This is a genomic window from Candidatus Dormiibacterota bacterium (assembly GCA_035635555.1).
Classification (GTDB): Bacteria; Acidobacteriota; Polarisedimenticolia; order Gp22-AA2; family Gp22-AA2; genus Gp22-AA3.
The window spans coordinates 230687-288357 of record DASQAT010000035.1; the positions used below are offsets into that span (position 1 = coordinate 230687).

At 69.9% G+C, this 57671-nt stretch carries 50 protein-coding genes (2 of these 50 running past the window's edge); 29 read left to right on the top strand and 21 right to left on the bottom strand.

The window, feature by feature from the left end; translation table 11 throughout:
• Both VEW47_09660 and ilvD read right to left on the bottom strand, forming a co-directional pair.
• A protein-coding gene (locus VEW47_09660) for an aconitase family protein (GenBank protein HYS05444.1) crosses the window boundary here: on the bottom strand, positions 1–777 show its beginning. Its footprint begins 1266 nt before the window's first position; the window shows 777 of its 2043 coding nt (coding positions 1–777); its start codon is at positions 775–777; the stop codon falls past the left edge of the window.
• A 408-nt stretch (positions 778–1185) separates the two neighbouring features.
• Positions 1186–2865 carry a dihydroxy-acid dehydratase gene (ilvD, locus tag VEW47_09665; GenBank protein HYS05445.1) on the bottom strand — a complete coding sequence of 560 codons (1680 nt, stop codon included), beginning with the start codon at positions 2863–2865 and terminating at the stop codon, positions 1186–1188.
• Positions 2866–2955: 90 nt separating this feature from the next.
• On the opposite strand from ilvD, the gene VEW47_09670 reads away from it, so the two are divergent.
• From VEW47_09670 to VEW47_09685, 4 genes are read left to right on the top strand one after another with little or no spacing between them, the layout of a single operon-like run.
• Positions 2956–4206: a PLP-dependent aspartate aminotransferase family protein gene (locus VEW47_09670; protein HYS05446.1), complete on the top strand. Its 1251-nt coding sequence runs from the start codon at positions 2956–2958 to the stop codon at positions 4204–4206.
• Between the two features lie 57 nt (positions 4207–4263).
• Positions 4264–4857, top strand: a complete 594-nt coding sequence (locus VEW47_09675) for a sigma-70 family RNA polymerase sigma factor (GenBank protein ID HYS05447.1) — start codon at positions 4264–4266, stop codon at positions 4855–4857.
• Positions 4857–5597 (top strand): methylated-DNA--[protein]-cysteine S-methyltransferase, encoded by a 741-nt coding sequence (locus VEW47_09680; GenBank protein HYS05448.1) that lies wholly within the window; start codon positions 4857–4859, stop codon positions 5595–5597. Before VEW47_09675 ends, VEW47_09680 begins: the two co-directional genes overlap by 1 nt.
• Positions 5594–6316 carry a 2OG-Fe(II) oxygenase gene (locus VEW47_09685; GenBank protein ID HYS05449.1) on the top strand — a complete coding sequence of 241 codons (723 nt, stop codon included), beginning with the start codon at positions 5594–5596 and terminating at the stop codon, positions 6314–6316. Before VEW47_09680 ends, VEW47_09685 begins: the two co-directional genes overlap by 4 nt.
• Positions 6317–6335: 19 nt before the next feature.
• On the opposite strand, the gene VEW47_09690 is transcribed toward VEW47_09685, so the two are convergent.
• Genes VEW47_09690 through VEW47_09705 form a run of 4 tightly spaced genes read right to left on the bottom strand, consistent with a single transcriptional unit; the run spans position 6336 to position 10657 of the window.
• Positions 6336–7541 carry an ABC transporter permease gene (locus VEW47_09690; GenBank protein ID HYS05450.1) on the bottom strand — a complete coding sequence of 402 codons (1206 nt, stop codon included), beginning with the start codon at positions 7539–7541 and terminating at the stop codon, positions 6336–6338.
• Between the two features lie 34 nt (positions 7542–7575).
• Complete coding sequence (locus VEW47_09695) at positions 7576–8781, bottom strand: ABC transporter permease (GenBank protein HYS05451.1); 1206 nt, start codon at positions 8779–8781, stop codon at positions 7576–7578.
• Positions 8778–9455 carry an ABC transporter ATP-binding protein gene (locus VEW47_09700; GenBank protein HYS05452.1) on the bottom strand — a complete coding sequence of 226 codons (678 nt, stop codon included), beginning with the start codon at positions 9453–9455 and terminating at the stop codon, positions 8778–8780. Before VEW47_09700 ends, VEW47_09695 begins: the two co-directional genes overlap by 4 nt.
• Complete coding sequence (locus VEW47_09705) at positions 9452–10657, bottom strand: efflux RND transporter periplasmic adaptor subunit (protein HYS05453.1); 1206 nt, start codon at positions 10655–10657, stop codon at positions 9452–9454. The genes VEW47_09700 and VEW47_09705 overlap by 4 nt, the downstream gene beginning before the upstream one ends.
• 111 nt (positions 10658–10768) lie before the next feature.
• Here VEW47_09705 and VEW47_09710 point away from each other — a divergent pair, with 111 nt between their 5' ends.
• The 6 genes from VEW47_09710 to VEW47_09735 all read left to right on the top strand — a co-directional run bounded on the left by VEW47_09710 (position 10769) and on the right by VEW47_09735 (position 16742).
• Complete coding sequence (locus VEW47_09710) at positions 10769–11980, top strand: FAD-binding oxidoreductase (GenBank protein ID HYS05454.1); 1212 nt, start codon at positions 10769–10771, stop codon at positions 11978–11980.
• Complete coding sequence (locus tag VEW47_09715) at positions 11973–12191, top strand: hypothetical protein (protein ID HYS05455.1); 219 nt, start codon at positions 11973–11975, stop codon at positions 12189–12191. The genes VEW47_09710 and VEW47_09715 overlap by 8 nt, the downstream gene beginning before the upstream one ends.
• Before the next feature lie 45 nt (positions 12192–12236).
• Complete coding sequence (locus VEW47_09720; GenBank protein HYS05456.1) at positions 12237–13661, top strand: FAD-dependent oxidoreductase; 1425 nt, start codon at positions 12237–12239, stop codon at positions 13659–13661.
• A 12-nt stretch (positions 13662–13673) separates the two neighbouring features.
• The gene (locus VEW47_09725; protein HYS05457.1) at positions 13674–13907 is read left to right on the top strand and encodes a zinc ribbon domain-containing protein; all 234 of its coding nucleotides are present in this window, start codon (positions 13674–13676) and stop codon (positions 13905–13907) included.
• A gap of 44 nt (positions 13908–13951) precedes the next feature.
• Positions 13952–15331 (top strand): transcriptional regulator, encoded by a 1380-nt coding sequence (locus VEW47_09730; protein HYS05458.1) that lies wholly within the window; start codon positions 13952–13954, stop codon positions 15329–15331.
• Between the two features lie 130 nt (positions 15332–15461).
• Positions 15462–16742, top strand: coding sequence for an inner membrane CreD family protein (locus VEW47_09735; GenBank protein HYS05459.1), 1281 nt, complete (start codon positions 15462–15464; stop codon positions 16740–16742).
• A 1-nt stretch (position 16743) separates the two neighbouring features.
• Here VEW47_09735 and VEW47_09740 read toward each other — a convergent pair whose 3' ends face one another.
• On the bottom strand, positions 16744–18240 hold the full coding sequence (locus tag VEW47_09740) for an MFS transporter (GenBank protein ID HYS05460.1): 1497 nt from the start codon (positions 18238–18240) through the stop codon (positions 16744–16746).
• 153 nt (positions 18241–18393) lie between these two features.
• Between VEW47_09740 and VEW47_09745 the strand changes: the two genes are divergently transcribed.
• The 18 genes from VEW47_09745 (at position 18394) to VEW47_09830 (ending at position 42582) form a co-directional block, all read left to right on the top strand.
• On the top strand, positions 18394–19296 hold the full coding sequence (locus VEW47_09745; protein HYS05461.1) for a TIGR01777 family oxidoreductase: 903 nt from the start codon (positions 18394–18396) through the stop codon (positions 19294–19296).
• Positions 19297–19319: 23 nt separating this feature from the next.
• Entirely contained in the window at positions 19320–20147 is an 828-nt protein-coding gene (locus tag VEW47_09750) for a methyltransferase domain-containing protein (protein HYS05462.1), read from the top strand.
• 16 nt (positions 20148–20163) lie between these two features.
• Complete coding sequence (locus VEW47_09755; protein ID HYS05463.1) at positions 20164–21432, top strand: MFS transporter; 1269 nt, start codon at positions 20164–20166, stop codon at positions 21430–21432.
• A gap of 95 nt (positions 21433–21527) precedes the next feature.
• Positions 21528–22781, top strand: a complete 1254-nt coding sequence (locus VEW47_09760) for an HlyD family efflux transporter periplasmic adaptor subunit (GenBank protein HYS05464.1) — start codon at positions 21528–21530, stop codon at positions 22779–22781.
• A 20-nt stretch (positions 22782–22801) separates the two neighbouring features.
• Positions 22802–23509 carry an ABC transporter ATP-binding protein gene (locus VEW47_09765; GenBank protein ID HYS05465.1) on the top strand — a complete coding sequence of 236 codons (708 nt, stop codon included), beginning with the start codon at positions 22802–22804 and terminating at the stop codon, positions 23507–23509.
• A gap of 19 nt (positions 23510–23528) precedes the next feature.
• On the top strand, positions 23529–23660 hold the full coding sequence (locus VEW47_09770; protein HYS05466.1) for a hypothetical protein: 132 nt from the start codon (positions 23529–23531) through the stop codon (positions 23658–23660).
• A 4-nt stretch (positions 23661–23664) separates the two neighbouring features.
• Positions 23665–26079 (top strand): ABC transporter permease, encoded by a 2415-nt coding sequence (locus VEW47_09775; protein ID HYS05467.1) that lies wholly within the window; start codon positions 23665–23667, stop codon positions 26077–26079.
• 8 nt (positions 26080–26087) lie between these two features.
• Entirely contained in the window at positions 26088–28502 is a 2415-nt protein-coding gene (locus VEW47_09780) for an ABC transporter permease (GenBank protein ID HYS05468.1), read from the top strand.
• An 8-nt stretch (positions 28503–28510) separates the two neighbouring features.
• On the top strand, positions 28511–30928 hold the full coding sequence (locus tag VEW47_09785; GenBank protein HYS05469.1) for an ABC transporter permease: 2418 nt from the start codon (positions 28511–28513) through the stop codon (positions 30926–30928).
• A gap of 8 nt (positions 30929–30936) precedes the next feature.
• Positions 30937–31599: an ABC transporter ATP-binding protein gene (locus tag VEW47_09790; protein ID HYS05470.1), complete on the top strand. Its 663-nt coding sequence runs from the start codon at positions 30937–30939 to the stop codon at positions 31597–31599.
• Positions 31600–31749: 150 nt separating this feature from the next.
• On the top strand, positions 31750–34215 hold the full coding sequence (locus VEW47_09795; protein ID HYS05471.1) for an ABC transporter permease: 2466 nt from the start codon (positions 31750–31752) through the stop codon (positions 34213–34215).
• Positions 34216–34292: 77 nt separating this feature from the next.
• A complete protein-coding gene (locus VEW47_09800; protein ID HYS05472.1) occupies positions 34293–36746 on the top strand; it encodes an ABC transporter permease in 2454 nt (817 codons plus the stop codon).
• Between the two features lie 9 nt (positions 36747–36755).
• Positions 36756–38078, top strand: a complete 1323-nt coding sequence (locus VEW47_09805; GenBank protein HYS05473.1) for a M28 family peptidase — start codon at positions 36756–36758, stop codon at positions 38076–38078.
• Positions 38079–38130: 52 nt separating this feature from the next.
• The gene (locus VEW47_09810) at positions 38131–39501 is read left to right on the top strand and encodes a sigma-54 dependent transcriptional regulator (protein ID HYS05474.1); all 1371 of its coding nucleotides are present in this window, start codon (positions 38131–38133) and stop codon (positions 39499–39501) included.
• A complete protein-coding gene (locus VEW47_09815) occupies positions 39498–40862 on the top strand; it encodes an ATP-binding protein (GenBank protein HYS05475.1) in 1365 nt (454 codons plus the stop codon). Before VEW47_09810 ends, VEW47_09815 begins: the two co-directional genes overlap by 4 nt.
• Before the next feature lie 80 nt (positions 40863–40942).
• Entirely contained in the window at positions 40943–42037 is a 1095-nt protein-coding gene (locus VEW47_09820) for a DUF4097 family beta strand repeat-containing protein (protein HYS05476.1), read from the top strand.
• A gap of 57 nt (positions 42038–42094) precedes the next feature.
• On the top strand, positions 42095–42232 hold the full coding sequence (locus tag VEW47_09825; GenBank protein HYS05477.1) for a DUF5674 family protein: 138 nt from the start codon (positions 42095–42097) through the stop codon (positions 42230–42232).
• Positions 42229–42582 carry a hypothetical protein gene (locus VEW47_09830; GenBank protein ID HYS05478.1) on the top strand — a complete coding sequence of 118 codons (354 nt, stop codon included), beginning with the start codon at positions 42229–42231 and terminating at the stop codon, positions 42580–42582. Before VEW47_09825 ends, VEW47_09830 begins: the two co-directional genes overlap by 4 nt.
• Here the strand turns inward: VEW47_09830 and VEW47_09835 are convergent, their stop codons facing one another.
• The 14 genes from VEW47_09835 to VEW47_09900 all read right to left on the bottom strand — a co-directional run bounded on the left by VEW47_09835 (position 42583) and on the right by VEW47_09900 (position 56066).
• A complete protein-coding gene (locus tag VEW47_09835; protein ID HYS05479.1) occupies positions 42583–42897 on the bottom strand; it encodes a cytochrome C oxidase subunit IV family protein in 315 nt (104 codons plus the stop codon).
• Entirely contained in the window at positions 42894–43571 is a 678-nt protein-coding gene (locus tag VEW47_09840) for a cytochrome c oxidase subunit 3 family protein (protein HYS05480.1), read from the bottom strand. The genes VEW47_09835 and VEW47_09840 overlap by 4 nt, the downstream gene beginning before the upstream one ends.
• Positions 43561–45195, bottom strand: coding sequence for a cytochrome c oxidase subunit I (gene ctaD, locus VEW47_09845; GenBank protein HYS05481.1), 1635 nt, complete (start codon positions 45193–45195; stop codon positions 43561–43563). Before ctaD ends, VEW47_09840 begins: the two co-directional genes overlap by 11 nt.
• Positions 45195–46148, bottom strand: a complete 954-nt coding sequence (coxB, locus tag VEW47_09850; GenBank protein HYS05482.1) for a cytochrome c oxidase subunit II — start codon at positions 46146–46148, stop codon at positions 45195–45197. The genes ctaD and coxB overlap by 1 nt, the downstream gene beginning before the upstream one ends.
• On the bottom strand, positions 46148–47008 hold the full coding sequence (locus VEW47_09855) for an SCO family protein (GenBank protein HYS05483.1): 861 nt from the start codon (positions 47006–47008) through the stop codon (positions 46148–46150). Before VEW47_09855 ends, coxB begins: the two co-directional genes overlap by 1 nt.
• Positions 47005–47460 carry a hypothetical protein gene (locus VEW47_09860; protein HYS05484.1) on the bottom strand — a complete coding sequence of 152 codons (456 nt, stop codon included), beginning with the start codon at positions 47458–47460 and terminating at the stop codon, positions 47005–47007. Before VEW47_09860 ends, VEW47_09855 begins: the two co-directional genes overlap by 4 nt.
• On the bottom strand, positions 47453–48652 hold the full coding sequence (locus VEW47_09865) for a hypothetical protein (GenBank protein ID HYS05485.1): 1200 nt from the start codon (positions 48650–48652) through the stop codon (positions 47453–47455). Before VEW47_09865 ends, VEW47_09860 begins: the two co-directional genes overlap by 8 nt.
• Entirely contained in the window at positions 48649–49251 is a 603-nt protein-coding gene (locus tag VEW47_09870; GenBank protein HYS05486.1) for a cytochrome c, read from the bottom strand. The genes VEW47_09865 and VEW47_09870 overlap by 4 nt, the downstream gene beginning before the upstream one ends.
• Complete coding sequence (locus tag VEW47_09875) at positions 49238–49783, bottom strand: DUF3341 domain-containing protein (GenBank protein ID HYS05487.1); 546 nt, start codon at positions 49781–49783, stop codon at positions 49238–49240. The genes VEW47_09870 and VEW47_09875 overlap by 14 nt, the downstream gene beginning before the upstream one ends.
• Positions 49780–51132 (bottom strand): NrfD/PsrC family molybdoenzyme membrane anchor subunit, encoded by a 1353-nt coding sequence (gene nrfD / locus VEW47_09880; GenBank protein HYS05488.1) that lies wholly within the window; start codon positions 51130–51132, stop codon positions 49780–49782. Before nrfD ends, VEW47_09875 begins: the two co-directional genes overlap by 4 nt.
• On the bottom strand, positions 51129–54200 hold the full coding sequence (locus VEW47_09885; protein ID HYS05489.1) for a TAT-variant-translocated molybdopterin oxidoreductase: 3072 nt from the start codon (positions 54198–54200) through the stop codon (positions 51129–51131). Before VEW47_09885 ends, nrfD begins: the two co-directional genes overlap by 4 nt.
• 7 nt (positions 54201–54207) lie before the next feature.
• Positions 54208–54864, bottom strand: a complete 657-nt coding sequence (locus VEW47_09890; GenBank protein ID HYS05490.1) for a cytochrome c3 family protein — start codon at positions 54862–54864, stop codon at positions 54208–54210.
• Positions 54865–54888: 24 nt separating this feature from the next.
• Complete coding sequence (locus VEW47_09895; GenBank protein HYS05491.1) at positions 54889–55515, bottom strand: DUF1579 domain-containing protein; 627 nt, start codon at positions 55513–55515, stop codon at positions 54889–54891.
• Between the two features lie 110 nt (positions 55516–55625).
• Positions 55626–56066 (bottom strand): OsmC family peroxiredoxin, encoded by a 441-nt coding sequence (locus VEW47_09900; GenBank protein HYS05492.1) that lies wholly within the window; start codon positions 56064–56066, stop codon positions 55626–55628.
• Positions 56067–56244: 178 nt separating this feature from the next.
• Between VEW47_09900 and VEW47_09905 the strand changes: the two genes are divergently transcribed.
• Positions 56245–57671, top strand: partial view of a TonB-dependent receptor gene (locus VEW47_09905; GenBank protein HYS05493.1) — the 5' portion only. Its footprint extends 703 nt past the window's final position; 1427 of the gene's 2130 nt are visible here — the first part of the coding sequence; it begins with the start codon at positions 56245–56247; its stop codon lies off the right edge, out of view.

Here is a 57671-nt window from a genome sequence, read left to right on the forward strand (position 1 = left end):
CGTCGCGCCGGGGCGGACGCCCGCCTCCCTGTCGACGCGATGCGCCCAGACGATCTGCTCGGTCAGAGAGAGCGTCCGCGCCTCCGTCGCGTCCGGAAATTCGACGCGCGGCGCGCGACCGGCCGATTCTCGGAACTCACGCCGGCCCATGTCGAAGATGCCTCCGCCCTTCCGTATCTCCTCCTCCTTTTCGGTGAGCGGGAGGGGACGATAGCGCCGGTCCTGCGTGACGTTCACGATCTCGCGCGTCTCGACGTCGAAGGTGAATTCATCTCCGTCCCGCGCGTCCCGCACAGCGTCCTGTGACTGGACGACGTGCAGACCCAGGTTGAGGGCGTTGCGGCGAAAGATGTCGCCCATGTTGCCGCCGCAGACGATCACCATCTCCAGCCCGGCCTCCTCGGCGACGCCCTTGAGGCCCGCGGGCGACATCTCGCGCGACGAGCCGATGGCGAAGCGATCTCCGGCCACCAGGACGTTCTGCCCCGCGTGGACCCGCTCGCGGAACCCGGGCATCAGGTAGCGGAAGGAGCCCGCCTTCCAGCGCTCGTCGAGAGTCGCGAGGCTTTCCGAAACGCAGTCCGAGGAGGGGGTGATCTGATCGGTGTCGATGGCGTCGAGCTTCTTCCCGGGATGTTTCGGGTCCCAGAAGATGAGCGCCTTCCCGCGCACCAGCCGTCGCCCGCCCTGCGCCGCGCCCGACGCCCGCGGCGCCCGCGCCGCGATCGTCTCGAGCGTCACCCCCGGCTTCAGTCGCGCCGGCTGTATCGGAGTCATTGTCGCACCCTGTCATTCATGATACTCCACCCTCGCAGAGTCTCCATCGCGTTGCCGAGCGTGTTGCGCGCGATTCATGCCGCGCCACGCGGTCGTGTGCGCAAACGTGGACAGATGGCGTCGCGCGGTGCGTCAATTTCTTGAACGGCAGGCTCTGCGTCGGTACTTGATTGTCGCATGCGCGAAAAGTTTCTCTGCTGGCCGCCCCGGTGGAGAGCGGCCGCGGCCCCGCCCGCGCGGCCGTGTGAGACCTCGCGCCGGGGCCCCGCCGCGCGGAATTCGCGCGGTGGGCGGCACGAGGCGAACCGAGGGGAGGCTTGCGCGAGCAAGCCGGACCCGTGCCGCGCGGGCGGGGCCGCGGCCGCTCTCCACCACGTGGGCGTGAAGCAGAAAGAGAGGGGGCCGCCTTCAGGTGTTGAAGCCGGTGACCGCCCCCTCGCTGGCCGACGAGACCAGCCGGGCGTACTTGGCGAAGACACCCCGGGTGTACCGCGGGGCGGGCGCCGTCCACGACCGCAGGCGGGCGCTCATCTCGTCGTCGCCGACCTCGACATCGAGACGGCGGCCCTCGACGTCGAAGACGATCGTGTCCCCTTCGCGGACGGCGGCGATCGGTCCCCCGCGCGCCGCCTCGGGGGCGACGTGGCCCGCCATCAGACCGTGCGTGGCTCCGGAGAAGCGGCCGTCTGTGAGCAGGGCGACCTGGTCGCCGAGACCCTGGCCGACGAGCGCCGCCGTCACCGCCAGCATCTCGCGCATGCCCGGCCCGCCGCTCGGCCCCTCGTAGCGGATCACCAGCACGTCCCCCGGTGCTATCGTCCGGGCCTGCACGGCCGCGAAGGCGTCCTCTTCGCGGTCGAAGACGCGCGCCGGGCCGCGATGCTTCGTGCGCGAGTGGCCGGCCATCTTCACGACGCACCCTTCCGGGGCGAGATTCCCCCTCAGGATCACCAGGCCCCCGGTCGCCTGGATCGGGTTGGAAAGCGGGCGGACCACGATCTGTCCGGCCGACTCGCGCGCCTCCTTCGCCTCGTCGCCGATCGTCCGGCCGCTGACCGTCATCTCCTCCGGGCTCAGAAGACCCGCCTCGCGGAGTCGTTGCGCCAGAAGACGCGTCCCGCCGGCGCGCTGCATGTCGTGGGCGACGAACCGGCCGCCCGGCTTGAGGTCGGCGAGAAGTGGAGTCTTCGCGCTGAGGCTGTCGAAATCGTCGATGACGAGCGGCACGCCGCTCTCGCGCGCCAGGGCGAGCAGGTGCAGGACGCCGTTCGTCGAGCCACCCGTGGCGGCGACGGAGACGATGGCATTCTCGAACGCGGCCCGCGTCAGGATCCGGCTGGGGCGCAGGTCGTTCTTGAGCGCCTCCATCACCAGCCGCCCGGCCAGACGCGCCACGTCCTTCCGCGCCGGGTCGGTCGCCGGCACTCCGGCGCTTCCCATCGGCGAGATCCCGAGGAACTCGAGCGCCGTCGCCATGGTGTTGGCGGTGAACTGCCCGCCGCAGGCCCCGGCGCCCGGGCAGGCCGCGTCCTCGAGCTCGCGCAGGTCCTCGAGGCTCATCTTCCCCGAGGCGTGCGCGCCGACCGCCTCGAACACGTCCTGGATGGTGACATCGCGCCCCTGGAAGCTCCCGGGGGCGATCGATCCCCCGTACAGCACCAGCGACGGCAGGTCCAGCCGCGCCAGGGCCATCGCCGTCCCGGGAATCGTCTTGTCGCATCCGGCGAGCGCCACCACGGCGTCGAACAGGTGTCCGCGCGCCACCAGCTCGATCGAGTCGGCCACGATCTCCCGGCTGACGAGGGACGCCTTCATCCCCTCGGTCCCCATGCTGATTCCGTCCGACACGGCGATCGTGTTGAACTCGATCGGCGTCCCCCCCGCCGCCCGGATCCCCTCCTTCACGTAGTCGGCCAGGTCGCGCAGGTGGATGTTGCAGGGCATCACCTCGATCCAGGTGTTCGCCACGCCGACGAGCGGCCGGGACAGCTCTTCGTCGTCGAAGCCGACCGCCTTGAGCATGGCGCGCGCCGGCGCGCGGTCGAAACCCCGCAGGAGGGCGGCCGAGGGACGTTGCGCCTGCGTCATCGCGGATTCCACATGCGGCCGACATTGTAGCCGCTCCCGGGTGAGCGCCGGTAGTCGGGCGCGTTCTATAATGCGGATCCCGGTGGACACATGACCAACAAGCGCGAGATTCCCTACGTGGTCCGCCCGCCCACCGCCGTCCTGACCCGCGGCTTCGATCCGCGTCTGTCGGTCGGGTCGGCGCGCCCGGCGGTGTTCCGCTCCTCGACCTACGTCTTCAACAGTCCCGAGTCGGCCGAGCGCGCGTTCGCCATCGCCCTGGGCAGGCTGCGGGCCGAGCCGGGCGAGAACGTCGATCTCATCTATTCCCGCCTGTCCCACCCGAACGCCGAGATCCTCGAGGACCAGATCGTCCCGCTGGAGCGCGGGGCGACGGCGGCGGCGGTGTTCAACTCGGGCATGGCGGCCATCTCGACGATCTTCCTGTCGCTGTGCGGTCCGGGCTGGAGCGTCGTGCACACGGTGCCGGTCTACGGCGGCACGCAGCACCTGTTCGACACCTTCCTGCGGCCGCTCGGCATCCAGTCGACCGGTGTCGTGGCCGGGGACGGCGCGGCGCTCGAGCGGGCGATCGCCGGGGCGCGGAACCTGCGCATCGTCTACCTGGAGACACCCGCCAACCCCACCCTTCGCATGGTGGACATGCGCCGGGCGGTCGAGGCGGCCCGCCGGCACCCGGATGCGCCCCTGGTCGTCGTGGACAACACCTTCCTGGGTCCCGCTTTCCAGCACCCTCTCCAGCTCGGCGTCGATCTGGTGGTCTATTCCGCGACCAAGTACCTGAACGGTTTCAGCGACCTTTTGGCCGGGGTCGTGCTGGCCGCGGACGCCGATCTCGTCACGCACCTGCGCGGCACGCGCGCCATCCTGGGCAACATCCTTCAGCCCGACGAGTGCTGGCTCCTCGACAGCCGTCTGCCGACGGTGATCCTGCGCATGAACCGGCAGAGCAAGAACGCGCAGCGCATCGCCGAGAGTCTGGCCGCCCACCCGGCCGTGCGGCGGGTGCTCTACCCGTCGCTCTTCACCGACAAGGAGCAGATGGCGATCCGCGACGCGCAGTGCGATTTCCCCGGAGCGATCCTGACGCTCGACCTCAAGGGCGGCAAGATGGCGGCATTCGCGTTCCTGCGCTCGCTGCGCATCCTGCGCGACGCCGTCAGCCTCGGGGGCGTCGAGTCGCTCGCCTGCCACCCGCGCACCACCACGCACTCCGAGCTGTCGGAGGAGGACCTGGAGCGCTCCGGGATCTCGGACAGCCTGGTGCGGATCTCGATCGGGATCGAGGACTGGCGGGATCTGCAGCGCGACATCCAGGACGCGCTGGACTCCTTGCGCTGACCGGCCTCTCCGGTGTTCCACCCTTTCCGAGCGGCCGCCCCGTATAACCGGTCGACGATGATGACCACGGACCGCGAGTTGATGCACAGGGTGGCGACAGGGGACGAGCCGGCCTTCACCGAGCTTTCGAACCGCTACAGCGCGCGTCTCTTGACCATGGCGTGGCGGCTCCTCGGCAACCGGGCCGACGCGGAGGACGCGGTGCAGCGCGCGCTCCTGCGCCTGTACACCTCGGCCAGGAGCTATCGCTCCGAGTGGGCGGTCTCCACCTGGCTCTACCGCATCACGACCAACGTCTGCGTGGACGAGATGCGCCGGCGCCGGAGCCGGTTCGTGCTGCAGCGGGCGGCGCAGGAGGAGGCGGACGGTCAGGGGCTTCTGTTTGCGTGGGGCGGCGGGCACGGGGGCGGGGGCGCGCAGAACCTCGATGTGCAGCGCGCTCTCGACAGAGTCCCGCTCGAGGCGCGCATGCTCCTCGCCCTGCGCTACATGGACGGACTCTCCTACCGCGAGCTGGCCCGTGTCCGGGGCATCAGCGTCAACACGGTGAAGAGCCAGCTCGCCCGCGGCAAGTCGATCGTGAGAAAAATCCTGAAAAAGGGAGGGCCCGGGCGGCGGACCGCCGGGGCCTCGACGAAAGGAGCCCAATGATGAGGACGCATGCGTATCCGGGGAGGGACGATCTGGAGAACCTGCTGGTGGTTCATTTCCGGCCGGTCGCGGCCGGCGGCGATCTGGCGCGCCGGGCCCTTCTTCGCCTGCGTGACGGCTGGGACACGGAGCGCTTCGCCGGGGACGTCCAGATCGAGGCCTCGGAGCGCGGTATCATCCGGGTCAGTCGGGGCGGCGCGGCGCATCCGCCGGTGTCGCGCGCGGCGAAGCGCCTGGCCGAGCGGGCCCGCGAGGAGCTTCACGACTACCTCGGGGGGCGGCGCGCCTTCTTCTCTGTGCCGATCGATTTCGCCGGAACGCGGCCGTTCCAGCGCAAGGTCCTCGAGCTGACCCACCGCATCCCCTTCGGCGACACCAGGACGTACTCCTGGATCGCCCGGCGGATCGGCCACCCGCTCGCCGTGCGCGCCGTCGGCACGGCCCTCGGCCTCAACCCGGTGCCGATCCTCGTGCCGTGCCACCGCGTCCTCAGGACCGATGGCGGCCTCGGCGGGTACGCCTTCGGGCTCGATCTCAAGACACGGCTTCTGGGTCTCGAGCGGGCCACGCCGGTCCTGGAAGGGTGCGCCACGACCGGCATCGTCTGCCGCGTCGGCTGCCCGCACGCGATGCGGATGCGCGAGGACAGCCGCGTCGTGTTCGCCTCCGTCGAGGACGCCCGCACGGTCGGCTACCGGCCGTGCCGGACCTGCCGGCCGGGGGCGGCGGCCGGCGCGTGAGGCACGCGACCCGCGTGGCCTCCCGCCTCGAACAGCTCGACTGGGACGCGATCGAGCGGTCGCTCCGGGAGCGGGGCTGGGCGAAGACCGGCGTCCCCGTGCTCACCCCGCGGGAATGCGCCGGACTGATCCTCCTCTACGAGGACGACGCCCGTTTCCGCAGCCGTGTCGACATGGAGCGCTTCCGGTTCGGCCTGGGTGAGTACAAGTATTTCGGTCACCCGCTGCCGTCCCTGGTGCGCGAGCTCCGCGCGCGCGCCTACCCGCGCCTGGCGGCGCTCGCCAACGACTGGATGGAGGCCCTCGGAGAGCGCCGCCGCTACCCACCGACCCTGAGAGGCCTGCTGTCGGTCTGCCGCCGCGCCGGGCAGACGAAGCCGACACCGCTCCTCCTGCGCTACGAAACCGGGGGCTTCAACTGCCTGCACCAGGATCTCTACGGCGACGTGGCCTTCCCGCTGCAGCTCACGTGCGTCCTGAGCCGCCGCGGTCCCGATTACACCGGCGGAGAGTTCCTCCTGGTCGAGCAGCGTCCGCGCCAGCAATCGCGGGGCGAGGCGATCACTCTGGAGCAGGGGGAGATCGTCATCTTCACCACGCGCGAGCGCCCCGTCCGGGGCGCCCGCGGTCATTTCCGCGCCGTCATGCGCCACGGCGTCAGCCGCCTGCTGTCCGGGACACGCTACAGTCTGGGGGTCATCTTCCACGACGCGCGGTAGGCGCGCGCCGCCGCACGCGTCATTCCGCCCGCAGCGCCTCGACGGGATCGAGGCCGGCGGCGCGCCGCGCCGGCAGGACGCCGCTGAGCAGTCCGACGGCGAACGACAGGGCGAGGGCGGCGAACACGTACGCCACGGGGGTGTTCACCGGCAGGCGCGGCAGCGCCAGCTTGAGGAGGCGCGCGACGCCGATCCCGGCGGCAATCCCGAAGGCGCCGCCGGCCGTCGCGAGGAGGGCCGCCTGCAGGAGAAAGAAGGCCAGCACCTGGCGCCGGCGCGCGCCCAGGGCGCGCAGGAGCCCGATCTCGCCGGTGCTCTCGTTGACCGAGATCCACATCATCGTCAGGATGCCGATGGCGCCGACCACCAGCGAGATGCCGCCGATGGCGCCGACCGCGGAGGTCACCACGCTGATGATCCGGTCGAGCGTGGACAGCATGGTGTCCTGCGTCGTGATGGTGAAGTCCTCCTCTCCCTGATGGCGATCGATCAGGACCCGCTTGATGTCGCGGACGACGGTGTCCTTCGCCGTGGCGTTCCTGTAGACAACGTCGATCTCGATCAGGTCGTCGCGGTTGAACAGACGCAGCGCCTCCGACACCGGGATGAAGGCGGTGTCGTCGAGGTCGAGCTGCAGGAACTGTCCCTTCGGCTCCATCACCCCGATGACCCGGAACGGACGCCCGCCGATCCGAACGCGCTCCCCGAGGGCGTTGTCGTCACCGAACACCTCGCGCTTCAGCTTCATCCCCAGGACGACGAGCGGCGAGCCGTGCCGCGGGTCGCCCGCCGGCAGGAACGTGCCGTGGCGCACGGCGAACTTCCAGACGCGCGGCACGTCCGACGTCACGCCGTAGACGAGGACGCTGCGGCCGCGCTCCCCGTGCTCGACCCGGGCGTTGCCGAACGCCACCGGCATCGTCGCCTCGACCTGGGAGATGCGGCGGAGCGCCTCGGCGTCCTCGATGGTCAGCTTGCGGATCGTGCCGGCCATGGCGGTGGGGTTGCCGCCGGAGGTGTTCGACTTGCCGGGATTGACGCCGATCAGGTTCGTGCCGAACTGGGTGAATTCGCTGAGGACGAACACCCGAATCCCCTCCCCGATCGACGTGAGCAGGATGACCGAGGCGATGCCGATGGCGATGCCGAGCATGGTCAGGGCCGAGCGCAGGCGGTGCCCCGTGACGGCGCCCCACGACAGCCTCATGAGATCGACGACCCGCATGACGATCACCTCGTCCCGTTCCGGGACGGACCGATCACCGTCCCGCCAGGGCGATGACCGGATCGAGGCGCGCCGCCCGGCGCGCCGGCAGCACGCCGAACACGGCGCCCGAGAGCAGCGACACCGCGAGGGCCGCGAACACCGCCCACGCCGGCGGTCGCGCCGGCAGCGCCGGGAACGCCTGCCCCAGCACCCCCGAACCGGCGTAGCCGATCAGGAGACCGAGGACGCCTCCGGCCGCCGACAGCAGGACCGCCTCGACCAGGAACACCTTCAGGATTTCGCGGGGTGGCGCCCCGAGCGCCTTGAGCAGCCCGACCTCAGGCGTCCGCTCCGACACCGACACCAGCATCACGTTCATGATCCCGATGCCGGCGACGGACAGGGAGATGGCCGCGATCCCCGCGAGCGCCAGGGTGAGCGCCCCGAGGATCCGGTTGAAGGCGCTCAGGACGGAGTCCTGCGTAAGGACCGTCACGTCCTCCTCGTTGTCGTGCCGCTCCTTCAGGATGCTCATGACCTGCGCGCGGGCCGCGTCGATCTCCGCGTGCACCCCGACCTCGATCAGGATGCGGAACAGGGAGCGCTGGTTGAACAGGCGCAGGGCGCTCGACACCGGGATGATCACGACATCGTCCATGTTCAGACCGATCGACTGGCCCTTGGGGGCCATCACGCCGACGACGCGGAAGCGCCAGTCGCCGATGCGGATCGTCCGGCCGAGGGGGGTCTCGGACCCGAACAGCTCGCTCTGCACCGTCCGGCCGATGACCGCCACCGGAGCCCCCCGATCCGCCTCGACGTCGGGCAGGAACCGGCCGATGCCGATCGCCAGGTGCCGGACAGGGAGCAGATCGGGCGTCGATCCCAGGATGGTCACCTCGCGCCGCTTCTCGCCGTAGCCGACGCGCGCCGACCCGACAGCGAGCGGCGCCAGACGGCGCACGTGCGGAGCGCGTCTTTGAATCGCCTCGCAGTCCTCGAGCGTCAGCGGGCGGGTCGTGCCGCCGAAGATCGGCGCGTTGCCGGTGGTCTCGGTCCTGCCCGGCAGGACGATGAGAAGGTTGCTGCCGAGAGCCATGAACTCGTTGGTGACGTAGCCGCGGGCCCCCTCCCCGAGGGCCGTCAGCAGGATCACGGCGCCCACGCCGATCCCCATCCCGAGGAGGGTCAGTACGGTGCGCAGGCGGTGCCCCTTGAGAGCTTCCCAGGCAAACCGCAGCAGATCGAGGGCGCTCATGCTGTCGCACCGTCCGACGAGATCCGCCCGTCGACCAGCTTCAGGATGCGCCGGGCCCGCTGCCCGACCTCGGGATCGTGCGTCACGACCACGAGCGTCAGCCCCGCGCGGTTCATCGACTCGATCAGCTCGATGATCTCGTGGCCGGAGGCGCGATCCAGGTTCCCGGTCGGCTCGTCCGCGAGCAGGATCGACGGCCCCATCACCGTGGCGCGGGCGATCGCGACGCGCTGCCTCTGGCCTCCCGAGAGCTGGTCGGGACGGTGCGCGGCGCGGTCGGTCAGCCCGACCGACTTGAGCGCCGCCGCCACGCGCTCGCGCCGCTCCGCAGGCCGGATACCCGCCAGGACCATCGGCAGCTCGACGTTGCCCGCCGCCGTCAGCCGGGGGACCAGGTGGAAGAACTGGAACACGAAGCCGATCTTGCGGCTGCGCACTTCGGCGAGCGCGCTCTCCGGCAGCGATCCGACCTCGCGGCCGTCCAGCACGTACGTCCCCGCGGTCGGGCGATCGAGACAGCCGAGGATGTGCAGGAGGGTCGACTTGCCCGAGCCGGACGGCCCCATCAGGGCCAGGTAGTCGCCGCCGGGAACCGTGAGGTTGACGTCCTGGAGGGCCCGCACGATCTGGTCGCCCACGCGAAAGTGGCGCGACAGCCCGACGAGCTCGATCACTTTTTGTCGCTCCGGCCGGCGGCGCCGTTCTTCTCCAGGCCCGACTCGTCGCGGATGACCGCGCGCACTCCCTCCTTCACCTCGGCGCGATCGAGCGAAACGACGATCGGCTCGCTCTCGGCCAGCCCCTCCTTGACCTCGGCGTACTCCCAGTTGCGCAGGCCGGTCGTCACCTGCCGAGCCACCAGGTGGCCGCCGTTGAAGACGAGGACGCGGTCCCCCTCGAGCAAGGCGTAGGTCGGGAGACGCAGCACGTTCGTGACGGATCGCAGGATGACCTCCACGTCGGCGGAGGTCCCCGGCAGGAGCGAGCGCGCGAACTCCGCGTCGTCGAAGTCGACCTCGGCCTCGAGCGTGCGGTTCTGCTCCACGATGTCCTGGACGTACGGCGCCACCCGGGTCACGTGACCCTGGAACGACCGGTTCGGGTAGGGGTCGAGGGTGACGCGTGCCTGCTGCCCGGCGTGCACCCTGCCGGCGTCGACCTCGTCCAGCGGAGCGCTGACGTAGATGGACGACGGATCGATGATGTCGAACACCGGAGGGATCGGAAGGGCGGGCGGCGAGGGGGAGGCCCACTCCCCCACTTCCGCCTTGAGATCGGCGACGACGCCGTCGAACGGGGCGTGCAGCACCGTCTTGTTCAGGTTGGCGCGTGCCAGGTCGATCGCCGACTGCGCCCGTTCGGCGTTGGCGCGCGCCGCCTGGCAGCGCGCCGAGGCGGTCTCGCTCTGGCTCTGCAGCCGGTCGACCATCTCCACGGACACGATGCGATCGTCCTTGAGATCGAGCGTGCGCTTCAGGTCGCGCGCCGCCAGGTCGGCCGCCAGGCAGGCCTCGCGGGCCGACGCCCGCGACGTCGCCAGGTCCTGCTCGGCCAGGGACAGCGACGCCTTCCAGTCGTTGTCGTTGATGCGCAGCAGGACGTCCCCCTTGCGAACGTGCGCGCCGGGACGGAAGCCGATGAACGCGACCCGGCCGCCGATTTCAGGGCTGATCCTGGCGCGGCGGCGGGCCTTCACCGTGCCCGCCTTGCTGTTGGTCACGGTCTCTTCGACCGTGCCGCGGGCCAGGCGGTAGACCGTCACCGGCACCGGGTCGGGACGCACGACCTTGTAGATCCCCAGCCCCAGGTTGACGAGGATGAACAGACCCGCGGCCAGGGCCAGGAGCCCCAGCGTCCACTTCAGGACACGTCGCATGGCGCGAACGATATCACGTCGAAGCGCAGGCGGGACGGGCGCGCCGGACCCGGATTCCGGCACGCGGGCGGGCTCCTCGGGTAGAATTCCGGCCGGGCACAACCGATCCTCATGGACGCACCCTCCTCAACGCCATCCTTCACGCGCCGCGCCTTCGTCAGGACGGCGGCCGCCGCCGGGATCGGCGGCGCCTATCTCGGAGGGGCGCACCTCCTGCTTCAGGACGCGCGCTGGACCCCGAACCTGTCCTTCTGGGTATCGCGCGGGCGCGATCCCGCAGGCCCGCCGCTGCGGGGGGAGCGCGAGGCCGACCTGGCGATCATCGGCGGGGGCGTGACCGGTCTGTCGACGGCGCTGCACGCCCTTCTGCGCTCCCCCCGGTTGCGCGTCGTCCTGCTCGAGGCGCACTACGTCGGGTTCGGCGCCACGGGGAGGAGCGGCGGTGTCCTCGGCAACGGCACCGAGATGGGAACTCCACCGGGGACCGGGGAGAACGTGGCGCAGGTGATCGAGATCGTCGATCGCTTCGGGATCGGCTGCGATCTGGAGCGCGCACCGGAGACGCAGCTCGATCCCTACCGGTACGCGGTGGGACTCAAGCGCACGGTTCTCGGTCTGGGCGGTGCCATCCACGAGGGGAGCCGCGTGCGCTCCCTCGAGGATGGGCAGACCGTCACCGTGCGCGGCGACGACTTCGCGGTGCGCGCCCCCAAGGTGATCGTGGCCGCCAACGGCTACACGCCGAGGCTCGGAATCGGCGCCGCGCGCCTGTTCCCCGCGCATACGGCGGCGGCGGTCACGGCACCCCTGCCGCGCGAAATCCTGCGCGACATTCCCGACAGCATCCTGGTGATGACGTCAGGCGAGATGTACATGTGGGGACGCAAGGCTCCCGGCGGCCGGGTCCTGGTGGGAGCGGGGGCGCGGTACCTCTACGACAACGGCCTGAATTACACGGGGGATGGATTCCTGTTTCCGGCCCTGCACCGGACCCTGGTGAAATCGTTCCCCGCGCTGGCGGGCCACCCCTTCGAGCACGCCTGGACCGGACCGATGGGCTGCACCACGGACCAGGAGCCGATCATCGGGACGGCCGGACAGTCGGGCAACATCGTCTACTGCGGCGGGTACACCGGTCACGGCATCGCCATGGGCACGAAGGCGGGCTCATTCCTCTCCGACATGCTGCACGGCCAGAGTCCGCCCGCCTGGATGCTGCGGCCGACGCAGAGTCTGCCCGGCGAGCCGCTGCGCTACATCGCCATCAACACGGTGATCAATATGATGAACCTGGGCCTGTACCACATGGACAAGCATGTCTGATGCCGCCCGGGCGCGGGCGCTGGGGATTCTTTCTGTCCTCCTGTTCTTCGTGCCGCTCGTGGCCCCCCTGGTCCAGGGCGTCACCCTCGTCTACGTCCTGTCCCTGGGGTGGCGGGGATCGCTCGACAGGACCAGCATGATTCTTGCCGCCAGCGGCGCCGCCCTGGGCTTCGTGCTGTTCCTCGCGACCGAATATCTCTTCATCGTCTGAGCCCTGGATTTCGGCTAGAATCCGGCGCCTCAGGAGCGCTTTCCCATGACCCGTCTCACCAGGCGGACCCTGCTGAAGAGCGTAGCACTCGCCGGCGCCGGCGTGACGCTCCAGAGGTGCTCCCCCTCGTTCATCGGCAAGACCTACGACGTCGCCGTCATCGGCGCGGGCATGGCCGGACTCTCGGCCGCCCGCGACCTTGCGCGCGCCGGCCTCGACGTGGTGGTTCTGGAGGCGCGCGATCGGGTCGGCGGACGCATCCACACGATCCATGAGCCGGCGCCGCACGGGATCGAGCTCGGGGCGCAGATGATCCACGGTTCGCGCGCGCCGACCTGGGAGCTGGTGCGGGAGTTCAAGGTCCAGACCCGACCCTTCGGCGAATGGTCCACCTGGTCGTGGTCGGCCTCGGCCGGTTTCCAGAAGCCGGACGAAGCGCGCGCGGCGGACATCGACGCCCGGCTGGCCCGCGCCTACCACGCCTACCGCGGCGCCGACATCCCGTTCCAGAAGTTCCTCGACGACGAGAGGTTCAGCCCCGAGGAGCAGGACAGCGTCGCCGAGCACGCCCTGTCGTGGTCGGCCGAGCCGTCCGAGGTGAGCCTGCGGGCCGCCATGGAGGACGACGCGGACTGGAACAGCTACCTCGATCGCAACTACCAGGTGGTGGACGGCTACGACCGTCTGCCCCGCAAGCTCGCGGAGGCCCTCGGCGACCGCGTGCGCCTGTCGTGCGTCGTGCGTCGGATCGAGTGGGGCCGCTTCGGGGCCGCCGTGTCGTACGACCGGGGCCTGCGGGCCGAGACCGTCCGCGCCCGGCACGCCGTCGTGACACTGCCGATAGGAATTCTACAGACCGCCTCGCCGGTCTTCTCGCCGGACCTGCCGCCGTGGAAGAGGAGATCCATCCAGGCTCTGAAGATGGGACGTGTCGTGGTCGTGCACTTCCTGTTCGACGCCTGGTTCTGGCGCGACGCGAACCCGAGCCTGCCGGGTTGGAGCACCCGGGGCGGGCGCATCTCGTTCTGGGACCCGCACCCGTCGGGCAAGGGGCAGCCGGTGCTCCTGGGCTGGATCACCGGCGCCGCGGCGCAGGAATTGAGCGACCTCGGAGAGGAGGCCGGCCGGGACCGCGCGCTGTCCTGGATCGAGGAGCCGTTCCCCGCCGCAGGGGCGCGCAAGCGCGTCCAGTGGTCGAACCTGCGCGACTGGATCCGGGACCCGTACGCTCTGGGCTCCTACTCGTACACCTGTCCGGGGGGCGCGCTGGAGCGCGCCGCCCTCGCAACGCCTCTCGAGGGTCTGCACTTCGCCGGAGAGGCGACGGCGGAGGCCCCGCATTACCAGACGGTGCACGGAGCGTACCTGAGCGGCCGCCGCGCGGCGCGCGAGATCCTCGGAGCGCTGGGACGGGACGTCGCCTCGTCGCCGCCCTCCTTTTCGCGGCTCCCCCGCCGTCTTTTCGCCTAGAATTGAGTCGCCATGCCGCTCTACGAGTACATCTGCCGGTCGTGCTCCCGGCGCTTCGAGGCGCTGGTGATCGGGCCGCCGAGTCCGGCCTGCCCGGGTTGCGGGGGCGAGGACCTCGAGAAGCTCGTCTCCACCTTCGCCGTGGGCGGCGGCCCCTCCCCCAGAAGCGCCGAGTCGTCAGGGGACGGCGGATCGTGCGGCACCTGCGGCGATCCGCGCGGTCCCGGGTCCTGCGCCGTCAATTAGTTCGAACGTCCGTAAGACTCGCCCCCTTCGGAGCGTGACCTCTCATGCCGCGGAGCTACCGCTTCGCCGAATTCACCGTGTCCCCCTCGCGCAGGACGCTGACCCGCGCGGGACGCGAGGTGCCGCTCATCCCGCGATATTTCGACCTCCTCGTGCTGCTGATCGATCGCCGTCGTGAGGCGGTGCACAGGCAGGACATCCTGGAATCGGTCTGGAGCGACGTGGTCGTCTCGGACGGCGCCCTGAGCCAGGCGGTCCGGACGCTCCGGCGGGCGCTCGGAGACACGGCGCGCGAGCCTCTCTTCATCCGCACGATGTCGCGCCACGGCTACCGCTTCATCCACCCCGAAGTCGCAGAGGACGAGGACGCCGTCCTGCCGGTCACGAGCCCTGCGATCCCGATCGATCCTGCCTCGGCCGCGCCGTCGACGGACGACCCGTTCGAGACTCCGCTCGCCCGGCTCCTGGAGGACGGAGTCCCGGAGGGGGACGATCCCGACGAGGTGCGCCGCGAGGCGGCCGAGACTCTGCACCTCCTCGGGACCGAGGAGACCCTGCGACGCCTGGATCGCCGGCAGGGTCACGAACGTGCCCGGGCCCTTTTGAGGGACGCGCGCTGGGATGTCGCCGGCGCGGGGCCGGTGCCCCTTCTGGGTGTGCCCGGTTCCGCAGCCGCGATCCTCTCCCTCGTGCTCCTCAGGCTCAGGCGCGCGGCGCGCCTGGCGGGGAGTCGCTGGGGAGCCGCCTCGGCGGGCGGCGCCCTGGCGGGAATCCTTGCAGGTCTTTTGGGCGGGCTCCTGCTGCGTCTCGGCGACGGGTCCGAGTCGCCGGCGAGCCTGCCGTTGACGCTCGGGCTCATCGGTGCTCTCGCCGGGGGGACGGGCGCCGCGGGTATAGGCGCCGGACTGGCGTTCGCCGAGGCGATCGCCCGCTCCTTCCGCGGTCTGGCCCTCGTCCTGTGCGGAGCCGCGGCCGGCGGTCTGACCGGCGCCGTGGCGTACCTCTTCGTGCGCTGGACTCTCGCCGGCGTGTTTGGGCAGGACCTGTCGTCACTCGGGGGCGGTCCGGAGGGGCTGGCCATCGGTGGTGCCGCCGGGCTGGGATATGCGCTGTCGACGCCTCGGCCCCCGGGAGGAGGGATGGCGACACCGCGCGGGGCGGCCCGCATCGGAGCGGCGCTTCTGAGCGGAGCGTGCTGCGGTATCGCGGGGCTCGTCGTCTGCCGGCTGGGCGGCAACCTGGTCGGGACGAGCCTGAACATCCTGGCCCACGAGTACAACGGTTCCCATGTCGGCCTCCTCCCCCTCGCCCGCATGCTGGGGGAGTCGGGCCCCGGTCCGCTCACCCGCACCCTCTCAGGCGCGGTGGAAGGGCTGTTTTTTGGCACCGGTCTCGTCATCGGGTTGACGCGTCGCCCTCGCTGACACACAGGCTCCCGGGTCCCCCCTCAGCCACATATCAGGACTTGCTCATCGTGGCCTCAGGTCTCGAACTGGGGGAGGAAGCATCTTCTTCCTCGTGAAGACATCCACCCTTTCGACAGGAGGTCGGTCCATGACAGTCTCTCGTCTGCTCGCCGTCGCGTTCATCTTCGCCTGCACCGCAGTCGCCTGGTTCATCCTGGGGGCGTCCCTGGTGGTCCGCACCGGGGAATCCGACACCCGGCTCACCCAGGAAGTGAAGCGCCTGTGGGGGGGTGAGCACGACCAGATTGCCCCCGACGCCTGGTACGAGCGATCGCGCGTCGTGATCGAGCAGGTGCAGCAGCCGAACGGTTCGGGAGGAACGTACATGCAGCCGGTCACGAAGACGGTCGTCGATCGCGTCCCGGTGGCGATCACCTCCAGCCGGCTGGATGTTTCGCTCTCCCTGGACCAGAGACAGAAGGGACTCCTGTGGTACGACACGTACGGCGTGACGTTCGCGGGTGACTACAAGCTGGTCAACGGCGACAGCGCGCCTCACACCGTCTTCGTCCATTTCGTGTTCCCCTCGACCGAGGCGCTCTACGACGCCTTCACGTTCCGGTTGAACGGCCGCGACGTGCCGCCGGCCAGCGAGCTGTCGCAGGGGATCACGGCGACGGTGGATCTGGCCGCGGGGGCCGAGACGGCTCTCAGGGTGGCGTACCGCTCGCGGGGCCTGGGGGACTGGGCCTACTCGTTCACCCCGTCGGGGGTGGCGCAGGTGCGCGATTTCGTCATGGAGGTGAAGACCGACTGCGCCGGCATCGATTTCCCGGCCGGGACGATCTCCCCCACCCGCAAGACCGGCGACGGCAAGGGGTTCCGGCTGACCTGGGCGTTCGACAGCCTGATCACCGGACAGCACATCGGCGTGGACCTGCCGAACCGGCTCAACCCCGGGCCGCTGGCCTCGCGCATCACATTCTTCGCCCCGGTGTCGCTGCTGTTCTTCATCACGGTCGTCGTCGTCCTCGGCGTCCTCTCGGGAAGGAGTCTGCACCCGATGAACTATTTCTTCCTGGCGGCCGCCTTCTTCGCCTTCCACCTCCTGCTCGCCTACCTCGTGGACCACGTGAACATCCACGCCGCGTTCCTGATCGCCTCCGCCACCAGCATCGCGCTCGTGGTCAGCTACCTGAGGCTCGTCGGCGGCGCGCGTTTCGCCTTCCTGCAGGCGGGCGTGGCGCAGCTGGTGTTCCTGGTGCTCTTCTCCTACGCCTTTTTCTTCGAGGGATACACCGGCCTCACCGTCACGGTCGGGTCGGTCCTCACCCTCTTCGTCCTGATGCAGGCGACCGCACGGGTGGACTGGTCGGACCTGTTCGCCAGGAAGGCGCCCGCGCTCCCACCGATCGCGGCCCGGGACTGACTCAGGGCTGGCGGGGTGTCCGCGCGGCGTCCGTCTGCGAGGAGTGCATCACGCGGTTCGCCGGCGAGGGACTGCCTCCCCGGAAGGGGGACATCCAGCGCGACGTTCGACGGGGCTTCGCCGGAACGGCGGCGCCGGGACGCCGGTCGCGCCGGGGGGCGACGAGGAGGATCCCCTCCCGCAGGCGAAGCGTCAACCCGCGTGTGGGCCTGACCGTCCAGACTCGCAGCGGCAGCATCAGGTGCGAGAAGGAGGGGCGCCCGATTCCGCGCACGCGCCCGAGGAGCCCCAGCGCCGGCACGAGGCGCAGGACGGTCGAGAGCCCCATGGCGGCGAGGTAGCCGGCTCCGCCGCGCGCATTGACCAGATTCACCACCGCACCTCCGAGAAGCGAGCCGACGATCAGCACTCCCCCGTCCACCGTGTTGAACCAGGCGACCTGGCGCTCCCGGCCGCGGGTCGTCGCGAGGATCGACGAGGCCTGCGCCAGCTCGAAGGCGCCCCAGGTCAGGCCCGAGTAGACCTGCGCCGCCAGGATCCACCACGGGCTCGCCGACAGGAGCCACAGCGCCGGCACCGGCGCGACCAGCCAGCCGGTCGCACGCAGGACCGGGCCCGGACCGGTGCGGTCGGCGAGACGGCCCCAGAGGCGGAGGGTGCACACCTTCACGATCGCGGGCGTGGCGATCAGGACACCGATCAGGAGATACGAGAAGCGCAGCTCCTTCAGCATGTAGGGGACGAAGAACGGGCTGCTCACGTACGTCGCCAGATGCAGGCTCCAGAGATAGATCGACAGCCGTCTGAATTTGTGCGAGGAGCGCGGCGGCCGCAGTCCGATGGATCGGTGCGTCTCCGGCGGACGACACGGTCCGTCGGGGAGGCGGGGCAGGAGGATCGCTCCCGCCGCGCGCGCCAGCGCGGCGTACGCGAATATGACGACGAAGCCGAGAGCCTCATGACCGCTCCCGGCCAGGACCGACAGCAGGATTCCGCCGCTCAGGATCGCCGCGAGGGCGCCGGACGCCTGCGCCGCGCCGCGGAGGCCGAAGAACCACCCGTGCCGGGCGGTCGGCACGGCGCCCGACACCAGCGAGGTCCACACCGGGATCGCCACACCGCCGCACCCCCAGGCCAGGAATCCCAGAGCGATGAGCGAACCGACCGACCAGGGAAACGGCGCGAGCACGCACAGTCCGAGCGCCGCATACCCCGCGGCCTGCGCCGACCAGGCGCGCCGCAGCAGTCGGCGCGTTTCGCCCGATCCTTCCCTGACCCGGCGTGCCAGGATCTGGGCGGCCGAAGTCGCTGCGGTCGGAAGCGTCGCCACCAGGCCGAGGGCCAGCCCGCCCGCGCCAAGATACAGGGCGTACGCGCCGAGGTAGGCCTCGCCCAGGCCCTGGGCCAGCGCCTGGAACGCACCTTCGAAGGCGAGCCGGCGCGCCCCGTGGGCCCCGATCTCCGAGCGGACGCTTTCCACGGCTCGAACGGTGTCCACGATCTCCTCGATGAATCTCAATCTAGGGTCGTGGCCGGGCCGCGGCAACCGCCCCCGGCGCGCCCGGGGCGCAGGTCGGCTAGAATCTTCGCGGTGCTCAGAGCGCTCGCGCCGGTCGGCCCCTGCGAATCTGAGTCCCAGGAGGGCAGGCGCGTGAAAATCCTGGTCAGCGGTTCCACGGGGCTCGTCGGCTCGGCGCTCGTCCCCTCCCTGTCCACCGCCGGACACGAGGTGGCGCGTCTGGTGCGCGCGCCCGGCGCCGGATCCGCGATCTCCTGGGACCCGGCGCGCGGGGTCCTCGACCGCGCGTCCCTGGAGGGGTTCGACGCCATCGTCCACCTGTCCGGCGAGAGCATCGCCAGCGGCCGCTGGAGTGCTGTGAAGAAGACCCGCATCCACGACAGTCGTGTGACGAGCACCGCTCTTCTCGCCGGCGCGATCGCGGGCCTGTCGAGGCCACCCGGAGTTTTTCTGTGCGCCTCGGCTATCGGTTTCTACGGCGATCGCGGCGACGCGATCCTCACGGAGGACAGCCCCTCCGGGAAGGACTTCCTGTCGCGCGTCTGCCGGGCCTGGGAAGCGGCCTCCGAGCCGGCCGCGCAGAAGGGCGTGCGCGTGGTGCGGCACCGGTTCGGGATGATCCTGAGTCCCGCCGGGGGCGGGCTCGCGAAAATGCTGCCGCCGTTCAGGCTCGGCGCCGGCGGCCGCCTCGGCAGCGGCCGGCAGTTCATCTCCTGGATCGCCATCGACGACGTCCTGGGGGCCCTCGAACACGCCCTCAGCGCGGGAGCGCTCGCAGGCCCCGTCAACACGGTGAGCCCGCGGCCGGTGACCAACGAGGAGTTCACGAAGACCCTCGGCCGCGTCCTGCGCCGGCCGACGATCGCGGCGATGCCCGCGTTCGTGGCGCGTCTCGTGTTCGGGGAGATGGCCGACGCCCTGCTCCTTGCGAGCCAGCGCGTCGAGCCGAGGCGCCTCTTGGCGTCCGGCTACCGCTTCCGCTATCCTGACCTCGAGCCGGCCCTGCGTCACCTGCTCGATCGTCGCGCCGGATAGTGGATCGGCCCGGGAGCGGACGCATGGAGCCGGAGTACCGGGACTTCAGCCTCCTCGAGCACGCCGGCTGGGAACAGGCGGCGGGTGAATACGAGGCTCGCTGGACCGACCTCACCTCGCACTTCATCGAGCCCCTGCTGCGCGCGGTCGACCTCACCGCCGGCGCGCGGCTCCTGGACGTCGCCTGCGGTCCGGGCTACGTGGCGGCGGCGGTGCTGAGGGCGGGCGCGGTCCCAGTCGGTCTTGACTTCTCGGCAAGCATGGTCCGCCGCGCCCGCGAGCGGAATCCCGGGATCGAGTTCCTGGAGGGGGACGCCGAGCGGCTCCCGTTCGAGACGGCGCGCTTCGATCGGGTGGTGACGAACTTCGGCGTGCCGCACCTGGCGAGGCCCGGGGTCGCCTTCCGCGAGGCCCGTCGCGTCCTGCGCGCAGGCGGCCGGTTCGGGTTCACCGTCTGGGCGGCCCCGGCAGACAACCCGCTGTCGAGATATGTCTGTGATGCGATCGAGGCGCACGCGGACCTCGCCATCGATCTGCCGGAGGGGCCTCCCCGCTTCCCGCTCAGCGAGGAGCCGGCCTGCCGCCAGGTCCTCGAGGAGGCGGGGTTCGCGCCCGCGTCCATGACCTTCGAGACGGTGCGGGCGACGTGGCGTGTCCCGAGCGCGGAGTTCCTCTTCGAAGCGGAGCTCAAGGGAGGCGTTCGGACCGCCGCCGTCCTGGCGCGGCAGTCTGCGGGCCGCCTGGTCGCCATCCGCGCAGCCATCGCGGACGCGGTGCGGGCGCACGCCGTCCCCGGAGGGTTCGCCATCCCGGCGACGGCCCACGTCGTGGCGGCGGCCGCCCCCTCCTGAACGACCGCCGCACCGGATGAGGCATCCCTGGCAAGGACTCGGAAGCCTGCCGCGCGGCGTCTGGATCCTCTCCCTGACCACCCTCATCAACAGGCTGGGGACGATGGCGCTCCCCTTTCTCGTGCTCTATCTGACCAGGAGCCGCGGGTTCACGGCGGGGCGGGCCGGCCTTGTGATGGCGGTCTACGGTCTCACGGCGGTCATCGCGGGGCCGACGGCCGGCAGGCTGAGCGATCGGATCGGGGCGGTGCGCGTCCTGCAGGCGTCGCTCCTTTTCTCCGGTCTCGTCGTCCTGGTCTATCCGCTGGCCCGGAGTCCCGCCGCCATCTTCGCGCTGACGATCGCCTGGGCCTTCACCAACGAGGCCTTCCGCCCGGCGAACCTGTCGATGGTCTCCGACCTGGCCGGGCCGGATCAGAGGCGGACGGCCTTCGCCCTCGTCCGTCTCGCGATCAACCTGGGGATGAGCGTCGGGCCGGCGGCGGGCGGCTTCCTGGCGATGGTGTCGTTCCCCGCGATCTTCATCGTGAACGGCGCCGCTTCGATCCTGGCCTGTGTCGTGCTCACCCTCCTGGCCGGGTGGCTGCGGAGGCCGGGCGCGCCTGAGCGCCCCGTCCCGGACACCCGGACCGATGCCGGGACGGGGCCCTGGAGCGATTTCACCGATCGGCGTCTTCTTTATTTCCTGGCGGCGCTTCTGCCGGTCCTCATGGTGTTCTTCCAGCACGAGGCCGCGATGTCACTGTATTTCGTGCGCGACCTCGGACAGCTCGAATCGTCCTTCGGTCTCCTGTTCACGATCAACACGGTGCTGATCATTTTTCTCGAAGTGCCTCTCAATTTGAGGATGGCCGCCTGGCCCTACCCGAGAACGCTGGCGCTCGGTGCGTTCCTGGTCGGCGCCGGCTTCGGGGGGATGGCGCTCGCGAGCGGCTTCTGGAGTGTCGCGACCACCGTCGTGATCTGGACCTTCGGAGAGATGGTCCTCCTGCCCGCGAGCGCCGGCTACGCGGCGGAGATCGCCCCCGCCGACCGGCGCGGAGCCTACATGGGTCTCTACACGATGTCGTTCAGCGCCGCGTTCGCCCTGGGCCCCTGGCTGGGGACCGCGACGCTCGATCGGTCCGGCCCGGCCGTCCTCTGGGGTGCCGCCTTCCTGCTCGGCTGCCTGTCGGCGCTGATGATGGGACGGGTCCGGTCGGCATCTCGGATCCGGAAAGTCGACGTCCCACAAGCGGACACCGGCGGCGGACCGGCGGCTCCGAGTCGGATACCATCCTCCTGAGAATCCATCACTTAGGCTCCGAGGGCAGGTTGGTACGGTTCTCGCTCTAGAAACGGGCAGCTCGGGATGGAAATCCGTCTTCAGGGAGTGGATCCATGGACGTACCGCGTCAGATCAACAAGCGCAGCCGCACCGTCACCCGCACCCTGTACGGCATCGGCGGAGTGACCGTGCTGGCCGCCATCACGGTCGGCCTGTCGCACCTGAAGCCGGCCGCCCCGTCGGTGTCGCGCGCCACGGTGTGGGTCGACACGGTGAAGCGCGGCCCGATGCTGCGGCAGGTGCGCGGCCTGGGGACGCTGGTGCCCGAGGAGATCCGCTGGATCCCGGCCACGACCGAGGGGCGCGTCGAGCGGATCCTCATCAAGCCCGGGACCGCGGTGAAGGCGGACTCGATCATTCTGGAGATGAGCAACCCCGAGCTGGAGAACTCCGCCAGCGACGCGGAGTGGCAGCTCAAGGCGGCGGAGGCCGACTTCACCAACACCAAGGTCAAGCTGGAGAGCCAGCTCCTCGATCAGAAGGGGGCGTTCGCGTCGACGGAGGCGACCGCCAAGCAGGCGAGTCTCCAGGCGCAGGCGGACACCGAGCTGGCGCAGCACGGCCTCATCTCCGATCTCACCTTGAAGCTGTCGCAGTCGAGGGCGGAGGAGTCGGCGATCCGTCTCGAGTTCGACCGGAAGCGGCTGGAGATCGCCGCCGAGTCGACCGAGGCCGAGCTCCGGGCGCAGCAGGCGCGTCTCGAGCAGCTGCGGGCCCAGGCGGAGCTGCGGCACAACCAGGTCCGGCAGCTCAAGGTGCGCGCCGGGATCGAGGGGGTGCTGCAGCAGCTCCCCGTCGAAGTCGGACAGAGGCTGGCGCCCGGGGCGACGCTCGCCAAGGTGACGGTTCCGGGACGCCTGAAGGCCGAGCTGAAGATCGCCGAGACCCAGGCGAAGGACATCCAGATCGGCCAGCGCGCCTCGATCGACACGCGCAACGGCGTCGTCGAGGGGAAGGTGTCGCGCGTCGACCCGGCGGTGCTGAACGGCACGGTCACGGTGGACGTGGCGATGGTCGGAGCGCTGCCCAAGGGGGCGCGCCCGGACTTGAGCGTCGAGGGGACGGTCGAGCTCGAGCGGCTCGACGACGTCCTGTACGTCGGCCGCCCCGCCTTCGGGCAGGAGCAGAGCGTCGTCGGCCTGTTCCGTCTCGCGGACCAGGGGGCGAACGCCGTCCGGGTGCAGGTGAAGCTGGGACGCTCCTCCGTGAACACCGTGGAGATCCTCGACGGCCTGCAGGCCGGCGACCAGGTGATCTTGTCCGATACTTCGGCGTGGGACGCCTTCGATCGACTTCGTCTGAACTGACGCATGACCCAGGAGACCGCATGAGCGCAAACGGCCGCCCGATGATCCAGCTCGAGGGAGTGACCAAGGTTTTCTACACCGACGAGGTGGAGACGCACGCCCTGGCGAGCATCCATCTCGAGATCAAGAAGGGGGAGTACGTCTCGATCGCCGGCCCCTCCGGCTGCGGCAAGTCGACCCTCCTGTCGCTGCTCGGGCTGCTCGACTCCCCGAGCGAGGGGAAGTACTGGCTGGACGGCAAGCAGGTCGCCGACCTGTCGCTCTCGGATCGGGCCCGCATCCGCAATCTGCAGATCGGGTTCATCTTCCAGTCGTTCAACCTGATCGGCGACCTGTCGGTGTTCGAGAACGTCGAGCTGCCGCTCACTTACCGCGGCATGAAGGCGCAGGAGAGGCGCCAGAGGGTGAACGAGTCGCTGGAGCGGGTCGGCATGGCGCATCGCGCGCGACACCTGCCGAGCCAGCTCTCGGGCGGCCAGCAGCAGCGTGTCGCCGTGGCCCGCGCCGTCGCCGGAAATCCGCTGATCCTCCTGGCCGACGAGCCGACCGGCAACCTCGATTCGAAGAGCGGCGAGGCCGTGATGGAGCTCCTGCGCGAGCTGCACAGAGGCGGCGCCACCCTCTGCATGGTGACGCACGATCCGCGCTACGCCCGGCACGCCGAGCGCGGCATCCACCTGTTCGACGGCCGCATCGTCGAGGAGAGCGCGGCCGTCGCCGCGTCCTGATCCGCGCCTTCGGAGCGTCATGACCATCGTCGAGCTCGCCCCGGCCCTGACCGCATTCCGCCCGGTCCTCGTCCCGCTGCTGAACGGGGGGAGCGGCATGGCCGGGGCGCGACCCCGCGACGGCCTGGACGCGCCGCCGCCGCTTCGCTAGTCACATGGACACGCTCCTGCAGGACCTGCGGTACGCGTTCCGGACCCTGGGAAAAAATCCCGGCTTCGCCGCGGTGGCGGTGCTGGCGCTGGCGCTCGGAATAGGCGCCAACACCGCCATCTTCAGCGTCGTGAACGCGGTGCTCCTGCGGCCGCTTCCCTTCCCCGACCCCGACCGTCTGACGATGGTGTACTCCTTCAACCCCGCGAAGGGATTCCCGAGGTTTCCGGTCTCGGTACCCGACTTCATCGACTGGCGCGGCCAGAGCCGCCTCTTCGAAGGGATGGCGGCGGTCGATGGCGCGCCGTACAACCTCAGCGAGGGAGCCGAGCCCGAGCGCCTGAACGGATCGCGCGTCTCGGCCTCGTTTCTCGGCGTGTTCGGGATCAAGCCGGCGCTCGGCCGCGACCTCCTTCCTGACGACGAACGCGAAGGGGCCGGGCCGGTCGTCCTGATCGGACACGGGCTGTGGACCCGGCGCTTCGGCGTGGACCCCGCCATCGTCGGCCGGACGATCGCGCTGAACGGCAGGCGTCACACGGTCATCGGCGTCCTGCCGAGGGAGTACTCGTTCCCGAATCACTCCGAGCTCTGGACGCCGATCACGTTCGAACACGACGAGCTGACGGCTCGCGGCGCGCACTATCTGAACGTGTTCGCCCGTCTCCGGCCGGGCGTGACGATTCAGGCGGCCCAGACCGAGATGGGGACGATCGCGGCGCGCCTGCGGCAGCAGTATCCGGACACGAACACGGGGTGGGAGGCGCGCGTCTCGCCGCTTTCCGAGATGATCGTGGGGAAGATCAGGCCCGCTCTTCTGGTCCTCCTCGGCGCCGTCTGCTTCGTCCTCCTGATCGCCTGCGCGAATGTCGCCAACCTCCTCCTGGCGCGGGCGGCGGAGCGCCAGAAGGAGGTCGCCATCCGTCTCGCGCTCGGCGCCAGCCGGACGCGTCTCGTGCGCCAGCTCCTGACCGAGAGCGCCCTTCTGGGTCTCGTCGGCGGACTGTGCGGGCTCGTCCTCGCGCTCTGGGGCACCGATCTCCTGGTCGCGGCGGGCGGGGACAATCTGCCGCGTTTCCGCGAAATCAGCGTCGACGGCAGAGTCCTGCTCTTCACGATCGGCCTCTCCCTCGTGACCGGATTGTTCTTCGGAGTGGTCCCGGCCCTGCAGGCGTCGCGGCCGGACATCAACGACACCCTCAAGGAAGGCGGGCGCGGCGGCACCTCGGGGCCCGGACGTCACCGACTGCGCGGCGCCCTGGCGATCGGGGAGATCGCCCTGGCTCTCGTCCTCCTCGTCGGCGCGGGGCTGATGTTCAGGAGCTTCCGGGAGCTGCTCTCGGTCGATCCCGGGTTCCGGCCGGACCACCTGCTCACGCTCGATGTCGCGCTGCCCGAGACGAAATACGTGGACGGCGCGCGCCAGACCGCATTCCTCAACGAGACTCTCGAGAGACTGGGGGCGCTCCCCGGCGTGGTCTCGGCGGCCGCGGCCACGACCGTGCCGCTCTCCGGCGGGATCATCTCCTACTCGTTCAGCATCGACGGGCGGCCGGAGGAGCCGCCGTCCCGGAGGTCCTCGGTGCGCTACGACGCGGTCAGCGCCGGGTTCTTCCGCACCATGGACATCCGGATCCTGCAGGGAAGGAGCCTGCTGGACTCCGACGCGGCCGGCTCTCCACGGGTTGTCGTCATCAGCGCCAACCTGGCGAAGAAGTATTTCTCCGGAGAGACCCCGATCGGCCGGCGGATCCGCATCGACAACGACGCCGCGCGGGCGCCGCGGGAGATCGTCGGCGTGGTCGCCGACGTGAAGCACTCTTCGCTCGACGTGGAGGCCGCTCCGCATGTCTACGAGCCGTTGCCGCAGGCCCCTTCGACCTGGCTCACCTTCGTCCTGCGCGCCACGGTCGAGCCGATGGGCCTGGCGACCGCCGCGCGCGCGGCGGTCCTCGCGATCGATCGCGAGCAGCCGGTCTCGGAGATGAAGACCGGCGAGGCGCTGGTCTCCGACTCGGTCGCCCAGCCGCGTCTCGCCATGCTCCTCCTCGGGGTGTTCGCCGCCGTCGCGCTGCTCCTTGCCGCGGTGGGGACGTACGGTGTGATCGCCTACTCGGTGAGCCAGAGGACGCACGAGTTCGGCGTGCGCATGGCGCTCGGCGCCGGTCGGCGCGAGGTGCTCGGGCTCGTCGTCCGGCAGGGTCTCCTGCTCGCGTCCCTGGGCGTCGGGCTCGGTCTCGCGGCGGCCGCCGGCGCGACGCGCCTCCTTTCCGGGCTCCTCTACGGCGTCAGTCCGACGGACCCCGTCACGTACGCCTCCGTGGCGGCTCTCCTCACCGCCGTGTCGCTGGTCGCGTGCCTCGTGCCCGCCCGCCGCGCCACGCGGGTGGATCCCGTGATAGCACTTCGCTACGAGTAGGAGGTCTCATGGACACTCTCTTCCAGGACCTGCGCTATGCGCTGCGGATGCTGGCGAAGAGTCCCGGCTTCACGGCGGTGGCGGCGATCACGCTGGCGCTCGGCATCGGCGTCAACACCGCGATCTTCAGCGTCGTGAACGGCACGCTGTTGCGTCCCCTTCCCTATCCCGCGCCGGACCGCCTGATGTTCGTCACCATCGATCGCGGGGAGCATGGCCGCCGGTTCACGCTGTCGAGCTCCGACTTCCAGACGCTGAAGGAAAAGATGCGGAGCTTCGAGTCGCTGGCCGCGGTGCGGCCGGACCGCGTCAACTTCAAGGCGGGAGGGGAGCCGGAGCGGATCACCGCGATGTGGGCGAGCGCCGATTTCTTCGCCGCCCTCGGCGTCGCGCCGCGGATCGGGCGCGGCTTCTCGGCGGGCGAGGACCGGCCGGGGAGACCGCCGGTCGCGGTGGTGAGCCACGCGCTCTGGCAGCGCGCCCTGTCGGGCGACCCGGCCGCCGTCGGCCGCACCGTCACCCTGGACGGCCGCGCGTTCACGGTCGTCGGCGTGATGCCCCCGGGCTTCACGTTCCTCCGTTCGAGCGACGTATGGCCGATCCTGCAGCTCGATCCGCCGCTGAAGAGGCCGCCGTTCTTCCTGAGGCTCGTGGGGAGGCTCCGGCCGGGAGTCGGATCGGCGCAGCTGGGCGCCGAGCTCGGAGCCCTGCACGACGTCGTCCGCCGCGAGTATCCGGACGCGACGGAGCCGCGCTGGGCATTCGCGGCCGAGCCGCTCAAGGAGTACATCGTCGGCGACGTCCGGCCGGCGCTCCTCGTCCTCCTGGTCGCGGTCGGCTTCGTGCTCCTGATCGCGACGGCGAACGTGTCGAACCTCCTCCTGTCGCGGGCGGCGACGCGTCAGAAAGAAATGGCCCTGCGCACGGCGCTCGGGGCGTCGCGCCGGCGGCTGGTCCGCCAGCTCCTGACCGAGAGCCTGATGCTCGCGGTTGTCGGCGGCGGCCTCGGCCTCGTGGCCGGTCTCTGGGGGATCGACCTGCTGCGCGCGATCGCGCCGGAGAACTTCCCGCGCGCGACAGACATCGGGATCGATCGCGCGGCGCTCGCCTTCACGTCGATCGTAGCGCTCGCGAGCGGCATTCTGTTCGGCCTCGCCCCGGCCCTGCAGCTCTCGAAGGCACCTCTCAACGAGACGCTCAAGCAGGGGGGACGCGGCGTGACCGAGTCGCGCGGGCGGCAGCGGATGCGCGGTCTTCTGGTCGCGGCGCAGACGACGCTGGCGCTGATGCTCCTGGTGGGCGCGGGTCTCATGGTCAGGAGCTTCCAGCGCCTGCAGGAGGTCGATCCGGGCTTCATTCCGGACCATCTGATGACGGCCCAGATCGCCCTGCCGCAGAGTCGCGCCGTCGATCCGGCGCGGCGGACCGCGTTTTACAAGGAGCTCGTCGAGCGCGTCCGCGTCCTGCCGGGGGTCGAGGAGGCGAGCTTCAGCGATTCCGTCCCCCCGACCGGCCTGGGCATCCTGGAAGTCCTCGGCGTCGAGGGGCAGGAGGTCCCGGCCGGCGAGAACCATCCCCTGATCGAGGAGATCCTGGTCGGGACGGACTACTTCCGCACCCTGGGGATCCCGCTGCTGTCGGGCCGCCCGCCGGCCGCCTCGGACGGCGCCGACGCGCCGCCGGTGGCGCTGGTCAACGACACCCTGGCGCGGCGCTACTTCCCGGGCCGGGAGGCCGTCGGCAAGCGGATCCGCGCCGGCGGCTTCGGCCCCGACGATCCCTGGATCACGATCATCGGCGTCGTCGGAGACGTGAAGAACAACGGTCTCGACGCCGGTCGCGCGCCCGCGATCTACGTCCCCTACGAGCAGCTGCCGATGGAGGGCGAGACGCACCTCCTGGTGCGCAGCCTCCTCGGGACAGAGGGGCTGGTCGAGGCGGTGCGCCGCCAGGTCCGGGAGATCGACCCGGGGCTGCCGCTCGGTCCCGTCCGGACAGGCGGCCAGCTCCTGGCCGCGGCCACCGGGCGTCCCCGCTTCAACACGCTGCTCATCCTTCTCTTCGCCCTCGTGGCGATGCTCCTCGCCGCGGTCGGGATCTACGGTGTTGTGTCCTACTCCGCCTCGCAGCGCACGCACGAGATCGGCGTGCGCCTGGCGCTGGGGGCGCGCCCGCGCGACGTCATCGCGCTCGTCCTCGGCCAGGGGATGCGGCCGGTCCTCGCGGGAGTGGGGGCCGGGCTCCTGGGGGCCTTCCTCCTGACGCGGACCATGCGCAGTCTCCTGTTCGGCGTGAGCGCGACCGATCCCCTCACCTTCGCTCTCATCGCCCTCTTCCTGGCGTCCGTCGCGCTCGCCGCCTGCTATCTCCCGGCCCGGCGCGCGACGCGCGTCGATCCGATGATCGCCCTGCGGGCGGAATAAGGGACACGATGGAGACGCTCCTCCAGGACCTGCGCTTCTCTCTCCGGATGCTCGTCAAGAACCCCGGCTTCACGGCGGTCGCGGCGATCACGCTGGCGCTCGGCATCGGGGCCAACACGGCCATCTTCTCGGTCGTGAACGCGGTCCTGCTGCGGCCGCTCCCGTACCGCGATCCGTCCCGGCTGGTCCTGATGAACGAGTCGAGCAAGCAGCTCCCCGACATGTCGGTCTCCTATCCCAACTATCTCGACTGGCGCGACCGCAGCCGCTCGTTCGAGCGCATCGCCGCGGTGCAGCCGGCGCAGTACACGCTGAGCGGGGTCGAGAGGCCCGAGCGCCTGGGCGGCTGGAACGTCACGGCCGATTTCTTCCCGACGCTCGGCGTCACACCGGCGGTCGGCCGCGGCCTGACGCCCCAGGACGACCGGCCGGGCGCCCAGCCGGTCGCGCTCCTGACGTACGGGCTCTGGCAGCGCCGGTTCGGCGGCGATCCGTCGGTGGTCGGGCGCGCGCTGACCCTGAGCGGCCGCAGTGTGGCGGTCATCGGCGTCCTGCCGGCGTCGTTCCGCTTCTACTACGGCGACGCCGACCTGTTCCTGCCGCTCGGGCTCGACGCCGACAGCCTGCAGGAGCGCAACGAGCATCCCGGCATCTACGTCGTCGCGCGCCTGCGCCCGGAGGCGACCGCGCAGACCGCGTTCGCGGACATGGACGCCATCGCCCGCGGCCTGGAGAAGGAGCACCCCGAGACCAACAGCGGCAACCGCGTCGCGGTCAAGCTGCTGCAGGACGACGTCGTGTCGATCCTGCGGCCCGTGCTGGTCGTCCTCGCCGGCGCCGTCGGCTTCGTCCTGCTCATCGCCTGCGCCAACGTGGCCAACCTGCTCCTGGCGCGCGCCTCGACGCGCGAGAAGGAGATCGCCATCCGCCGGGCGCTGGGGGCGAGCCGACGGCGCGTGCTTCTTCAGGTGATGACCGAGAGCGCTCTCCTGTCGCTTTTCGGCGGCGGGCTGGGTCTCCTGCTCGCGGCCTGGCTGAGCGACGTCCTGCTGTCGCTCGTCCCCGCGGGCCTGCCGCGCCTGGACGAAGTGCGCCTGGACGGCACGGTGCTCGGCTTCACGCTGGCGCTGTCGCTTCTCACGGGACTCGTGTTCGGCATCGCCCCCGCCTGGCAGGCCAGCCGCTCGGACGTGCTGGAGCCGCTCAAGGAGACGGCGCGCGGCTCGAGCTCGGGGCGCGGGCAGCAGCGCTTCCGCAGCGTCCTCGTGGTCAGCGAGGTGGCGCTGGCCCTCGTCCTGCTCGCCGGCGCAGGGCTGATGGCCCGGTCGTTCGAGAGGCTCCAGGAGGTCCGGCCCGGCTTCCGACCCGGAAACGTCCTGAGCGCCCAGCTCGTCCTCCCCGAGCTCAAGTACAAGACCAAGGCGGAGATCAACTCGTTCGCCGACCGGCTGGTGGCGCGCGTCGAGGCCCTGCCGGGCGTCGAGGCGGCGGGGACGGTGAACCCGCTGCCGCTGACGCAGGAGGGCTGGCAGACCGACTACCAGATCGAAGGACGCCCGGTCCCCGCGCGCGGGGAGGCCCCCAACTCCGACTACCACGTCGTGAGCGGCGCCTATTTCAAGGCGATGGGGATCCCGCTGGTCCGCGGCCGGCTGTTCGACGACTCGGATCGCGAGGACACGACGCCGGTCGTCCTGGTGAACGAGACCCTGGCGCGCCGCTGGTGGCCTGCGGGGGACGCGGTCGGCAAGCGCATGCGCACCGGATCGGTCGATCAGCCGGGGCCGTGGATGACCGTGGCCGGAGTGGTCGGCGACGTCAGGCAGTACGGTCTCGACCAGGAGCAGAAGACGCAGTTCTACCGCACCGAGCGCCAGGTGGCGCTCCACCCCATGTCGCTGGTGCTGCGCGCCCAGGGGGACCCCGAGGCGCTGGCCTCGGCGCTGCGCGGCGCCGTCCAGTCGATCGACCCGGACCAGCCGATCTACAACGTCCGGTCGATGGACTCGCTCCTCGCGACCACGCTGGCGCCGCGCCGCCTGTCGCTCCTGCTCCTGGCGACGTTCGCGGTGACGGCGCTCGTGCTCGCGGGGGTCGGCATCTACGGTGTCCTGGCGTACTCGGTCACGCAGCGCACGCACGAGATCGGCATCCGCATGGCGCTTGGCGCCCGCCGCGCCGACGTTCTGGTCATGGTCCTGCGGCAGGGGCTCCGGCTGGTGCTGGCCGGGGCGGCGCTCGGGGTCGCCGCGGCCTTCGGCCTGACGCGCCTGATGTCGAGCCTCCTGTTCGGCGTCAGCCCGACCGACCCGGCGACGCTCGGGGCGGTCTGCCTGGTCCTGGTCGGAGTGGCGCTCCTCGCGTGCCTGGTGCCGGCGCGGCGCGCCTCGGGCGTCGACCCGATGATCGCCCTGAGGTGCGAGTGATGGCGCCCATCGTCCGCCTGCGCAACATCGAGAAGTCGTACGCCCACGGCCCGGGACGGACCTTCGTGCTGCGACGGATCAGCCTCGACATCGACAACGGGGACTTCGTGTCGATCATGGGGCCGTCGGGGGCCGGCAAGTCGACGCTGCTGCACATCCTCGGCATGCACGACTCCGCCTTCGCGGGGGAATACGACTTCATGGACGAGCCGGTGCACGCCCTGCCGCCGAAGCGGCGCGCCGAGCTCGCCAAGCAGTCCATCGGCTTCGTGTTCCAGTCGTATCACCTCCTGGACGACATGACGGTCTACGAAAACCTCGAAGTGCCGCTCACCTACAGGAACGTCAAGCGCGGCGAGCGCCAGGGCATGGTGGCCGACGTCCTGGACCGTTTCCAGATCGTCGGAAAGAAGGACCTGTATCCGAACCAGCTCTCCGGCGGGCAGCAGCAGCTCGTGGCGGTGGCCCGGGCCGTGATCGCCAACCCGAAATTGATCCTGGCCGACGAGCCGACAGGCAACCTGCACTCGTCCCAGGGGAAGGAGATCATGGAGCTGTTCAAGCGGCTGAACGACAAGGGGACGACGATCGTGCAGGTGACGCACTCCGACGTGAACGCGTCGTACGGACGGCGGATCGTCAAGCTGTCCGACGGCTGGATCGTGGACTGAGGGAGCACGGGCGATGGACGCGATCCGCCGACCCGACCCGCTGACATATCTCGTGACGGCGCTCGCCCTGCCAGCGATCGCCGTTCGCGCGAGCTTCGTCCCGGCGCGCCGGGCGACTCGCGTCGCTCTGAGGTGCGATGAGGAGGCTCTATGGAAACCCTGATGCAGGATGTGCGCTACGGCTTGCGGATGCTGCTCCGGAATCCCGGCTTCACCGTGGTGGCGGTCCTGTCGCTGGCCCTCGGAATCGGGGCCAACACGACGATCTTCACGCTGGTGAACACGGTGCTGCTCAATCCGATCCCGGTGCGCGACCCGCAGACCCTCGTGTCGATGTTCACGACGGACGAGAAGAACAAGAACAACGTGTTCAACTTCTTCGGGGTGTCGAACCCGAACTACAAGGACTATCGCGACCAGAACCGCTCGTTCGTCGAGATGGCCGCCTACGGTGGCGTGCCGATCAACCTGTCCGGCGGCGGCGAGCCGGAGCAGATCAACGGCAACATCGTGAGCGGCAATTTCTTCTCGCTCCTCGGCGTGCAGCCGGCCCTCGGCCGGTCCTTCCTGCCCGAGGAGGACAAGGTGGACGGCGCCCACCCGGTGACCCTCCTGAGCGACAAGCTGTGGAAGCGGCGCTTCGCCTCCGACGCGTCGATCGTCGGCAAGCCGATCACGCTGAACGGCCAGGCCTACACCGTCGTCGGGGTCGCCCCGCCGGGGTTCCAGGGTGTGAACACGCTCGGCGGACCCGACCTCTGGGTGCCGGTGGCGATGCACGGGCAGATCCTGAGCGGGATCTTCGCGGAGAACTACGAGGAGCGCCGGGCGCTCATCTTCAACGTCATCGCCCGCCTGAAGCCCGGTGTGACGATGAGCCAGGCGGAGGGGGAGCTCCGGACGATCGCCACGCGTCTCGAGAAGGAATACCCGACCCCGAACGGCGGCCGGAGCGTCACGCTCCTGCCGCTGTCGCAGACCACCGTCAACCCGAACATCAGGCGCGTGTTCGTAGTCGCGGGCGGGCTCCTGATGACGATCGTCGGCATCGTCCTCCTGATCGCCTGCGCCAACGTGGCCAACCTTCTCCTGGCGCGCGCCACCGCCCGCCGCAAGGAGATCGCCATCCGGCTGTCGATGGGGGCCGGGCGAATCCGCCTCGTGCGGCAATTGATGACCGAGAGCGTCGTCCTCGCCCTCCTGGGCGGGGCGGCCGGGCTGCTGGTCGCCTTCTGGGCGCGCGACCTGCTCCTGGCCTCGCGCCCGCCGCAGTTCTTCATCGGACAGATCGATCTCAATCTCGACGCACGCGTCCTCCTGTTCACGCTCCTCGTGTCGCTCCTCACCGGGATCGTGTTCGGCGTGGTCCCCGCCCTGCAGGCCTCGCGCCCCGATCTGGTGGTGGAGCTGAAGGAACGGACCGGCCAGCCCGGGCACTCGGGACGGCGGGTGAACCTGCGCAACATCCTGGTCGTGGCCCAGGTGGCGCTGTCGTTCGTCTCCCTCATCGGCGCCGGGCTGTTCCTGCGCAGCCTGCAGAACACCGAGCGCATCAACCCCGGCTTCGAAGCGCAGGACCTCGTCACCCTCACGACCGACGTCGGCGCCCAGGGGTACGACCGGGTCCGCGGCGAGGAGTATCAAAGACGTCTGCTGGAGAAGGTGCGCGGACTCCCCGGGGTGCGCGCGGCCGCTCTGTCCGCGAACCTGCCGATGGGAGGAGGCTTCGGACGGACCGTGTTCCCCGAAGGGCAGGAGGCATCGGCGGGGGCGGTGGGGCAGTTCACGACCGCCAACGAGATGAGCCTCGGGTACCTCGACACCCTGGGAATCAAGCTCCGCCGCGGCCGGGACATCGCGGAGACGGACAAGCAGGGCGCGCCCCTCGTCGTGGTGATCAACGAGGCGATGGCGAAGCAGTTCTGGAAGGGAGAGGACGCGCTCGGCAAGCGGTTCAAGTTCTTCGGCGACGCGGAATCCCGCCAGGTCGTCGGGATCGTCGAGGACACGAAGATCTTCACGCTGGGCGAGGACCCGCAACCGCAGGCTTACATCCCGGTCCTGCAGCAGTACAACCCGGCGATGACCCTGAACGTGCGCACCCGGACCGACGGCAAGGCCCTCCTGCCCACGATTCGGCAGGCGGTGCAGGCCCTCGAGCCGACGATGCCCCTGACCAATGTGCAGACCGCCGACGACCTGATCCAGCAGGTCCTCTGGGCCCCGCGCATGGGGGCGGCGCTGCTCGGCATCTTCGGCCTGATCGCCCTGACCCTGGCGGCGATCGGGATCTACGGCGTCATGTCGTACTCGGTGAACCAGCGGACCGTGGAGTTCGGCCTGCGCATGGCGCTGGGGGCGCGCCCGGCCGACGTGCTCGGCCTGGTGCTGCGGCAGGGAATGCTGTTCGTGGCGATCGGCCTCCTGATCGGGCTGGTGGCGGCGCTCCTCGGGATGCAGATGGTGGCGGCCCTGCTGGTCGGCATGAGCGCCACCGATCCCCTGACGTTCGCCCTGATCTCCCTGCTGCTCGCCGTGGTCGCCGGGCTGGCGGGTTACGTCCCCGCGCGCCGCGCGACCCGCGTGGACCCGATGGTGGCCCTGCGCTACGAGTGAGGTGATGCGATGAATTGCACCAAGACCGTGATTCTGGTCCTGCTGGCGCTTCTCCTGCTCGTCCTTCTGGGGCCCGAATGATCGACACGCTCGTCCAGGACCTGAAGTTCGGCCTGCGCTCGCTCGTGAAGAACCCCGGGTTCACGGCCGTGGCCGTGCTCGCCCTCGCCCTGGGGATCGGCGCCAACAGCGCCATCTTCAGCGTCGTGAACGCCATCCTCCTGCGGCCGCTGCCGTACCCGCAACCGGACCGGCTGATGTCGGTGTGGCAGAACAACTCCGTGCGCGGCTGGCACAAGGATGTGATCACCCCGGCCGACTTCGTCGATTTCCGCAGGGAGGCGCGCTCGTTCGAGAGCATGGCGACCTTCTTCGGGCGCGGGTTCAACCTGCAATCCGGTGTGACGGCGGAGCGCGTGCGCGGCGCCGACGTCTCGCTCGACTTCTTCCGCGTGCTGCGGATGATCCCGGCGACGGGACGCGGCTTCACCACGCAGGACGAGACCGGCGGGAGCGGCCGCATCGCGGTCATCGGCCACGCCCTCTGGGAGCGCCGCTTCGGCGCCGATCCGCGGGCGGTCGGCCGGTCGATCACGCTCAACAGCGAGAGCGTCACCATCGTCGGGATCGCCCCCCCGGGGTTCCGCTACCCTGACCAGGCGGAGATCTGGACACTGGCGAAGAACGTGGTGCCGTTGAACCCGTTCGTCCCCGTCGCCACGGACATCAAGGAGGTGCGCGGCATGCACTATCTCTACTGCATCGCGCGCCTCGCCGAAGGGAGCGGTCGGGAGCAGGCGCAGGCGGAGCTCGACACGATCGCGGCCCGTCTCGAGAAGCAGTATCCCGCGAGCAACGCCAACACGGGGGTCGAGATCATTCCGCTGCACGAGTCGATCGTGGGGGACGTGCGGCCGGCCCTCCTCGTCTTCCTCGGCGCCGTCGGCCTCGTCCTTCTGATCGCCTGCGCCAACGTGGCGAACATGTCGCTGGCGCGGGCGGCGGCGCGCCGCCGGGAGGTGGCGGTGCGCACGGCGCTGGGGGCGACCCGCCTGCGCCTGGTGCGGCAGTGCCTGACCGAGAGCCTCCTGCTGTCGTCCCTCGGCGGCGTCGCCGGGCTGCTCCTGGCGATGTGGGGGACCGACCTCCTCGTGGCGCTGGGCCCCGAGACACTCCCCGGCGGGCGCGCCATCTCCGTGGACACGCGCGTGCTCGGGTTCACACTCCTCCTGTCCGTCCTGACCGGCGTCCTGTTCGGCCTGGTCCCGGCCCTGCAGGCATCCGCCACCGACCCGCAAGAATTGCTGCGCGAGGGGGGACGCGGCTCGACCGCGGGCCCGCGCGCCCGCGTCCTGCGCCGCGCCCTGGTGGTCTCCGAGATGGCGATCGCCCTCGTCCTCCTCGCCGGAGCCGGCCTCCTGGTCAGGAGCTTCCTGCGCCTGCAGCACATCGACCCGGGGCTGTCGGTCGACCGCGTGCTGACGCTGCGGCTCAGCCTCCCAGACGCCCGTTACGCGGAGAACCCGCAACAGATCCACTATTACGACGAGCTCCTGCGGCGCGCGGCGGGCCTGCCGGGAGTCGGCGCGGCCGCGGTGACGAGCAACCTGCCGCTGGGCGGCTCCGACTCCGTCCTCAATTTCTCGATCGAGGGACGGCCGGACGCGAAGCGCGGCGAGGAGCCCGAGTCCGGATTCCACCAGGTCAGCCCCGACTACTTCCGCGCGCTGGGGATTCCCCTGCTGCGCGGGCGGTCGTTCGACGCGCGCGATCTCCAGAAGGCGCCGGGCGTCGTGGTGATCAGCGAGACGATGGCCCGGCGCTACTGGCCCGGGGAGGACCCCATGGGACGCCGGCTCTCGTTCGGGACCAACGACAAGGGGGAGCTCTACTGGATGACCGTCGTCGGCATCGCCGCCGACGTCCTGCAGAAGGGGCTGCACACCGCGCCGCGCGCCGAGGCGTACGTGTCGTACATGCAGTGGCCGTCGCGCTACTCGACCCTGATCGTGCGCAGCGGTCTCGACCCGGCCGGCCTCGAGGCGGCCGTGGGGCGCGAGGCGCTGGCGGTCGATCCGGACATTCCCCTGTACGAGGTGAAGACCATGCGCGAGGTCCTCGACGGGTCGCTCGCCTCGCGACGCTTCGACATGGCGCTTCTTGCCCTGTTCGCGGCGCTGGCGGTCCTGCTGGCGGCCGTCGGTTTGTACGGGACGATGGCGTATATGGTGACGCAGCGCACGCACGAGATCGGTATCCGCATGGCGCTCGGCGCGCGCAGGGGGGACGTCCTCCGCCTGGTCGTGGGTCAGGGGATGGCCCTGACCCTCGCGGGCGTAACGCTCGGCGTTCTCGGCGCGCTCGCTCTGACGCGCGTTCTGTCGACGCTGCTCGTGGGGGTCGCGGTGACGGACCCCTGGACCTTCGGCGCCGTGGCGGCGCTCCTGTCGGCCGTCGCATTCGTCGCCTGCTACCTCCCCGCCCGCAGGGCGGCGCGCGTCGACCCGCTCATCGCCCTGCGTTGCGAGTAGGTCGGCGCCATGGGCCACGCACGCGTCGTCGCCGCGGCCGCCGTTCTCCTGGCCGCGTGCGTCCGGCAAGGGTCGGGCGTGCCGCTCCCGGCCGGGCGGTCGCCGATCTCCGCGGGCGACGTGCGGCGCCACGTCCAGGAGCTGGCGGGCGACGCCTACGAAGGGAGGGGCGCCGGTTATGCCGGTGAAGACCGGGCCGCCGCTTACATCGAGGCCCGGTTCCGGACGATCGGACTGCGCCCCGCGGGGGACCCGTCGTCCTCGGGCCGCTCCTACCGGCAGGAGTTCCAGTTCCACCCGCACGCCCCCGAGCTGCCGGGACAGGTCCTGGCCTCGCGGAACGTCGTCGGCTTCCTGGAGGGGGACGACCGGACCCTGCGCCAGGAGATCGTCGTGCTCGGCGCGCACCACGACGGGCAGGGACTCGCAGGCCAGGCGGACGCCGATCGCTATCCCGCCGCGGACGGCTCGACTGACGATACGATCTGGAACAGCGCGGACGACAACGCGTCGAGCGTCGCCGTCCTGATCGAGGTGGCCCGCTCGATCCTGCGGGACAGGGTCCCCCACCACCGGTCGATCGTGTTCGTGACCTTCGGAGCGGAGGAGCACGCCCTCAACGGCTCGGTGCATTACGTGACGGATCCCCCCTACCCTCTCGAGCGGCACGTCGCCATGGTGAACCTCGAGAAGCTGGGCCGTGTCCCGGCCCAGGAGATCGTGGCGGCCGCCACCGGCAGCTGCGCCTGCTGGGACGACATCCTGGCGAAGGCCAACGCCGGGACCGGCCGGAAGGTCCGCCCGGCCATCGCCGAAATCGTCTCCGACACCGACCACTACCCCTTCGACGCCGAGCGCATTCCCGCCATCGTCCTGGGAGCCGTCCACGAGGAGGACACGCACCGGCCTACCGACTCGTCGGACAAGATTGGCTACGAGGCGCTGGCCGCCCGCGCGGACTACGTGCGGGCCGTCACGCTCGAGCTCCTGAACCGGCGCGACACGCCGCGCTTCACGGCGCCGCCCGGCCCGGATCTGGGGCTGATCCCGGTCGTGGCGTCCGACTCCGAGATCCGGATCCTCGGTCTTCCGGAGGGTTCGGGGGCGCTCAAGGTCTCGAGCGTGATCCCGGGTCTGCCGGCCTCCCGGGCGGGCCTGTCGCCCGGGGACTTCATCGTGAAGCTGGAGGGCCGGACCCTGGAGACCGCCGCCGACAAGGACGCGGTGCAGAAGGCGGCGGACGGCTCGTCCGGACCGATCGAGGTGTCGGTGCTGAGACAGGGACGGCTGGAGGTCGTCTCGATCCGGCCCGGGCGCCCCGATCGCGGTTGAATTCCAAAGGGCGCGCGTGGACTACAATAGCGGCGCCGCTTCGGCGCTCACGATGAAGATCAAAGACTCCACCACCGCCCGGATCCTGGTCGCCGACGACCAGCAGGACGTGCGGGAGGCCCTGCGCCTCCTGCTCAAGGGGGAAGGGTTCGCCATCGACGCGGCCGCCTCCCCCGGAGCCGTGCTGGAAGCGGCGAAGACGCAGGAGTACGACGCCCTCCTGATCGATCTCAATTACTCGCGCGACACGACGTCCGGGCGCGAGGGGCTCGACCTCCTGGCGCGCCTTCTGGCGCTCGATTCGACGCTTCCGGTCATCGTCATGACCGCCTGGGGGAGCGTCGACGTGGCGGTCGAGGCGATGCGCCGCGGCGCGCGCGACTTCGTGCAGAAGCCGTGGGACAACCCGCGCCTCGTGGCGATCCTGCGCACGCAGGTCGAGCTCGGCCGGGCGCTGCGGCGCGGGCAGAGGCTGGAGGCCGAGAATCTGGTGCTGCGCGGCGAGGGTGGCCCGCGCCTCATCGCCGAGTCGGCCGCCATGCGGCCAGTGCTCGAGCTGATCCAGCGCGTCGGACCGTCGGACGCCAACGTCCTCATCACCGGCGAGAACGGCTCGGGGAAGGGGGTCACGGCGCAGGCGCTGCACGCCGTGTCGCGCCGATCGACCTCCCCGCTCGTGACCGTGAACGCCGGCGGCTTCTCCGAGGGGGTGTTCGAGAGCGAGCTGTTCGGGCACGTGAAGGGGGCGTTCACCGACGCGCGGGCCGACCGGGTCGGACGGTTCGAGCTGGCGGACGGGGGCACCCTGCTCCTGGACGAGATCGCGAATCTCCCGCCGGGCCTCCAGGGGAAGCTCCTGCGCGTCCTGGAGACGGGGGAGTTCGAGAGGGTCGGCTCGTCCCGCACGCGCAAGGTGGACGTGCGCGTCGTCTCCGCCACCAACGCCGACATCGCCGCCGAGGTCGCCGCCGGCCGTTTCCGCCAGGACCTCCTGTTCCGGCTCAATACGATCGAGATCCACCTCCCTCCCCTGCGCGATCGCCGCGAGGACATCCCGGTCCTGGCGCGCCACTTCCTGACGCAGCACGCGGCGCGCTATCGCAAGACGCTCGACGGGTTCGACGACCCCGCCATGCGGGCGCTCCTGGAGCACCGCTGGCCCGGGAACGTGCGCGAGCTCGATCACGCCGTGGAGCGCTCCGTCCTGATGGGTTCGGGGCCGCTCGTCAGCACATCGGACCTGTCCCTGCGGGTCGCGGCCGACGGCCATCCGAGCCTCGAGGAGATGAGCCTCGAGGAGGTCGAATCGTTCCTCATCCGCAAGACGCTGGCGCGCCACAACGGCAACGTCAGCCAGGCCGCGGAGGCCCTGGGCCTCAGCCGCAGCGCCCTGTACCGCCGCCTGCAGCGGTACAGGCTGTGACGGACGGGGCCGGCCGGGCTCGACGCCGGCCGCGCGATCGGACGATCTCCCACGAGCGACGCATCATCCTCCTGGCCCTTCTCGCCGGGGGCGCCGCCGTCGTCGTGTCGATGGTCATCCTGTGGACGGGCGACTACAGCGCCAAGGTGCAGTGGACGCTGTCCGCCTTCATCCTCGGCACCTGGCTCGGGTTCGCCTTCGCCGCGCGCGAGCGCGTCGTGCGGCCGCTGCAGATCGTCTCGAACCTCCTGGCGGCCCTGCGCGAGGGAGATTTTTCGATCCGGGCGCGCGGGGCGCGGCTGGACGACGCCCTGGGCGAGGTGCTGGTGGAGGTGAACGCGCTGGCCGAGACCCTGCGCCAGCAGCGCCTCGGGGCGCTCGAGGCGACGGCGCTCCTGCGCAAGGTCATGGAGGAGATCGACGTCGCGGTGTTCGCCTTCGACGGCGACGACCGGCTGCGCCTCGTGAACCGGGCCGGTGAGCGCCTGCTGGCGCGCCCGGTCGAGCGCCTGCCGGGGGCCGACGCCGCCGAGCTGGGGCTGGCCGGCTGCCTGCGGGCGGACGCGGCGCCGATCCTCGACCTCGCCTTCCCCGGACGGACCGGGCGGTTCGAGGTGCGTCGCGGCACCTTCCGTCAGGGCGGCCTGTCGCACCAGCTCCTGGTCCTGAGCGACGTCAGCCGCGCGCTGCGCGAGGAGGAGCGCCAGGCCTGGCAGCGCCTCATCCGCGTCATGGGACACGAGCTGAACAACTCCCTCGCCCCGATCAAGTCGCTCGCCGGCAGCCTGGAGCAGCTGGTCGATCGCGAGCCGCGCCCCCCCGACTGGGAGGATGACATGCGACGCGGCCTCGAGGTCATCGCCGCTCGCTCCGAATCGCTCAGCCGCTTCATGGACGGCTACGCCCGGCTCGCCCGCCTGCCGCCGCCGCGCTTCGCCAGCGTCGCCGTGGGACCGCTGGTGCGCCGGGTCGCCGGGCTCGAGACGAGGCTGGCCGTCCTCCTCGACCCGGGTCCCGAGACGACCGTGCGGGCCGACGCCGACCAGCTCGAGCAGCTCCTGATCAACCTGGTGCGGAACGGCGTCGACGCGGCCCTCGAGACCGGCGGCGGCGTGCGCTGCGGCTGGCACCGGGTGAACGGCTCCCCCGCCGCTCTTGAAGTGTTCGTCGAGGACGACGGCCCGGGTCTCCCGAACACCACGAACCTGTTCGTTCCATTCTTCACCACCAAGCAGCAGGGGTCCGGCATCGGCCTGGTCCTGAGCCGCCAGATCGCCGAGGCCCACGGCGGCAGCCTGACCTTGCAGAACCGCGACCGCGAGCCGGGGTGCCGGGCGCGGCTGCGGCTGCCGCTCCAGTGAACCGCAGGCTGGAACCTGCGCGGGCCGGTTCGCGTTTCATGCGTAGTTCTGAACCGGAAGTCTGTCCAGGGGGGATCCCGATGCGATCGAAAACCGCAGTGCTCTTCCTCAGCGTCCTGGCGCTCCTGGCCCTGACATCGGTCGCCTCGGCCGAGACCACGCGCACCGTCCGCGCCGAGCTGTCGGCCGACGCGCTCGGCCACTTCGCGGTCGAAAACCTGGCCGGCACGATGCGCGTCGTCCCGGCGAGCGGCAGGACGGTCGCCGCCGTGGCCACCGTCCACGCCGAGACCGACGCCCTGGCCAACGCCGTCAGATTCGAGCAGGTCGCCGGCAGGATGGGCGTGCCGACCCTGCGCGTGCGCTACCCGCTCGACGAAGAATCCTCCCTGCGCTATCCGGGTCACCGGAAGGAGGCGGGAATCCTCGATTCGATGTTCGGCGGGAGCAGCAGCAACACCGAGTACGACGGTCACAAGGTGAAAGTCAGCGAGCGGAGCGGTGTCCTGCTCTACGCCGACGTCGAGGTGCAGGTGCCACGCCATCTCGACAACGCCGTCTTCCGCAACCTGGTCGGCTTCCTCGAGGGAAAGGGATTGGAGGGGAGGATCCTGTTCGACAGCGGGAGCGGCGACATCACGATCGCGTCGGTCAAGGGGGAGATCAGGACCGACACCGGCTCGGGCGACGTCACGGCGACCGACGCGTCCGGAGCGTTCTCCTGCGACACCGGAAGCGGCGACTGCGACCTGACCGGCTTCAGCGGCGACACCGTCCATTGCGACGTCGGCTCGGGACACGTGACGGTCCGCAAGGTGACGGCGCTTCACATGGACGTCGACACCGGCTCGGGGGACGTGCGCGTCACCGAAGGGGACATCCAGGAATTCCTCGCCGACACCGGCTCCGGCAGCGTCCGTCTCGAGAACCACGGCACCCGCCTGACGCGCGTCAAGGCCGACACAGGCTCGGGGGACGTCGTCCTCCGTCTCGCCCCCAGCGCCTCCTTCGAGGCGCTCGCCGACCAGGGGAGCGGCGACCTGCTGGTACGGTACAACGACGCACAGCCGATCGTCCGCCACAAGGAGGTCATCGGCTACCGCCGCGGCGACGCCCGCACCAAAATCGACGTCGACACCGGCAGCGGCGACCTGACGATCGAGCCGGGGGCGTAGGGCAACCACCAGCCGGCAGTTTGCCTGATCAGGGCAGGGCGGTTATAAAGAACCCCCATGAGCCACGAACTGCCCGGTTCCGTCGGCGGCGAGCTTCACGCCGACGCGGAGCAGCTGCTTCTGGAACAGGGCAGCGCCCAGGCGGATCTCTGGGGCGCGAACTGCTTTCCGGGGCAGGGCGGGAAGTCGACATGATGAAGAGCCAGCATGCGGCGCTGTCGCCTCAGCGGTGGGCCAGCTTCTCGTTCGACCAGCAGGTGCTGATGATCGCGAACGAGATGAACCGGGCCTCCAAACTCCAGGGCCTTTCTGATCGAGACCGCCTGCTCACGTGCTATGAGCGGGTACTCGCGCTGGTCGACTTGACGGTGCAGGTCCAGAAGCAAGAAACGCGTCGGCGTGAGCTTCTGCGCTGGCGAGACCTCATCGCTGCGCTGTTGATTGCCGACACTCCGGAGCCGCAGGCCCACGCGGCCGCCTTCCGCTGCCTGTTGCGCTTCACCCCCGCCGCCGCGGCGCAGATTCCGTTCGTCCTGCCTTCGTGATTACCGCCCCGGGACGCCCAGCCAGCCGCGCGTGAGGTAGTCGGTCAGGCTCAGGGCGATGAGGATGACCAGCCAGAACAGGCCGGCGGTGATCACGAGCGGTGTCAGGCGCGTGCCGTAGCGCACGTGCATGAAGAACAGGACGACGAGGGTTGCCTTCAGCGTGGCGATGCCGAGCGCGACGACGTTGTTGAGCGGCCCGAGGTCGTGGAAGGCCGCGGCGGTCGTTACGGCGGTCAGCAGCATGAGGGCCACGAACACGGCAAGATAGACTCCGACCGGGACGACGTGTGCTTCGCCGGGCGCGATCTTCACGTATGCCTCCCGACGAGATACAAGAGCGGGAAGAGGAAGATCCAGACGATATCCACGAAGTGCCAGTAAAGGCCCGAGCACTCGATCGGATTGTAATAGCCTGGTCCGAAGCGGCCGCGCGCCCCCATGACGAGCATCACGGCGAGGACACCGAGCCCGATGATCATGTGCAGGGCGTGCAGGCCGGTCAGGCCGAAGTAGAGGCAGAAGAAGATCCGGACGTGCGGCTCCTCCGCGCCGGGATAATGGAAGTCAGGCCCCGGCACGAATCCCTCGACGTACTTGTGGTGGTATTCGTAGGCCTTGATTCCCAGGAAGACGCTCCCCAGGATCATCGTCAGGACCAGGAACGTCACGAGGCCGCGGCTCCGGCCGAGCTGCGCCGAGCGCACCGCCAGCGCCATGGTGAGGCTGCTGGCGATCAGCACGGCGGTGTTGGTCGTTCCGAGGACGATGTCGAGCTCGTGGCTGCCGAGGACGAAGGCGCGCGGGTAGGCGGCGCGGTACACCACGTACGCCAGGAACAGACCGCCGAAGAACATCATCTCGGTCACGAGGAAGACCCACATCCCGAGCGAGGCGGTCTCGCGCTGCTGGGCCGTCGAATCGAACTGGTGCGCCGGGGCCGTGGTCGCGTGGCGCGCCGCGGCGGCCGCGGCGGCTTCAGAGGACACCGGCCACCTCCCCCGCCTGCGGGTACTCGTACGGACCGGTCGTGACCACGGGGGTCTCCTCGAAGTTGTCGGTCGGCGGGGGCGAAGTCGTCTCCCACTCGAGGCCGACGACGCCCCACGGGTTCTCCGACGCGTGCGGGCCGTAGCGCATCGACCAGATGAAATAGATGAGCGGGATGAGATAGCCGACCCCCAGGATGGTGGCGCCCGCGGACGACATCACGTTCAGAACCTGGAACTCGGGCGGGTAGACGTGGTAGCGGCGCGGCATGCCGAGGTAGCCGAGGATAAACTGCGGGAAGAACGTCACGTTGAAGCCGATGAAGATCACCATCGCCGAGATGCGCGACCAGAACCGCGGGTACAGCTTCCCGGTGATCTTCGGCCACCAGTAGTGCAGCCCCCCGAGATATCCCATGATGGCGCCGCCGACCATGATGTAGTGGAAGTGCGCGATGATGAAATAGGTGTCGTGCACGTGCACGTCGATGCCGAGACTCGCCAGCATGACGCCGGTCAAGCCTCCCATGGTGAACAGGCCGATGAAGCCGAGGGCATACAGCATCGGCGTCTCCCACGATACCGACCCCTGGTACAGGGTCGCGGTCCAGTTGAACACCTTCACCGCCGACGGCACGGCGACCAGCATCGACAGGGCCGAGAAGACCGCCGCCGCGTAGATCGACATGCCGGCGACGAACATGTGATGCGCCCACACCAGGAAGCTCAGCACCGCGAGCCCGAGGCTGGAGTAGGCGATGAAGCGGTAGCCGAAGATCTTCTTGCGGGCGAACGCCGGGACGATCTCGCTCACGACGCCCATGGCCGGCAGGATCATGATGTACACGGCGGGGTGCGAGTAGAACCAGAACAGATGCTGGAACAGCAGCGGGTCGCCCCCCAGGGACGCGTCGAAGATGCCGATCCGGAACAGCCTCTCGGCCACGAGCAGCAGGAGCGTGACAGCCAGGACCGGCGTCCCCAGGATGATGATGAGACTCGTGGCGTACATCGCCCAGATGAACAGCGGCAGGCGGAACCAGGTCAGCCCCGGCGCCCGCATGCGGTGGATCGTCACCACGAAGTTCAGCCCGGTGAGGATCGACGAGAATCCGGCGATGAAGATGCCGAGCCCGGTGGCGATGACGTGCGTGTTGGCGTAGCGCGTGCTGTACGGCGTGTAGAAGGTCCAGCCGGTGTCGACCCCGCCGTGCAGGAGCGCCCAGATGGTGAACAGGCCGCCGAGGTTGAAGATGTACCACGACATCAGATTGAGACGCGGGAAGGCCAGGTCGCGGGCGCCGACCATGATCGGCACGAGGAAGTTTCCGAGGACGGCGGGGATCGACGGAATCAGGAAGAAGAAGATCATCATGATGCCGTGCATGGTGAACAGACGGTTGTAGGTGTCCGACTGGAACAGGTCCCCCTCGGGGGTCGCCAGCTCCATCCGGATCAGGACCGCCATCAGTCCGCCGATGGCGAAGAAGAAGGTGATGGAGATCAGGTAGAGGATCGCGATCCTCTTGTGATCGGTCGTCAGCAGCCACGACTTGATGCCGTAGCCGGAGTTCAGGTAATGGTCCTTCGGCGGGGGGCCGGTCTCGGCCGGTCGCACGGCCATCACGAGCCTCCGTGCGGTTTGAGCGTCTTGACGTAGTCGATGAGCTGCAGGAGCTCCTCCTCGCCGACCTGTCCCTGGAAGGTCGGCATGATCGGCTGGTATCCGGCCACGATCTTGGCCTGGGGGTTGAGGATCGACTCGCGGATGTACCCCTCGTCGGCGACGATGCTCCGCCCGTCCTGCAGGGCGACCTTCCTGCCGAATAGCCCGGTGAGGACCGGGGCGCGCGCCGCCGTGTCGGGGCGGTGGCAGGTGACGCAGGCCTTGGACACGAACAGCGCCGCGCCGGACTCGGCGGGCGGCCGGCCGCGCCTCTCTCCCGCCAGCCACGACTGGTAGTCGTGCGGCTCCATGACCACGACCCTGCCGGTCATTCGGGAGTGCTCGGCGCCGCAGTACTGGGCGCAGAACAGGTGGTAGGTCCCGATCCGGTCGGCCTCGAACCAGAGCGACGAATAACGTCCGGGCAGGACGTCCGTCTTGATCCTGAACTCCGGAAGGAAGAACGAATGGATGACGTCCTCGGAGGTCAGGGTCAGCCGGATCGGCCGGCCCACCGGGACGTGCAGCTCGTTGATCTCGCGGTTCCCTTCCGGGTGCTGGATCTTCCACATCCACTGCTTCCCGATAACCTGAAGTTCCGAGGCGTTGGCGGGCGGCCGCGCGATGACGAAGTAGAGACGCGCACCCCAGACGAACAGGATCGTCAGGAGCCCGAGCGGCACCAGCGACCAGGTCGCCTCCAGGATCGTCGTTGACCGGGAGTGCTCCGCCGGCGGCCTGCCGACCTCGGACGGCGAGCGCCGGCGGTACCTTATCCCCAGGTAGAAGATGAGGACCGCGATCAGGATCGAAAAGAAGGCGGCGCCCCCCAGCGCGAACAGAAACAGGTGGTCCACCTGCCTGGCGATGGCCGAGGCCCGTTCCGGGAAGAGCGGGGCGTTCTCGAACATCAGGCGCCCTTCCTTCCGCGCGCGTGCGGCCCCGGAGCGCGCGCCTTCTCGCGGCGCACCGCCACGGCGATGCAGGCGCCGAGGACCAGGAGCGTGACGATCCCACCCGTCCGGACCAGGTTGATCGCGAGTCCGCTGTACCGCCCGGTCTTCGGGTCGTAGCGGTAGCACAGCAGGAGCAGCCGATCGGCGAGCGTGCCGATCCGGTTGTCCGCCGCCTCGATGAGGCCGAGACGCAGGTCCTTCGGCGCGAACTCGACGCCGAAGAAATAGCGCGCGATCCGGCCGGTCGGCGTGAGAAGGACGATGCCGGTCGGGTGCGCGTACTGCTTCTGCTCTTCGTCCCAGGCATAGCGGAAGCCGACGGCTTTGGTGAGTCTCCTGATCGGCTCCGCGTCTCCGGTGAGGAAGCGCCAGCCGGACGCCGCACCCGCCCTGCCGTAAAGATCGAGCATCTGAATCTTCTTGACCCTGGCCTGCGCCGCCGTTTCCTTCGGGTTGAAGCTGACGGTGACGACCTCGAACTCCCTGCCGGCGTCGAACGACAGCGTCTTCAGGCTCGAGGCGATCCCCTGCAGCGACATGCCGCACAGCATCGGGCAGTCATAGTAGGCAAGCGACAGGATCACCGGCCGCCCGCCGAAGAGGTCGCCGAGCCGGACCGTCCTCCCCTCCTCGTCCCGGAGCTGGAGATCGAGCGGCACCTGCCCGCCGAGCCTCTGGTCGAACCCGACCTGGAGCGCCACCGGCAGCGGCGCGTCGGCCGGCGACTCCCCACCGCCGGGCACCCCGGGCTCAGCGGCCGCGGCGGAGATCGCGGCGAGAAGGACGAGCAGCGGCAATCCTTTCCGGCGGATCACGAGGCACCGCGGGCGCGCCGTGTCTTCTTCAGCTGCGGCGCGGGGGTCGGCTCGGGGCGCGGCGCGGGCAGCCCGCTCGCAAGCAGAAGATCGATGGCCCGGTCGATCGGGATCCGCGCCACGCCTGCCTGCCGGTCGACCCAGCCGTAGGAGGTCAGTGTCGAGGTCTCGCGCGCCCGCAGCTCGTCCATGTCCTTCACCGGAGCCGCCTGCAGTCTCGGCTCGGGCGGCGGCCTCGGCGCGTTCGCCTCGGCCAGGGGGGACGGCCGCGGGTCGCGGGCGGTCTGCCGCGTCTTCCAGTGCGCCAGGAGGATCCACAGCGCCGCGAGAAGCACGATCATGACGAGAGCCAGGCCGACCCCGAAGAGCCCGACACTCCGCACGTCGAGCTCGCGGTCGAACCCGGCGTCCGCCTGCGGCACCGCCTCCTTCCTGCCCCTCGGCTCAGTCATGCGCCAGCGCCTCCGGCAGGGACGGATCGCGCACCGGCAGGAGGGGCCGGCGCGCCAGGAGGCGCGCGAACGCGGCGATCCAGAAGCCCCCCAGCGCGGTCATCGTCGCCGCGTCGAGCCAGTGGAACGCGGGCCGCTCCGGCGAGAACGCCGGCGCAGCCAGCCAGTGGAGATCGACCCAGCGCATCAGGAGAAGCAGGACCGCCACCACCCCCAGGCGCGCGGAGTTGCGCTTCCCCTCGCGCGACAGGAGCAGGACGAACGGCAGGGCGAAGTGCAGGAGGACGAGCAGGAGCGACACGCCGCTCCAGCCGCCCAGGAGACGGCCGCGGTACCAGGTGATCTCCTCGGCCAGGTTGCCCGACCAGATGATGATGAGCTGCGAGACGGCGAAGTAGGCCCACAGGACCACGAACGTCAGCAGGAGCTTGCCGTAGTCGTGGAAATGGATCGGCCGGAGCGCCTGGGACATCCCGCCCCGCTCGCGCAGGTAGAGGGCGACCAGGATGGCGAACGACAGACCGGCGATCGCCTGCCCGCCGACGAAGTAGACGCCGTAGATCGTCGAGGACCACCGCGAGTCGAGCGACATCAGCCAGTCGATCGACGCGAACGTGGCGGTCAGGCAGTACAGGGCGAGCCCGGGCGCCGCGATCATCTGCATGCGGCGCTGCAGGCCAGCGTCGCCGGTCGCGTCCTGGCGCGCCGACAGCCGGCCGAGGATCAAGGCGAAGCCGCACCAGATCGCGAAGTAGATCGCGGCGCGCGCGACGAAGAACGGCACGTTCAGGAAGATCGCCTGGTGCTCGAGGAGGGCATTCCCCCGGACCTCGTCCGGGCGCGCCCAGCGATACAGGTCGCCGAGACCGAAGAGCAGCGGCACGAAGAACAGGGCGACGAGAGGCAGCGTCCCGGCGGCCGCCTCGAGCACGCGCCTGATCATCAGGCCCCAGGCGCCGCGCGTCAGGTGGTGCAGCATGCCGATGGCGGAGCAGCCGAGGGCGATCGACAGCCAGTACAGGAAGGCGACGAGATACGAGCGGAAGAACTGCGACGGGTCGAAGCGCGCGCCGGCCAGGCTGGCGGCCGCCCCGGCGGCGCCGATCAGAAGGGAGACGCGCCGGATCGACAGAAGCCCCGCGGGGGGCGCGTAGGCGGAGGGGGCGAGCGGCACCGCGGCGGTCCCGCTCACGGACGCACCCTCTCGATCTCCGCCCGATCGCGCGCGGGAACCTGCTGGACCGGCGCGTGCTGCGACAGCTGCAGCGCCCGGATATAGGCGGCGATCGCCCAGCGGTCGGCGGGCGGAACCTGGGCTGCGTAGCCCGACATCTGGCCGAAGCCGTTCGTGATCACGTCGAAGAAATAGCCGATCGGCTGCTCCCGCAGACGGTCGATGTGGTACGAGGGGGGCTGCTTGAAGCCGCGCTGGACGATCATCCCGCGGCCGTCGCCGACCCGTCCGTGGCAGGGGGAGCAGAAGATGTTGAAGCGCTCCTGACCGCGCAAAAGCAGCGCCCGCGTCAGCGGCACGGGGAGCGTCGCCACGAACTTTCCGTCCGGGCCGATGGCGGTATGGAAGACCCGGTCGGCCCGCAGCTCGCCGCGCGCCACCGTTCCTTCCACGGGAGGTCGCGCCCCCGACCCGTCCTCGAAGAAGTCGCTCTCCGCCAGCGGCTTCACCTTCGGCTGGTTGAACATGTCCTGGCGGCAGGCGGCCACGGCAACGCACAGAGCCAGGACGGCCCCGGCCCGGCGCGCGCGGCCGGCCCCCGCCTCAGGGCTCGACATCGAACACTCCGCTCGGACGGAGATCGGCGAGAAAGGCCCGCGTCGCCGCCTCGTCGAACTTCGGATCCTTCGACTCGATGCACAGGAAGTAGCGGTCCCGGCTCGCCAGCGCGAAGCGCGCGACGTTGAACACCGGATGGTACGGCGTCGGCAGGCCGTTCAGGGCGAGCATGCCGAAGACGGTGAAGATCCCCGCGATCAGGATGGTCACCTCGAAGGTCACCGGGATGAACGCCGGCCAGGAATTGTACGGACGGCCGCCGACGTTGAGCGGATACGTGACGGCCGAGATCCAGTATTGCAGCCCGTACCCGGCCAGGGCCCCGATGATCCCTCCGATGAGGACGAGCATCGGGACGCGCGACGGCCGGTGGCCGAGCGCCTCCGACAGCCTCTCGATCGGAAAGGGGGTGAAGGCGTCCATCCTCCGGTAGCCGGCCGAGCGCGCGGCCTCGGCGGCCGCGACCAGGTCGCCGGGCGTCGCGAACTCGGCCATCATGCCGTACAGGCGCTGCGGCTGCCTTCGGGTCATTCCTTCACCTCCTCGGCCCGCGCCTCCGGCAGGATGGCGCGCATCTCGAAGATCGAGATCATCGGCAGGAAGCGGATGAACAGGAACATGAGCGCCAGGAACAGGCCGATCGTCCCGAGAAAGGTCGAATAGTCCCAGATCGTCCCGGAGTACATGCCCCAGGACGACGGCAGGAAGTCCCGGTGCAGGCTCGTGACGATGATGACGTAGCGCTCCAGCCACATGCCGATGTTCACCACGATCGCGATGACGAACAGGAACGCGGGCGAGCGGCGCACCCTCTTGATCCACAGCACCTGCGGAGCGATGACGTTGCAGGCGATGAGAGACCAGAACTGGAAGGCGTACGGGCCGAGCATCCGGTTCACCGACATGTACATGTCGTAGCGGTTGTCGCCGTACCAGGCCATGAAGATCTCGATCAGGTAGCCATAGGTCACGATGAGACCGGTGGCGAGCATCACCTTGGCCATGTTTTGAAGATGCCTGTCGGTGATGAAGTCCTCGAGGCCGAACAGCGCCCGCAGCGGGATGGCGAGCGTCAGGACCATCGCGAAGCCGGAGAAGATCGCCCCGGCGACGAAGTACGGCGGGAAGATGGTCGAATGCCAGCCGGGGACGACCCCGACCGCGAAGTCGAAGCTGACTACGCTGTGCACCGACACGACCAGAGGCGTCGCCAGGCCGGCCAGCATCAGGTAGGCCGACTCGTAGTTGTGCCAGTGCCGCGCCGAGCCGCGCCAGCCCATCGCCAGGATCCCGTAGACGATTCGCGCGAAACGGTGCCTGGACCGATCGCGCAGCGTGGCGAGGTCGGGGATCAAACCGACGAACCAGAAGAGAAGCGAGATGGTCGCGTAGGTCGACACCGCGAAGACGTCCCACACCAGCGGGCTCCGGAACTGCGGCCAGACTCCCATGGTGCTCGGGTACGGGAGAAGCCAGTAGAGGACCCAGGGCCGGCCGAGGTGCGCCACCGGGTAGATGCCGGCGCAGGCCACGGCGAACAACGTCATCGCCTCCGCGAACCGATTGATCGAGTTCCGCCAGTCCTGCCGCAGCAGGAGAAGAATGGCGGAGATCAGCGTCCCGGCGTGGCCGATCCCGATCCACCAGACGAAGTTGGTGATGTCCCAGCCCCAGCCGACCGGGATGTTGACGCCGTAGATCCCGATGCCGCGGAGGAACAGGTGGCCGAGAGTGAAAAGGAGGAGCATCACCAGCAGGAAGGCGGCCCCGAACGCGGCGAACCACCAGCGCGGCGTGCCGCGCAGAACGACCGCGCTGATCTTGTCGGTCACCGAGGCGGAGGTGTACCCCGGAGCGATGATCGGCGGCCGGTCCTTCATCCCTTCCCCTTCTCGAGATCGGGGTTGGTGTTGACGATCTTCGCCAGGTAGGTGGTGCGCGGGCGCGTGTTGAGATGCTCCAGGAGGCCGTAGTTCGCCGGCTCGGCCTTCAGACGGCTGACGCGCGACGAGGGGTCGTTGACGTCGCCGAACACGATCGCCTGCGTCGGACAGGCCTGCTGGCAGGCGGTGGTGATCTCGCCGTCCTTGATCGGCCGGTCCTCCTTCTCGGCGGTGATGCGCGCCGAGTTGATCCGCTGCACGCAGTAGGTGCACTTCTCCATGACGCCGCGCGATCGCACCGTGACATCCGGGTTCCGTCCCAGCTTCAGGACCGGCGTCTTTTCGTCGCTGTACTGCAGGAAGTTGAAGCGGCGGACCTTGTACGGACAGTTGTTGGAGCAGTAGCGCGTCCCGACGCAGCGGTTGTAGACCATGTCGTTGAGCCCCTCGCTGCTGTGGCTGGTGGCGCCGACCGGGCAGACCACCTCGCACGGCGCCTGCTCGCACTGCATGCACATGACCGGCTGGTGGTGCGCGTCCGGGTCGTCGGGGCCCCCTTCGTAGTAGCGGTCGATGCGGAGCCACTGCATCTCGCGCCCGCGACGCACCTGGTCCTTGCCGACGACCGGGATGTTGTTCTCGGCCACGCAGGCCACCACGCAGGCGTTGCAGCCGGTGCACGAGGACAGATCGATCGCCACACCCCAGGCGTGCCCTTCGTAGTTGAACCCCGGGTAGAGGGTCGCGTCCTTCGGCGGCGGCTCCTCTTTCTTACGGGCGAACCCGGGGTCGGACCTGTACTCCGCGAGCGTTCCGACGCGGACGAGATCGCGTCCTTCCATGCTGAAGTGCTCCTGGGTGCACGCCAGCGCCTGGCGCTTCCCCGTGCTGCGGATCGACGCGGCCGGATGCGACCACATCCCCCGCGCAGTCCTCAGGACATAGGCGTTGAAGCCGGTCCCTGTCCCTACGCGGCCGCACTTCGTGCGTCCGTAACCGAAGTGCACCGTGAGCGCGCCGTCCGGGTGGCCGGGCTGCACCCAGGCGGGGGCCTCGACCGTCCTCCCCTCGACTTCGATCTCGACGATGTCGCCGCTGGCGATCCCGAGGCGCTCGGCGGCCGCGGGCGCCAGGTAGGCGGCGTTGTCCCAGGTCATCTTCGACAGAGGCTTCGGTGTCTCTTGAAGCCAGCCGTTGTTGGCGAACCGACCGTCATGGATCGTCGGATCGGGGCGGAAGATCACCTCGAGGATCCGATCTCTCGCCTCGCCCAGTCCGCCGCCAGCGGCGATGCCGGACGTCGCCGCGAGCATGATCGAATTATTGGTCTGCTCCCAGGCCTCCTCGATCGCCCCCGCCCGCAGCGCGACGTTCCTCGGCGGAAGGGCCGTTCCGGGGACGATTCCGTCGTGCAGCGCCTTGCGCCAGAACGCCTCGAAGTCCGCCGACGGCGCCCTCTTGCGCCAGCGATCGCGCAGCACCTCCCGTCCGTGCCGGGGCGGGTCGTCCAGAAAGGCCGAGAGAAGCTCGTGCGCCGATCGGCCGCCGTACAGGGGCTCGATGAGCGGCTGCATCACGGTGACCGTGCCGTCGTGGGCCCGCGCGTCGCTCCAGGTCTCGAGCGGATGAGCCTGGGGGATGTGCCAGTGGCAGTATTCCGAGGTCTCGTCCTCCTCCAGGCCGAGGTGGACGCGCAGCGGCACCTTGAGGAGAGCGTCGGTGAACCCGAGGTCGGCCGGCGCGTCGAACACCGGGTTGCCGCCGACGATCGCCAGGAGGTCGACGCGGCCGGCCCGCATGTCCTCGACGAGTCTGCTGATCGACGCCGTCTGATCGACCGGCTCGACCTCGACCGGATCGGTGTGGAGGACCGTCACGCCGGCGTTGCCGAGGCGGTGATTGAGGGCGTGCGCCAGCGCGTGGGCCGCGGGCGGCGCCGTCTCGCCGGCGACGACGAGGCCGCGCCCGGCGTTCCGCTTCAGGTCGGCGCAGGCGGCCGTCACGAAACGCTTCGAGTCGGCGGGAAGAGAAGGGGACGAACCGGCCGGGACCAGGCCCAGCTCCGCGGCGCAGGCCAGGGCGATCCCGGGCACCTGCGCCGCGCGCACCGCCAATCGGTGGTCGGCGAGAGTCCCCGTTGCCGTCGGCGTGCTCTCCACGGCGTACAGCCGGCTCATGCGCGCCTCGCCGTGGCGCACCCGGCGGTGATCGGCGAAATCGCGCGCGTAGCGCACGCTGCCGGGCATCTCGACCGCGAAGTCCGCGTCGAGCGCCAGGATCACATCGGCCCTGGAGAAATCGTAGCGGGTCTCGACCCACTCACCGAAGGCGAGACGCGCCCCGAGGCGCGCGTTGTCCCGGCCGGCCGGCTCGTACTGGTGCCAGACCGCCTTGGGGAAGCGGGCGAGCAGGGCGCGGAGCTGGTCCCCCAGCGTGGGGGAGGTGACGGTCCCGGTGAGGATTCGGATCCCGGCGCCGCCGAGCGCCTGCTGGGGGCGCAGCGCCGCCTGCATCCTCTGGACGAAGGCGTTCCAGGGACGGATTTCGCCGAGCTCCAAGAGGAGCTGCGAGCGATCGGGATCGTACAGCCCCAGGACCAGCGCCTGGGCGAACAGGTCGGTCGCTCCGAGACTCGCCGGATGATCCGGGTTCCCTTCGATCTTCGTGGGCCGCCCCTCGTGGGTCTCGACCAGGAGACCGGCGGCGTAGCCGCCGAGAGTCGCTGCCGTCGCGAAGAAACGGGGCCGGCCTGGGACGATTTCCTCCGGCTGCTTCGTGTACGGAACGATCGATTCCAGCGGCTGGCGCGTGCAGGCGGAGAGCCCCGCGAACGCGAGGGAGGCGGCGGCCAGCTGCAGGAAGCGGCGGCGGTCGAGCCCGTCCTCCCACTCCGAGGCGCCGGCCGGGAACTCGTCTTTCAAGAGATCCTGGAAGGCGGGGTCGCCCGACAGCTCCTCGAGGCTCCGCCAGAACTCGCGGCCGCGCGACGAGGCGAGCCGGGCCCGTGTGGTGGCGACATCCGGCGCCGGCCCTCGAGGCTGATCCGTACGGGTCGTCCCGCTCATCGTACCGTCACCTGTGGCAGGTGGAGCAGCTCGTCAGGTCCCGCACGCTCCTGATGCCGTACTCCTTGACCAGACGGGGACCGAGCGACGCCTGGTCCGCCGCCGCCCAATTCAGGTTGAAGACCTCGGAGCGCGGCCGCACGTGCGCCTCGGGGTGGCGGTGGCACTCCAGGCACCATTCCATCTGCAGCGGCGCCGCCTGGCGCATGAGCGGCATCTGGTCCACGCGGCCGTGGCACGACACGCACCCGATCCCCTTGGCCACGTGGATGCTGTGATCGAAGTAGGCGAAATCGGGCAGATCGTGGACGCGGGTCCATACGATCGGGCGATCGTCCCTGAGGCTCGCGCGCACCGGCTCCAGCATGTCGCTGTCGGCCCAGATCAGCTTGTGGCAGTTCATGCAGGTCGCGGTGGGCGGCATTCCAGCGAAGCTGGACGTCTCGACCGACGTGTGGCAATAACGGCAGTCCAGCCCCAGGCCGGCCACGTGGTGCTCGTGGCTGAACGGCACCGGCTGTCGCAGCACGATCCCCTGCTTGGTGGTGTACGGCGAGCGGTCGAGCGCCATGAGCACCCAGGTCAGTCCCGCCAGGACGAACACCGCGGCGTAGATCGACACCCTGGAGAGGGTGTTGGTGCTGCGGTGGAAGATCTGTGACATGCGGTCCAGCCTGTCCGGAGTTCCTTACTTGCGCCGCGTGTAGGTGACGTTCAGGCTGGGCGTCTCCTTGCCATTCGGCCCGCGCATGAACATCGTGAACTGCCGGGTGTCGTCGCTCTTCCAGGCCTCGACGCTGCGCCACTGCAGCGTTTTCCCCTTCGAGGTCATCGAACCGCGCAGTGTCAGCGTCATCCCGGCGGCGTCGTACGCCCCCTCCGAAACCATCGGGCTTGTCAGGTCGGAGTCGATCCAGGTCGAGACGTACTTCTTCTTCTCAGACTCGTAGCCGGTGATGCCGTGCCCCTCGAAGGGGGCCGAGCCGGGGTTGCTCTTGAACTCGCTCACGAGCCACAGTCCGCCGCAACACAGCCGGTTCGTCTCCACCGCCTTCGAGAGCTGTGGCGGCGTCCCCGGCGGGCCGATCGAGACCTCGACGCTGGCGTCCCAGACCCCTTCCGCGCGCGCCATCCGGCCGTGCTCGGTGGTCGGCTTCGGGATTCCGGGCGTCTGCGGCGCCTCCTGTATCGCGGCTCCATCCGGGGGGGCGGCCGGCTTCGGAGTGTCCGGAGTCGCGGCGTTGAGCCCGGCCGCGAGGAGCGCAGTCGCCGCGGTGGCGAGGAGGCCGCGGCGTGAGGGTCCACGAGGATGCATGTTCTCACCTCCCGAAAAATTTTCTGCCGTTGATCGAACGCGCCGGGCAGTCTAGCCGATTCGCCGGGCCGCCGGCACCGGCTCGTTCGCGGAGGTTTGACGGTAGGCGGTTACTTGACCTGCGCTTCGACGTCGATCTTCAGGCTGGCGCGCAGGGCGTTCGAGACGGGACAGCGACCTTCCGCCTCCTTCGCGACGTCGGTGAACTGGGCGGCGGTGAGGCCCTCGAGACCTTCCGCGACGACGTGAAGCCGGGAGGACTGGATCTTCAGGCCGGCCTCGCCGAAATCGGCCCCGACGGTGGCGGTGACGTGCAGGCGTCGCGCCTTGGCGTTCTTGCGCCCGATCGTTCCCGACAGCGCCATGGCGTAGCAGGCGGCGTGGGCCGCGGCGATCAGCTCCTCGGGGCTCGTCTTCCCGCCGGGCTTCTCGACGCGCGCGAGGAAGGTGACCGGCAGGCTGAACGCGCCGGTAGCTCCCTTCACCTCCCCCTTCCCTTCCTTGACGGTCCCTTCCCAGTCGACGTGGGCGCTTCTCTCGAACGTGGCCATGTGTGACCTCCTGAGGCGTTTCGTATGGCGAAAAGAACCTATCATAGCGGATCGCATCGCAGGTCGCATCTTGCACAGGGCGGGTGATGGTACAATCGGCCACGATCCGGCAGTGACAGTCCAAATGGCCGACCGGCGCGCGCTGAGCGCAGACGAACCCATGTGAGGGGGGGATCTCATGCGTGATCGACCGAAGAGGCTCCTGCGAGTCATTCCCGTCCTGTGCGCGATCCACTTCGCCTCCTCCGGCCTGCTGATCCTGGCCGAGGATGCGCCCTCTGCGCCTCCGCCCGGCCTGGTCGAGCATGTGCAGGTCATCACCACGCGCGTTCCCGAGAAGACCGGGACCACGCCCGCCTCGGTCACCGTCCTCACCCGCGACGAGCTGATCCGCCGGGGGGCCTACGATCTGAGGAGCGCGCTTCTGGTCCTGGCCGGCGTCGACATCTCCCCGGGCGGGGACGGAGGACCGGCCTCGTCGGTCCCCGAGTTCTGGGGCCTCCGGGAGTTCGACGCCTTTCTCGTGACGGTGGACGGGGTCCCCTGGGGGGGGGCCTTCAATCCCTCTCTCGAGACGCTCGACCTCACCAACGTGGACCGGATCGAGGTCCTGCGCGGGGCGGCGCCGGTGACGTATGGAGCGACGTCGTTCGTGGGAGTGATCAACGTCGTGCACACAGCACCGGGCGAAGGAGGGCCAAGCCTGCGCGTCTCGGGCGGCAGCTATGACAGCGGCTCGGTCGCCTACTCGACTCCCCTCCCCCCATGGGGCGGTGTGAGCTCGTCCCTCAGCGTGGACGGCGGGCACCAGGGGTTCAGGGACGACCGGATGGACTTCGCGCGGGCGCACGTGCGCTGGCAGAACAGCCTGCATGCCGGACCGGGTGTCCTGCGTTTCAACCTGGACGGTTTCTCGCAGAGACAGGACCCCGGCAGCCCGACCCCCCGCGTCGGCGCCGAGCTCACCCCGCTCGTTCCGTTCGACTCGAACCAGAATCCGATCGGCTCCTACCTGGACGAGGAGAAGTACACGATGGACGGCACCTACGAGCGCCCGGCCGGCTCCGCGACCTGGTCGAACACCCTCTCGTTCAGCCACTCGCGGCAGCGTATCTTCCGCGGCTTTCTCGTCGATGCCGTACCGCCCCCCGACAATGCCCATGGATTCCGCCAGGCGATCCCGGTCCTCGACGCCTACTTCGACAGTCATTTCGTGCTCCATCCGGCCGGCAAGGTGGAGGTCATCGCGGGGTTCGACCACTTGCACGGCCAGGGGCACGCCCGGGGCGGCGACTTCGACTACTCGGTCAACCTCGACGGCAGCTTCCCCCCCTCGGGCAGCGACCTGCCGAACCAGGCGCTCGTGAAGATCCGTGACCGCCGGGATTTCTCCGGTCTGTACAGCCAGATCGTCTGGAGGCCGGTCGATCGCATCCATGTCGAGGCGGGGGGGAGGATCAACCGTGCCGCCGAGTCGCGCAACACCGACAGTCTCGAGTTCGGCTCGACCGAAGTGGTTTCCGAGGATCGCCGGAACATCATCCGCGGCAGCGGCTTCGTGGGGCTGACCTGGACGACCTGGAAGAGCGGCAGCAGCGATCTGGA

What these genes read in the sequence shown, in the direction of transcription:
- ilvD (HYS05445.1), bottom strand. Translation starts at nt 2,865, where the DNA reads ATGACGCAGGCGCAACGTCCCTCGGCCGCCCTCCTGCGGGGTTTCGAC.
- VEW47_09670 (HYS05446.1), top strand. Translation starts at nt 2,956, where the DNA reads ATGACCAACAAGCGCGAGATTCCCTACGTGGTCCGCCCGCCCACCGCC.
- VEW47_09675 (HYS05447.1), top strand. Translation starts at nt 4,264, where the DNA reads ATGATGACCACGGACCGCGAGTTGATGCACAGGGTGGCGACAGGGGAC.
- VEW47_09680 (HYS05448.1), top strand. Translation starts at nt 4,857, where the DNA reads ATGAGGACGCATGCGTATCCGGGGAGGGACGATCTGGAGAACCTGCTG.
- VEW47_09690 (HYS05450.1), bottom strand. Translation starts at nt 7,541, where the DNA reads ATGCGGGTCGTCGATCTCATGAGGCTGTCGTGGGGCGCCGTCACGGGG.
- VEW47_09695 (HYS05451.1), bottom strand. Translation starts at nt 8,781, where the DNA reads ATGAGCGCCCTCGATCTGCTGCGGTTTGCCTGGGAAGCTCTCAAGGGG.
- VEW47_09705 (HYS05453.1), bottom strand. Translation starts at nt 10,657, where the DNA reads ATGCGACGTGTCCTGAAGTGGACGCTGGGGCTCCTGGCCCTGGCCGCG.
- VEW47_09710 (HYS05454.1), top strand. Translation starts at nt 10,769, where the DNA reads ATGGACGCACCCTCCTCAACGCCATCCTTCACGCGCCGCGCCTTCGTC.
- VEW47_09715 (HYS05455.1), top strand. Translation starts at nt 11,973, where the DNA reads ATGTCTGATGCCGCCCGGGCGCGGGCGCTGGGGATTCTTTCTGTCCTC.
- VEW47_09720 (HYS05456.1), top strand. Translation starts at nt 12,237, where the DNA reads ATGACCCGTCTCACCAGGCGGACCCTGCTGAAGAGCGTAGCACTCGCC.
- VEW47_09725 (HYS05457.1), top strand. Translation starts at nt 13,674, where the DNA reads ATGCCGCTCTACGAGTACATCTGCCGGTCGTGCTCCCGGCGCTTCGAG.
- VEW47_09730 (HYS05458.1), top strand. Translation starts at nt 13,952, where the DNA reads ATGCCGCGGAGCTACCGCTTCGCCGAATTCACCGTGTCCCCCTCGCGC.
- VEW47_09735 (HYS05459.1), top strand. Translation starts at nt 15,462, where the DNA reads ATGACAGTCTCTCGTCTGCTCGCCGTCGCGTTCATCTTCGCCTGCACC.
- VEW47_09750 (HYS05462.1), top strand. Translation starts at nt 19,320, where the DNA reads ATGGAGCCGGAGTACCGGGACTTCAGCCTCCTCGAGCACGCCGGCTGG.
- VEW47_09755 (HYS05463.1), top strand. Translation starts at nt 20,164, where the DNA reads ATGAGGCATCCCTGGCAAGGACTCGGAAGCCTGCCGCGCGGCGTCTGG.
- VEW47_09760 (HYS05464.1), top strand. Translation starts at nt 21,528, where the DNA reads ATGGACGTACCGCGTCAGATCAACAAGCGCAGCCGCACCGTCACCCGC.
- VEW47_09765 (HYS05465.1), top strand. Translation starts at nt 22,802, where the DNA reads ATGAGCGCAAACGGCCGCCCGATGATCCAGCTCGAGGGAGTGACCAAG.
- VEW47_09770 (HYS05466.1), top strand. Translation starts at nt 23,529, where the DNA reads ATGACCATCGTCGAGCTCGCCCCGGCCCTGACCGCATTCCGCCCGGTC.
- VEW47_09775 (HYS05467.1), top strand. Translation starts at nt 23,665, where the DNA reads ATGGACACGCTCCTGCAGGACCTGCGGTACGCGTTCCGGACCCTGGGA.
- VEW47_09780 (HYS05468.1), top strand. Translation starts at nt 26,088, where the DNA reads ATGGACACTCTCTTCCAGGACCTGCGCTATGCGCTGCGGATGCTGGCG.
- VEW47_09785 (HYS05469.1), top strand. Translation starts at nt 28,511, where the DNA reads ATGGAGACGCTCCTCCAGGACCTGCGCTTCTCTCTCCGGATGCTCGTC.
- VEW47_09795 (HYS05471.1), top strand. Translation starts at nt 31,750, where the DNA reads ATGGAAACCCTGATGCAGGATGTGCGCTACGGCTTGCGGATGCTGCTC.
- VEW47_09800 (HYS05472.1), top strand. Translation starts at nt 34,293, where the DNA reads ATGATCGACACGCTCGTCCAGGACCTGAAGTTCGGCCTGCGCTCGCTC.
- VEW47_09805 (HYS05473.1), top strand. Translation starts at nt 36,756, where the DNA reads ATGGGCCACGCACGCGTCGTCGCCGCGGCCGCCGTTCTCCTGGCCGCG.
- VEW47_09810 (HYS05474.1), top strand. Translation starts at nt 38,131, where the DNA reads ATGAAGATCAAAGACTCCACCACCGCCCGGATCCTGGTCGCCGACGAC.
- VEW47_09820 (HYS05476.1), top strand. Translation starts at nt 40,943, where the DNA reads ATGCGATCGAAAACCGCAGTGCTCTTCCTCAGCGTCCTGGCGCTCCTG.
- VEW47_09825 (HYS05477.1), top strand. Translation starts at nt 42,095, where the DNA reads ATGAGCCACGAACTGCCCGGTTCCGTCGGCGGCGAGCTTCACGCCGAC.
- VEW47_09830 (HYS05478.1), top strand. Translation starts at nt 42,229, where the DNA reads ATGATGAAGAGCCAGCATGCGGCGCTGTCGCCTCAGCGGTGGGCCAGC.
- ctaD (HYS05481.1), bottom strand. Translation starts at nt 45,195, where the DNA reads ATGGCCGTGCGACCGGCCGAGACCGGCCCCCCGCCGAAGGACCATTAC.
- coxB (HYS05482.1), bottom strand. Translation starts at nt 46,148, where the DNA reads ATGTTCGAGAACGCCCCGCTCTTCCCGGAACGGGCCTCGGCCATCGCC.
- VEW47_09860 (HYS05484.1), bottom strand. Translation starts at nt 47,460, where the DNA reads ATGACTGAGCCGAGGGGCAGGAAGGAGGCGGTGCCGCAGGCGGACGCC.
- VEW47_09870 (HYS05486.1), bottom strand. Translation starts at nt 49,251, where the DNA reads ATGTCGAGCCCTGAGGCGGGGGCCGGCCGCGCGCGCCGGGCCGGGGCC.
- VEW47_09875 (HYS05487.1), bottom strand. Translation starts at nt 49,783, where the DNA reads ATGACCCGAAGGCAGCCGCAGCGCCTGTACGGCATGATGGCCGAGTTC.
- nrfD (HYS05488.1), bottom strand. Translation starts at nt 51,132, where the DNA reads ATGAAGGACCGGCCGCCGATCATCGCTCCGGGGTACACCTCCGCCTCG.
- VEW47_09885 (HYS05489.1), bottom strand. Translation starts at nt 54,200, where the DNA reads ATGAGCGGGACGACCCGTACGGATCAGCCTCGAGGGCCGGCGCCGGAT.
- VEW47_09890 (HYS05490.1), bottom strand. Translation starts at nt 54,864, where the DNA reads ATGTCACAGATCTTCCACCGCAGCACCAACACCCTCTCCAGGGTGTCG.
- VEW47_09895 (HYS05491.1), bottom strand. Translation starts at nt 55,515, where the DNA reads ATGCATCCTCGTGGACCCTCACGCCGCGGCCTCCTCGCCACCGCGGCG.
- VEW47_09900 (HYS05492.1), bottom strand. Translation starts at nt 56,066, where the DNA reads ATGGCCACGTTCGAGAGAAGCGCCCACGTCGACTGGGAAGGGACCGTC.